This is a genomic window from Thiomonas intermedia (assembly GCF_002028405.1).
Taxonomy (GTDB): Bacteria; Pseudomonadota; Gammaproteobacteria; order Burkholderiales; family Burkholderiaceae_C; genus Thiomonas; species Thiomonas intermedia.
In genome coordinates this window covers 2,603,193-2,659,579 of record NZ_CP020046.1, presented here as the reverse complement: position 1 = coordinate 2,659,579, position 56,387 = coordinate 2,603,193, and the positions used below count along the sequence as shown (strand labels likewise).

At 65.9% G+C, this 56,387-nt stretch carries 49 protein-coding genes and 1 riboswitch (2 of these 50 cut by a window edge); of the genes, 25 read left to right on the top strand and 24 right to left on the bottom strand.

The window, feature by feature from the left end; genetic code table 11:
* Window positions 1-801, top strand: the 3' portion of a protein-coding gene (locus tag BVH73_RS12440) for a Crp/Fnr family transcriptional regulator (RefSeq protein ID WP_079419118.1). Its footprint begins 15 nt before the window's first position; only the last 801 of its 816 coding nucleotides appear in the window; its start codon lies off the left edge, out of view; it ends in the stop codon at window positions 799-801.
* Between the two features lie 155 nt (window positions 802-956).
* Here BVH73_RS12440 and BVH73_RS12435 read toward each other — a convergent pair whose 3' ends face one another.
* Window positions 957-1,580, bottom strand: a complete 624-nt coding sequence (locus tag BVH73_RS12435) for a ParA family protein (RefSeq protein ID WP_079419116.1) — start codon at window positions 1,578-1,580, stop codon at window positions 957-959.
* Between the two features lie 91 nt (window positions 1,581-1,671).
* Window positions 1,672-2,262, bottom strand: a complete 591-nt coding sequence (locus BVH73_RS12430; RefSeq protein ID WP_079420610.1) for a malonic semialdehyde reductase — start codon at window positions 2,260-2,262, stop codon at window positions 1,672-1,674.
* 114 nt (window positions 2,263-2,376) lie between these two features.
* Between BVH73_RS12430 and BVH73_RS12425 the strand changes: the two genes are divergently transcribed.
* Window positions 2,377-2,805 carry a DUF1841 family protein gene (locus BVH73_RS12425; protein ID WP_079419114.1) on the top strand — a complete coding sequence of 143 codons (429 nt, stop codon included), beginning with the start codon at window positions 2,377-2,379 and terminating at the stop codon, window positions 2,803-2,805.
* A 92-nt stretch (window positions 2,806-2,897) separates the two neighbouring features.
* Here the strand turns inward: BVH73_RS12425 and recJ are convergent, their stop codons facing one another.
* Complete coding sequence (gene recJ / locus BVH73_RS12420) at window positions 2,898-4,637, bottom strand: single-stranded-DNA-specific exonuclease RecJ (protein WP_079420608.1); 1,740 nt, start codon at window positions 4,635-4,637, stop codon at window positions 2,898-2,900.
* Between the two features lie 345 nt (window positions 4,638-4,982).
* Between recJ and BVH73_RS12415 the strand changes: the two genes are divergently transcribed.
* Window positions 4,983-5,906 carry an alpha/beta hydrolase gene (locus BVH73_RS12415; protein ID WP_079420606.1) on the top strand — a complete coding sequence of 308 codons (924 nt, stop codon included), beginning with the start codon at window positions 4,983-4,985 and terminating at the stop codon, window positions 5,904-5,906.
* Window positions 5,907-5,912: 6 nt separating this feature from the next.
* Here BVH73_RS12415 and BVH73_RS12410 read toward each other — a convergent pair whose 3' ends face one another.
* The 3 genes from BVH73_RS12410 to trhA form a co-directional block, all read right to left on the bottom strand.
* Complete coding sequence (locus BVH73_RS12410; RefSeq protein ID WP_079419112.1) at window positions 5,913-8,252, bottom strand: putative bifunctional diguanylate cyclase/phosphodiesterase; 2,340 nt, start codon at window positions 8,250-8,252, stop codon at window positions 5,913-5,915.
* A gap of 174 nt (window positions 8,253-8,426) precedes the next feature.
* Window positions 8,427-10,112: an electron transfer flavoprotein-ubiquinone oxidoreductase gene (locus tag BVH73_RS12405; protein WP_079419110.1), complete on the bottom strand. Its 1,686-nt coding sequence runs from the start codon at window positions 10,110-10,112 to the stop codon at window positions 8,427-8,429.
* Between the two features lie 92 nt (window positions 10,113-10,204).
* The gene (gene trhA / locus BVH73_RS12400) at window positions 10,205-10,867 is read right to left on the bottom strand and encodes a PAQR family membrane homeostasis protein TrhA (RefSeq protein WP_079420604.1); all 663 of its coding nucleotides are present in this window, start codon (window positions 10,865-10,867) and stop codon (window positions 10,205-10,207) included.
* 148 nt (window positions 10,868-11,015) lie between these two features.
* Between trhA and BVH73_RS12395 the strand changes: the two genes are divergently transcribed.
* Window positions 11,016-12,257: an MFS transporter gene (locus BVH73_RS12395; RefSeq protein ID WP_079419108.1), complete on the top strand. Its 1,242-nt coding sequence runs from the start codon at window positions 11,016-11,018 to the stop codon at window positions 12,255-12,257.
* Between the two features lie 346 nt (window positions 12,258-12,603).
* On the opposite strand, the gene BVH73_RS12385 is transcribed toward BVH73_RS12395, so the two are convergent.
* From BVH73_RS12385 to BVH73_RS12375, 3 genes are all read right to left on the bottom strand, one after another.
* Window positions 12,604-13,188: a Tll0287-like domain-containing protein gene (locus BVH73_RS12385; RefSeq protein ID WP_245800337.1), complete on the bottom strand. Its 585-nt coding sequence runs from the start codon at window positions 13,186-13,188 to the stop codon at window positions 12,604-12,606.
* 176 nt (window positions 13,189-13,364) lie between these two features.
* Window positions 13,365-14,138: a 2OG-Fe dioxygenase family protein gene (locus BVH73_RS12380; protein ID WP_079419102.1), complete on the bottom strand. Its 774-nt coding sequence runs from the start codon at window positions 14,136-14,138 to the stop codon at window positions 13,365-13,367.
* Entirely contained in the window at window positions 14,138-15,907 is a 1,770-nt protein-coding gene (locus tag BVH73_RS12375; RefSeq protein ID WP_079419100.1) for a glutamine--tRNA ligase/YqeY domain fusion protein, read from the bottom strand. Before BVH73_RS12375 ends, BVH73_RS12380 begins: the two co-directional genes overlap by 1 nt.
* Window positions 15,908-16,201: 294 nt before the next feature.
* Here BVH73_RS12375 and BVH73_RS12370 point away from each other — a divergent pair, with 294 nt between their 5' ends.
* Window positions 16,202-16,555 carry a glutelin gene (locus BVH73_RS12370; RefSeq protein ID WP_079420602.1) on the top strand — a complete coding sequence of 118 codons (354 nt, stop codon included), beginning with the start codon at window positions 16,202-16,204 and terminating at the stop codon, window positions 16,553-16,555.
* A gap of 52 nt (window positions 16,556-16,607) precedes the next feature.
* Here BVH73_RS12370 and BVH73_RS12365 read toward each other — a convergent pair whose 3' ends face one another.
* Complete coding sequence (locus tag BVH73_RS12365; protein WP_079419098.1) at window positions 16,608-18,122, bottom strand: helicase HerA-like domain-containing protein; 1,515 nt, start codon at window positions 18,120-18,122, stop codon at window positions 16,608-16,610.
* Between the two features lie 206 nt (window positions 18,123-18,328).
* On the opposite strand from BVH73_RS12365, the gene BVH73_RS12360 reads away from it, so the two are divergent.
* Together BVH73_RS12360 and purD are read left to right on the top strand one after the other, a co-directional pair.
* On the top strand, window positions 18,329-19,051 hold the full coding sequence (locus BVH73_RS12360) for a YebC/PmpR family DNA-binding transcriptional regulator (protein WP_079420600.1): 723 nt from the start codon (window positions 18,329-18,331) through the stop codon (window positions 19,049-19,051).
* 13 nt (window positions 19,052-19,064) lie between these two features.
* Window positions 19,065-20,348, top strand: coding sequence for a phosphoribosylamine--glycine ligase (purD, locus tag BVH73_RS12355; RefSeq protein WP_079419096.1), 1,284 nt, complete (start codon window positions 19,065-19,067; stop codon window positions 20,346-20,348).
* Window positions 20,349-20,371: 23 nt separating this feature from the next.
* Here purD and BVH73_RS12350 read toward each other — a convergent pair whose 3' ends face one another.
* Together BVH73_RS12350 and apbC are read right to left on the bottom strand one after the other, a co-directional pair.
* Entirely contained in the window at window positions 20,372-23,992 is a 3,621-nt protein-coding gene (locus tag BVH73_RS12350; protein WP_079419094.1) for a hydantoinase B/oxoprolinase family protein, read from the bottom strand.
* Between the two features lie 20 nt (window positions 23,993-24,012).
* A complete protein-coding gene (apbC, locus tag BVH73_RS12345) occupies window positions 24,013-25,104 on the bottom strand; it encodes an iron-sulfur cluster carrier protein ApbC (RefSeq protein ID WP_079419092.1) in 1,092 nt (363 codons plus the stop codon).
* 202 nt (window positions 25,105-25,306) lie between these two features.
* Between apbC and BVH73_RS12340 the strand changes: the two genes are divergently transcribed.
* On the top strand, window positions 25,307-26,527 hold the full coding sequence (locus BVH73_RS12340; protein WP_079419090.1) for an MFS transporter: 1,221 nt from the start codon (window positions 25,307-25,309) through the stop codon (window positions 26,525-26,527).
* Here the strand turns inward: BVH73_RS12340 and metF are convergent.
* A complete protein-coding gene (metF, locus tag BVH73_RS12335; RefSeq protein WP_179947949.1) occupies window positions 26,524-27,369 on the bottom strand; it encodes a methylenetetrahydrofolate reductase [NAD(P)H] in 846 nt (281 codons plus the stop codon). The two genes, BVH73_RS12340 and metF, sit on opposite strands and share 4 nt — an antisense overlap.
* Complete coding sequence (gene ahcY, locus BVH73_RS12330) at window positions 27,369-28,787, bottom strand: adenosylhomocysteinase (protein ID WP_079419088.1); 1,419 nt, start codon at window positions 28,785-28,787, stop codon at window positions 27,369-27,371. The genes metF and ahcY overlap by 1 nt, the downstream gene beginning before the upstream one ends.
* 59 nt (window positions 28,788-28,846) lie before the next feature.
* Window positions 28,847-28,966, bottom strand: a riboswitch (S-adenosyl-L-homocysteine riboswitch).
* A gap of 96 nt (window positions 28,967-29,062) precedes the next feature.
* Between ahcY and BVH73_RS12325 the strand changes: the two genes are divergently transcribed.
* Window positions 29,063-29,953, top strand: coding sequence for a DNA ligase (locus tag BVH73_RS12325; protein ID WP_079419086.1), 891 nt, complete (start codon window positions 29,063-29,065; stop codon window positions 29,951-29,953).
* 33 nt (window positions 29,954-29,986) lie between these two features.
* On the opposite strand, the gene BVH73_RS12320 is transcribed toward BVH73_RS12325, so the two are convergent.
* The 5 genes from BVH73_RS12320 to ppnP all read right to left on the bottom strand — a co-directional run bounded on the left by BVH73_RS12320 (window position 29,987) and on the right by ppnP (window position 35,438).
* Window positions 29,987-30,637, bottom strand: a complete 651-nt coding sequence (locus tag BVH73_RS12320; protein ID WP_079419084.1) for a LysE family translocator — start codon at window positions 30,635-30,637, stop codon at window positions 29,987-29,989.
* 64 nt (window positions 30,638-30,701) lie between these two features.
* A complete protein-coding gene (corA, locus tag BVH73_RS12315) occupies window positions 30,702-31,703 on the bottom strand; it encodes a magnesium/cobalt transporter CorA (RefSeq protein ID WP_079419082.1) in 1,002 nt (333 codons plus the stop codon).
* Between the two features lie 334 nt (window positions 31,704-32,037).
* The gene (locus BVH73_RS12305) at window positions 32,038-33,600 is read right to left on the bottom strand and encodes a restriction endonuclease (protein ID WP_218919030.1); all 1,563 of its coding nucleotides are present in this window, start codon (window positions 33,598-33,600) and stop codon (window positions 32,038-32,040) included.
* A gap of 157 nt (window positions 33,601-33,757) precedes the next feature.
* Window positions 33,758-35,095, bottom strand: coding sequence for an argininosuccinate synthase (argG, locus tag BVH73_RS12300; protein ID WP_079419078.1), 1,338 nt, complete (start codon window positions 35,093-35,095; stop codon window positions 33,758-33,760).
* Between the two features lie 16 nt (window positions 35,096-35,111).
* Complete coding sequence (gene ppnP, locus BVH73_RS12295) at window positions 35,112-35,438, bottom strand: pyrimidine/purine nucleoside phosphorylase (protein WP_079419071.1); 327 nt, start codon at window positions 35,436-35,438, stop codon at window positions 35,112-35,114.
* Window positions 35,439-35,518: 80 nt separating this feature from the next.
* Between ppnP and pip the strand changes: the two genes are divergently transcribed.
* Window positions 35,519-36,469 carry a prolyl aminopeptidase gene (pip, locus tag BVH73_RS12290; protein WP_079419069.1) on the top strand — a complete coding sequence of 317 codons (951 nt, stop codon included), beginning with the start codon at window positions 35,519-35,521 and terminating at the stop codon, window positions 36,467-36,469.
* A gap of 62 nt (window positions 36,470-36,531) precedes the next feature.
* Here pip and metK read toward each other — a convergent pair whose 3' ends face one another.
* Window positions 36,532-37,725: a methionine adenosyltransferase gene (gene metK, locus BVH73_RS12285; RefSeq protein ID WP_079419067.1), complete on the bottom strand. Its 1,194-nt coding sequence runs from the start codon at window positions 37,723-37,725 to the stop codon at window positions 36,532-36,534.
* A gap of 218 nt (window positions 37,726-37,943) precedes the next feature.
* Here metK and BVH73_RS12280 point away from each other — a divergent pair, with 218 nt between their 5' ends.
* The 7 genes from BVH73_RS12280 (at window position 37,944) to BVH73_RS12250 (ending at window position 44,698) form a co-directional block, all read left to right on the top strand.
* The gene (locus BVH73_RS12280) at window positions 37,944-38,819 is read left to right on the top strand and encodes a lysophospholipid acyltransferase family protein (RefSeq protein ID WP_079419065.1); all 876 of its coding nucleotides are present in this window, start codon (window positions 37,944-37,946) and stop codon (window positions 38,817-38,819) included.
* Complete coding sequence (locus BVH73_RS12275; protein ID WP_079419063.1) at window positions 38,816-39,721, top strand: LpxL/LpxP family acyltransferase; 906 nt, start codon at window positions 38,816-38,818, stop codon at window positions 39,719-39,721. The genes BVH73_RS12280 and BVH73_RS12275 overlap by 4 nt, the downstream gene beginning before the upstream one ends.
* A 25-nt stretch (window positions 39,722-39,746) precedes the next feature.
* On the top strand, window positions 39,747-40,610 hold the full coding sequence (dapF, locus tag BVH73_RS12270) for a diaminopimelate epimerase (protein WP_079419061.1): 864 nt from the start codon (window positions 39,747-39,749) through the stop codon (window positions 40,608-40,610).
* Window positions 40,611-40,624: 14 nt separating this feature from the next.
* Window positions 40,625-41,296, top strand: a complete 672-nt coding sequence (locus BVH73_RS12265; protein WP_079419059.1) for a DUF484 family protein — start codon at window positions 40,625-40,627, stop codon at window positions 41,294-41,296.
* 28 nt (window positions 41,297-41,324) lie between these two features.
* Window positions 41,325-42,371, top strand: coding sequence for a tyrosine recombinase XerC (locus BVH73_RS12260; protein ID WP_079419057.1), 1,047 nt, complete (start codon window positions 41,325-41,327; stop codon window positions 42,369-42,371).
* A gap of 17 nt (window positions 42,372-42,388) precedes the next feature.
* The gene (locus BVH73_RS12255) at window positions 42,389-43,570 is read left to right on the top strand and encodes a class I SAM-dependent rRNA methyltransferase (protein ID WP_079419055.1); all 1,182 of its coding nucleotides are present in this window, start codon (window positions 42,389-42,391) and stop codon (window positions 43,568-43,570) included.
* A 66-nt stretch (window positions 43,571-43,636) separates the two neighbouring features.
* The gene (locus tag BVH73_RS12250; RefSeq protein WP_079419053.1) at window positions 43,637-44,698 is read left to right on the top strand and encodes a CobW family GTP-binding protein; all 1,062 of its coding nucleotides are present in this window, start codon (window positions 43,637-43,639) and stop codon (window positions 44,696-44,698) included.
* Between the two features lie 297 nt (window positions 44,699-44,995).
* Here BVH73_RS12250 and BVH73_RS15840 read toward each other — a convergent pair whose 3' ends face one another.
* Entirely contained in the window at window positions 44,996-45,298 is a 303-nt protein-coding gene (locus BVH73_RS15840) for a hypothetical protein (RefSeq protein WP_154048486.1), read from the bottom strand.
* A 37-nt stretch (window positions 45,299-45,335) separates the two neighbouring features.
* Between BVH73_RS15840 and dksA the strand changes: the two genes are divergently transcribed.
* The 4 genes from dksA (at window position 45,336) to hslU (ending at window position 49,813) form a co-directional block, all read left to right on the top strand.
* On the top strand, window positions 45,336-45,824 hold the full coding sequence (dksA, locus tag BVH73_RS12245; RefSeq protein WP_079419051.1) for an RNA polymerase-binding protein DksA: 489 nt from the start codon (window positions 45,336-45,338) through the stop codon (window positions 45,822-45,824).
* Window positions 45,825-45,894: 70 nt separating this feature from the next.
* The gene (locus tag BVH73_RS12240; RefSeq protein ID WP_079419049.1) at window positions 45,895-47,847 is read left to right on the top strand and encodes an STAS domain-containing protein; all 1,953 of its coding nucleotides are present in this window, start codon (window positions 45,895-45,897) and stop codon (window positions 47,845-47,847) included.
* Window positions 47,848-47,929: 82 nt separating this feature from the next.
* On the top strand, window positions 47,930-48,469 hold the full coding sequence (hslV, locus tag BVH73_RS12235; RefSeq protein ID WP_079419047.1) for an ATP-dependent protease subunit HslV: 540 nt from the start codon (window positions 47,930-47,932) through the stop codon (window positions 48,467-48,469).
* 15 nt (window positions 48,470-48,484) lie between these two features.
* On the top strand, window positions 48,485-49,813 hold the full coding sequence (hslU, locus tag BVH73_RS12230) for an ATP-dependent protease ATPase subunit HslU (RefSeq protein ID WP_079419045.1): 1,329 nt from the start codon (window positions 48,485-48,487) through the stop codon (window positions 49,811-49,813).
* Here the strand turns inward: hslU and BVH73_RS12225 are convergent.
* The 3 genes from BVH73_RS12225 to uraH form a co-directional block, all read right to left on the bottom strand.
* Entirely contained in the window at window positions 49,801-50,565 is a 765-nt protein-coding gene (locus BVH73_RS12225) for a type III pantothenate kinase (protein ID WP_079420596.1), read from the bottom strand. The genes hslU and BVH73_RS12225 overlap by 13 nt on opposite strands.
* Before the next feature lie 65 nt (window positions 50,566-50,630).
* Window positions 50,631-51,836: a urate hydroxylase PuuD gene (locus tag BVH73_RS12220; protein WP_079419043.1), complete on the bottom strand. Its 1,206-nt coding sequence runs from the start codon at window positions 51,834-51,836 to the stop codon at window positions 50,631-50,633.
* A 124-nt stretch (window positions 51,837-51,960) separates the two neighbouring features.
* Window positions 51,961-52,314, bottom strand: a complete 354-nt coding sequence (gene uraH / locus BVH73_RS12215; protein ID WP_079419041.1) for a hydroxyisourate hydrolase — start codon at window positions 52,312-52,314, stop codon at window positions 51,961-51,963.
* Between the two features lie 185 nt (window positions 52,315-52,499).
* Between uraH and BVH73_RS12210 the strand changes: the two genes are divergently transcribed.
* The 4 genes in view from BVH73_RS12210 to BVH73_RS12195 are tightly spaced (at most 19 nt apart) and all read left to right on the top strand, a layout consistent with a single transcriptional unit that may run on beyond the window.
* A complete protein-coding gene (locus BVH73_RS12210) occupies window positions 52,500-53,261 on the top strand; it encodes a GntR family transcriptional regulator (protein ID WP_154048485.1) in 762 nt (253 codons plus the stop codon).
* A 19-nt stretch (window positions 53,262-53,280) separates the two neighbouring features.
* Complete coding sequence (puuE, locus tag BVH73_RS12205; RefSeq protein ID WP_079419039.1) at window positions 53,281-54,228, top strand: allantoinase PuuE; 948 nt, start codon at window positions 53,281-53,283, stop codon at window positions 54,226-54,228.
* 2 nt (window positions 54,229-54,230) lie between these two features.
* A complete protein-coding gene (gene uraD / locus BVH73_RS12200; RefSeq protein WP_079419037.1) occupies window positions 54,231-56,084 on the top strand; it encodes a 2-oxo-4-hydroxy-4-carboxy-5-ureidoimidazoline decarboxylase in 1,854 nt (617 codons plus the stop codon).
* Window positions 56,081-56,387, top strand: partial view of a M20/M25/M40 family metallo-hydrolase gene (locus tag BVH73_RS12195; protein ID WP_079419035.1) — the 5' end (the start) only. 959 nt of this gene lie beyond the right edge of the window; 307 of the gene's 1,266 nt are visible here — the first part of the coding sequence; it begins with the start codon at window positions 56,081-56,083; the stop codon falls past the right edge of the window. The genes uraD and BVH73_RS12195 overlap by 4 nt, the downstream gene beginning before the upstream one ends.

Here is a 56,387-nt window from a genome sequence, read left to right as displayed (position 1 = left end):
GCCAGCCCGCCGTCCACCACCGCCATTCCTCTGGCCAATCTGCGCAAGACCCTTGCGCGCACCAAGGAGCCGGCCGCCAGCCGCATGGGGCATACCGAGGTGGTCAACGCCTGGCGCGGCGCGTCGGATTGCCGCAACTGCGGCGTGCGCCGCATTGCCCTGTTTGGCGCGCTGCGCATGGAAGATTTCGACAATTTCCATCAGGTCATCGACGACATGCAATACGGCGCGGGCCAGCAGTTGTTCAGCGAAGGGCAGCGCGGTGAGTGGCTCTACACCATCAAGACCGGCTATGTGAAGCTCGAACGTGTGCTGCCCGATGGCACCCGCCGCATCACCCGCGTGGCCCGTCGCGGCGACCTCATCGGCCTGGAGTGCTTCATTCACGAGCCCTACATGCACCACGCCTCGGCCATTGGCGCGGTGCGGGTGTGCCGCATCCCGGTCGATGTGATCCGCAAGATGGAGGAACAGGTGCCCAATCTGCGCCAGGAATTCCTGGAGCGCTGGCATCGCGCCCTGCGCGATACCGACGAATGGGCGCTGCTGCTGGGCTCGGGTGCCATTCCCGCGCGCATGGCGCGCCTGCTGCTCAAGCTGGCCGATCCGGAACTCAACGACACCATCACCCTGCCCAAGCGCAGCGACCTCGGCGCCATGCTGGGCGTGGCCCTTGAGACGGCCAGCCGCGTCATCGCTCAGTTCGAGCGCGACAAGCTGCTCGAACATGTCGGCCCGCGCCTGTTCCGCGTCAATCGTCCCGCGCTCGGATTGGTGGCGCAGCCCGAACGCGCGGTCTGACACCGATCGAATCTCACCAATTCCTCACTCAACGCGGCAACCCCCACCCACGACGAAGCCGTCGAACCGTTTCCTTGCAGCTTGGGCACATCCTGCGGAGTCATTCCGGGATGTGCCTTGTTTTTTGGGCCTCCCCCTGGCCGGAAGGACCGGATTCAGACCGACCGCTCCAGCCAGTCAGTAACGGGTTGCCACTGTTCCAGGTCCCGGGCGGCCTGGCTGGGCGGCAGGTCCCAGAGGGTCAGGCCGTGGGCCGCCATCTGCGGGTACAGCGTGGTCTGGCGCAGGTTGGTCAGCATGGGCAGGCCGCTCTGCGCCACGAACGCCTGCAATTGCTCGGCGGCATGGGTGCGAGGGTCGATGCGCACGCCCACCAGAGCTAGGTCGAAGCCGTGCTTTTCGCGCGATTCGCGCAGCTTCTGCACGAACGCCTGCGTGGCGTAGATGTCGAAAATCGAGGCCGACAGCGGTACCAGGACTTTGCCGGCCTGCTTCATCACATCGTTCAGCCGCCAGCCGTGCAAGCCGGCCGAGGTGTCGATCACCGCATGCGTCGTTCCCCTGGGCGGCCTGGCGATGTAGTCGTGGCTCATCTCCCAGGTGTCGATGCGGGGCAAGGCCCGATCGCGCAGCGACAGCCACAGGCGGGACGATTCCTGCCGGTCCGAGTCGCCCAGCATCACGGCATGGCCCTGGCTGGCGAAATAGCCCGCGATCTGCGTCGATAGCGTGGACTTGCCCACTCCGCCCTTGGGATTGGCGACAACGATGACCGGCATGGCGCACCCTTTCAGTTCTGGCGTTCTGGAAACGATGGGTGAAAATTACCAGAACCGGCGCGCCAGTTCCACGCCGCTCTCAGCGGTCGGCCTAGGCGATGCGGCAGGCCTGCTCGAAACTCAGCCGCGGGTTGCGGGGGAACAGCCCGACCGGATCTCCGTAGCCGAGATTGCACAGAAAATTGGCCTGGATCTCGGTCCCGGCGAAGAACGCCGCGTTCACCGCCTCGGCATCGAAACCGCTCATCGGGCCGCAGTCCAGGCCCAGGGCGCGGGCGGCCAGAATGAGATAGCCGCCCTGCAGACTCGCATTGCGCATCGCCGTGGACGCAATGACGTCGGGCTTGCCCGCAAACCAGCTGCGCGCATCGAGGTTGTTCGGAAACAGCTCAGGCAGGTGGTCGTAGAACGCCATGTCCATGCCGACGATGGCCGTCACCGGCGCCTTCAGAGTCTTGGCCCGGTTGCCCTCGCTCATGCACGGCGCAAGCCGCGCCTTGGCCGCCTGGGACTGCACGAACACGATGCGCGCCGGTGAGCAATTGGCCGAGGTCGGCCCCCACTTCATCAGGTCGTAGAGCTGGTGCAGCAGAGGCTCGGGCACGGGCTGGTCCAGCCAGGCATTGTGGGTTCGCGCGTCGTCGAAGAGTTGGCGCAGGGCGCCGGCATCGATCTGAGGCATGTTGGTTCTCGTGAAGTGGGAAGGCTTGAAATCGTCGCTCAAAACGGCTTTGTAAGCGAATGCAAGCACGGCCGCAGGGCAAGATTGCGAACCCTGCGGGACAATACGAGCACCATGTTCAATCCCAGCAAAGACGAGGTTCGGCAGTTTTTTCTTTCCGCCTGGCAGCGGCATCGCGCGGGCGGCGTGCTCACCCCGCTGGAACTGATCGCCGCCGACTGGATGGAACTCCACCCGGAATACCACGAGGAACTCGCCAACCCGCTAAGCGCCAGCCGCGACTACGCCGTGGAGCAGGGACGCACCAACCCGTTTCTGCACCTGTCCATGCATCTGTCGATCGCCGAGCAGGTGTCCATCGACCAGCCGCCGGGCATTCGCCAGGCTTTCGAGCTGCTGCGCAGCAAGCTCGGCGAACATGACGCGCACCACGCCATCATGGACTGTCTGGGCGAGATGCTGTGGACGGCGCAGCGCAGCGGTCTGCCGCCGGATGGTGCGGCTTATGTGGACTGCGTGCAAAGACGCGCCACGGCGCGGTAATCAAGCGAGCTGGAGCCACCCGCAGGGCCGCCCCAAGGGCTTCTCGCCCCCTGGGGGAGAGCCGCGCGCAGCGAGATTTTCGGCGGGAGCACTTACCCTTCGATGGCTTCAAGCACGAGCTGCACCTGGGTGATGCCCTGCCAGGTGTTGCTCTCCAAACGATAGGCGATGCGCGCCTCGTCGGGCAGAAAATCGGTACGTCCCCAGGCCACGAGATCGAACAAGTCCTTGCCTGGCACCCCTTCGGCGTCCACCAGTCTGACCTTGGCCTTCAGATGACGTTCGCCGATCAGGCGCTGCTGTCTGATCTGTACCCGTGCGCTGAACAAGGGCGCCGCAAAGCCCTGCCCCCACACCTGCGCGCCCAGCAAAGACGCCATTTCGGGCAATAACCATTGCACGGGCAGCGGCCCATCGACCTCTACGCGGCGCTGCAGCTGCGACGGTTCGAGCCACTCGCCGGCCACCCGGTTCAGGGCGGCGCGAAACCGCGCATAACCGTCCGGCACCAGCGAGCAGCCCGCGGCCATCGCATGGCCGCCAAAGCGCAGCACGAGGCCGGGCTCGCGTTTGGCGATCAGATCAAGGGCATCACGCAGATGGAATCCGGCGATCGATCGGCCCGAGCCGCGCAGGGTGCCGTCCTCTGCCGGGGCGAACACGAAGGTGGGACGATGCTCGCGGTCCTTGATGCGCCCGGCGACGATGCCGATCACGCCCTCGTGCCAGTGCGGCGCGAACAGGCTGATGGCCGCCGTTCCCTCGTCGCCTGCGCCCTGCGCCGCGCCGAGATCCAGCCCTTCGAGCATGGCCAGCGCCTCGGCCTTGATGCCGTCTTCGATGCTGCGGCGTTCGCGGTTGAAGGTATCGAGCATCTGCGCGAGGTCGAGCGCGCGGGCGGGGTCGTCGGTCGTGAGACATTCGATGCCCACGGTCATGTCGGCCAGGCGCCCCGCGGCGTTGATGCGCGGACCCAGCGCAAAGCCCAGATCGGCGCTGTTCACCCGCGCCGCCTCGCGCCCCGCCACCTGAAGCAAGGCGGCGACGCCGGGCTGCATGTGCCTCGCGCGCAGGCGCTTGAGGCCCTGCGACACCAGCAGGCGGTTGTTGGCGTCGAGCCGAACCACGTCGGCCACGGTCCCCAGCGCCACGAGGTCGAGCAGAGCGTCCAGGCGCGGTTGATGCGCCGCGTCGAACACGCCGCGCTGGCGCAGCTCACTGCGCAACGCCAGCAGCACATAAAACATCACCCCGACCCCGGCAATGGACTTGCTCGGGAAGCCGCATCCCGGCTGGTTCGGATTGACGATGATCTCGGCCTCCGGCAGCGTGTCGACCGGCAGATGGTGATCGGTCACGAGCACACGGATGCCGTGGGCGCGCGCATGGGCCACGCCCTCCACGCTGGCGATGCCGTTGTCCACGGTGACGATCCAGTCGGGCTTGCCTCCGGCCTGCTGCAGCGCCAGATCCACCACCGCGGGCGACAGGCCGTAGCCGGTGGTGAAACGGTTGGGCACGAGATAGGACACCATCGCCCCCATGGCCCGCAGGCCGCGCAGCCCCACCGCACAGGCCGTGGCCCCATCGCAGTCGTAGTCGGCCACGATGAGCAGTCGCTCGCCCTTGGCGATGGCGTCGGCCAGGGCCCGCGCCGCCTGTTCGGCGCCCTTGAGCAGGGCGGGCGGCAGCAGATGCGGCAAGGCCAGTTCCAGCTCCTGCGCCTCTTTCACCCCGCGCGAGGCGAACAACTGCGCCAGCAGCGGATGGGTGCCGGCCTCCTGAAGCCGGTGCTGGGCGCGCGGATCGGGCTGACGCAGAAGGAATTGCATGGTGTGAGCGTCGAAAGTCAAAACCCTATTGGAACTGATCAGAACCTGTTGATCCGGCGCTTGGATGTTTGAAACGGCGCCCCACCCCGACCCTCCCCACAAGTGGAGAGGGAGTCAACACGCCTCCCCCACAGCGTGGGGGAGGTTGGGAGGAAGAGACGCCCACCCCGACCCTCCCCACAAGTGGAGAGGGAGTCAACACGCCTCCCCCACAGCGTGGGGGAGGTTGGGAGGGGGAGGCCTTGCAGGGTGAGGCCCGCGACCCGCGCCTACTTCTCCATGCCGGGTCAAAAGGGTCAGACGGAAGCGGCCGCCAGCACCATGTCGCCCTACACTGCGCGACCCATGCTCCGTTTCAGATGGCTCGCCGCCCTGCTCCCCACGGTGCTGCCGTGGATGATGACGCCCCCCTTGCGCCCGCTGTTTCACTGGGCGCTGCGGCGCAGCCTGCGTGCTCCGCGGCTGGCGCATGTCCGCACACCGGGCGAACTCGGCCTGCCTTTTGCCTCCGTGAGATTGTCCACGGCCAACGGCAAACAACTGCACGCCTGGCATATCCCCGCACCGCAGGCCGCGCTGCGGCCAGCCCCCGCACTCGTCATCCTGCATGGCTGGGGCAGCAATGCCGATCAGATGCTGCCGCTGGCCCCGGGGCTGCATGAAGCGGGGTTCGGGCTGCTCATTCTCGACGCGCGCTGTCACGGCGCCAGCGATGGCGACACCTTCGCCTCGCTGCCGCGTTTCGCCGAAGACGCCGCGCATGCGGCGGACTGGCTGGCCGAACAGCCCGCCATCGACCCGCAGCGCATCGCCTTGCTGGGTCATTCGGTCGGCGCGGGCGCCGTGTTGCTGGCGGCCACCTGGCGACCGCGCATCTGCGCTGTCGTGAGCCTGTCGGCCTTCGCGCACCCGGCCGAAATGATGCAGCGCTGGATGGCCGAACAGGGTCTGCCCGAGTCCGTCATCGGCGCTGCTGTGAGCAGCCATGTTCAACACACCATCGGCTACCGCTTCGACCGGATAGCCCCGATCGCCACCCTGCCGCAACTGGGTTGCCCGGTGCTGCTGATGCATGGCGAAGGCGACACGGTGGTGCCGGTGAACGACGTCTATCGTCTGCACTCGGCAGCAGCCGGCCGGTCGGTTGAACTGCAGGTCGGCCCCGGCGGACACGATGCGATGGATGCGTTCCTGCAGCACATGCCGCGCGTCATCGATTTTCTGCAACGAGCCGGGGCGGCGGCCCGCTCAGTTCACGAGAAAACCTAGAGGCGCTCACGCCTCGACCTCTGGCCGTCCCCAGTAGTAGCCCTGTCCCCAGTCCACGCCGATGCGGCGCATGGCCTCGGCGGTGGCCTCGTCTTCGATGCCCTCGGCGATGGTCAGGATGCCGAGTTCGTGCGCCATGGCGTTGATCGAGCGGACCATGGCCTGCGCGCGCGGGCTGTGCGCCGCCTCGCACACCAGTTCGGCCTCGATCTTGAGATAGCTCACCGGCAACTTGAGCACGTAGAGGTAGGACGAGTAGCCGCTGCCGAAATCGTCCACCGCGAGCTGGAAGCCGAAATCGATCAGCGGCTGCACCAGACGGCGCACCGCCTCGGCATCGCCGATGAGCTGGCGCTCGGTGATCTCGATGACCATGGGCTTGTCCCGGCCCGTCATGTCGATGGCGCAGCTTTCGCAGTAGTGCTGAGCCCGGTCGAGCAGTTGCTGAACATCCTCCGGGCGGCTGAGGAAATCGGCCGAACAGTTGATCATGTACTTCATCGGCGCGCCGGTCGCTTCGATGCGCGTGCTGCAGCGGGACATCACCTGCTTGGACACCCGCGAATCGATGCGGTGCTCCAGCCGCAAACGGCTGGCCACGTCGATGAACTGCCCTGCCGGCACCACTTCGCCGTCCTCGCCGACCAACCGGGCCAGGGCCTCGTAGCCGACGACCTGTCCGTCGGCGAGCGACACCAGCGGCTGATAGGCCACACGGATGCGGTCGTCCTCGATGGCGCGCTTCAAGGTGAAGCCCCGCAGGTAGTCGTGCGCCGATTTGCCCTCGAACTGCTTGACGCGGTTGCGGCCGGCCGCCTTGGCGTTGTAAAGCGCGGAGTCGCACTGGCCCAGCAGTTCGGCGATGGTCAGCCTGGCCCCAGGCTCCCAGGCCGAGACGCCGAAGCTCGCCGACAACCGAAGCTCCGAGCCCCCCACCGACATGCGGGTATGGGCGATGATGTCGCGCAGCTTCTCGGCGGCGGCGTGCGCCGTTTCCAGAGTGGAATCGGGCAGCAGCACGAGAAATTCCTCTCCGCCCCAGCGCGCCACATGATCTTCCTTGCGCACCCGGGTCTGCAGCAGATGCGCGACCTGCTGCAGCACGGCGTCGCCGGCGGCATGACCGAAGCCGTCGTTGATGAGCTTGAAATGATCGAGATCGAACAGCACGAGCGCGTAACCGATGCCCTCCTGCTGCGCATAGTCGTGAGCCCGTTGAAGATACTCGCCCATGCCGCGGCGATTGAGCAGGCCGGTCAGACTGTCTTGATTGGCCAGCCGATACATGATTTCGGCGCGATCACGCAGTTGTGTGCTCTCACGTTCGGCCTGTCGCACCACCAGCCGGTAGGTCAGGGTCAGCAGCCCCAGCCACAGCGCCAGGATGGTCAGCGCCGGCCAGTAGGCCCGCCAGAAGTCGCGCCAGAGCAGGGCTCGCGGCACCGTCATGGTCACCTGCACGCCGTACTGCGGCAGGCGCACCCAGGCGCCCAGGCGAGGTATCGAGTCCGAATCCACCCGGCCATTGAAGAGGCCTGACTGCGCCTGAGGCGAAGCCAGGATGGCGTTCGCCAAAGCCCCCTGGCGACGGGTGCTGTAGAACCGCTGCAGGTCAGGGGTCTGGGGGGTGGGCCAGCGCGCCAGCAGATAGCCATCCGCGCGCATCAGCGCCATCGACATGCCCGGCGTGGCGTATTGGGCCGCGGCCACCGAACGGCGCCAGCGATCGAGAAAGTCGTTGAGTTCTACCGGCACCGCGATCAGGAAAAGCGGCTGCCCCGCTTCATCCTTGATCATCAGACGCAGCGGAATCACCCATCGGTGCAGCATCGGCCCATAGACCGCCTTGCCCACTTCCAGTCCCTTCATGTGCGTGGCCTGGTGGATGCCACGCCAGATCTCGGGCACGGTGCGGAAATTCGGCAACTTCTCAGCCGAGGCGACGGTCGAGGCGAACATCTGCCCGTCCGGCCGTGACAGATTGATCGCCAGCGCCTGGTCGGCCCCCAGCAGGGCGCGATAACGCTGCAGCAAGGGCACGAGTTGATCGGGCGCGTCCAGCAACTCGGGCCGGAGCAGCAGATCATTGCCCAGGGCGGACATCACCGATTCATAGCGCTCGAAATAGGACGAGGTGGCATCCGCCAGAAAGGCGGTCTCCACCCGCAAGGTGCTGCGCAGCATCTCGCCCTGACGCTGCCAGTTGATCCAGGCCAGCCAAGCCCCGAAGAACAGGGTGAGCGCCACAAGACCCCAATAGCCGCGACGAAGCCTGCGCCGCATGGGCGAGAGGCCTTGCGGCACCCGCAGCTGGGCAGGCGTGAACAAGGGTGATGAACCGGGCATGCAACAAGGGAGGGCAGTTGGGGCCTAAGGCCGCCCCCGCGTTCCAGCGGGACGGCGCAGGCTTTTGGGTTCGCGAAGTGTAAGGGCCGTCTGATGCCGGGCCTTGTCAATTAATTCACACTTTCAACGCCATCCCCCTGATTGCGCGTGTCGTGGTCAAGCCGGCGCACAGCCTCACATGCCCACATAGTTCGGGCCGCCGCCGCCCTCGGGAGCCACCCAGACGATGTTCTGCGTCGGGTCCTTGATGTCGCAGGTCTTGCAGTGCACGCAGTTCTGGGCGTTGATCTGAAGCTTGTCGCCGCCATCCGGCCCTTTGACGAACTCGTACACCCCGGCCGGGCAGTAGCGCGCCTCGGGCCCGGCATAGGTCTTGAGGTTGACTTGCACCGGCACGCACACATCCTTGAGCGTGAGGTGCGGAGGCTGGTTCTCCTCGTGATTCGTGTTGCTCAGATAGACCGAGCTCAGCCGGTCGAAGGTCAGCACACCGTCGGGCTTCGGATAGTCGATGCGCGGACAGTCGGCGGCGGGTTTGAGCGTGGCGTGATCAGGCACGTGGTGATGCACCGTCCACGGCGGCGACTGAATGCCGATGCGCGGCAGCAGCCAGCGCTCGATGCCCGTCATCAGCGTGCCCACCAGGCGGCCCTTCTTGAACCACTGCTTGAAGTTGCGCGCGGTCTTAAGCTCGGCATGCAGCCAGGACCGTTCGAAAGCCTCGGGATACGCCGCGAGTTCGTCATGCGTCCGGTCGGCGGCCAGGGCGTCGGCGATCGCCTGGGCCGCCAGCATGCCGGTCTTGATCGCGGCATGGCTGCCCTTGATGCGCGAAGCGTTGAGAAACCCCGCTTCGCAACCCACCAGACAGCCGCCGGGAAACACCAGTTTGGGCAGCGACAGCAAGCCTCCCGCCGTGATGGCCCGCGCGCCATAGCCCAGGCGCCTGGCCCCGTCGAACAGGCCGCGCAGGGCCGGATGGGTCTTGAGCCGCTGGAATTCCTCGAACGGGCTCATCCACGGATTGGCGTAATCCAGGCCGACCACGAAGCCGATCGCCACCTTGCGGTCTTCGAGGTGATAGACGAAGCCGCCACCGTAGGTCTTGGGATCGAGCGGCCAGCCTGCGGTGTGCAGCACCAGCCCGGGCTGGTGTTTGTCGGCAGCGACCTCCCAGATCTCCTTGATGCCAATGCCGTAGCTCTGCGGATCGCGGCCCGCATCGAGCTCGAAATGCGCAATCAACTCGCGGCCCAACTGACCGCGCGAGCCCTCGGCGAACACGGTGTACTTGGCCCGCAGCTCCATGCCCAGCGCAAAGTGATCGGTCGGCTCGCCGTCCTTGCCCAGGCCCTGATGGCCCGTGGCCACGCCGCACACCCTTCCCTGCTCGTCGTACAGCACCTCGGCCGCGGCGAAGCCGGGGAAGATCTCCACCCCCAGGGCCTCGGCCTGCTGCGCCATCCAGCGCACCAGATTGCCCAGGCTGATGACGTAGTTGCCGTGATTCTTGAAGCAATCGGGCAGGAACGCCGCAGGTGCGGGCTTGGCGTTGGCATCGCTCAGAAACAGGAACTGGTCCGCCGTGACGGGCTGCCCCAGAGGCGCCCCCATGGCCTTCCAGTCCGGGAACAACTCGGTGAGCGCACCGGGGTCCATGATGGCCCCCGACAGAATGTGCGCGCCCGGCTCGGAGCCCTTTTCCAGCACGCAGACCGACATCTCCCGGCCGGCCTTCTGCGCCAGTTGCTTGAGGTGAATGGCCGTGGCCAATCCGCCAGGGCCGGCCCCGACGACGACGACGTCGTAATCCATGGCCTCGCGCGGGCCGAATTGTTCCAAAAGTTGATGCGGGGTCATCGCGGTCTCCACGGTCTGCTGCTTTGGACAGCATTTTAGGCACGGTGGCCATAAAAAAGAACGATCGTTCGATTTTATGACGACGACGTGTTTCAGACAGCGTAATAGAGCACCGCGAAGAAATGACAGACAGTCCCGGCGAGGACGAACAGGTGCCAGATGAAATGCGCATAGCGCCAACGCTCGTCGAAGACGAAGAACACCACGCCCAGGGTGTAGGCCACACCGCCCGCCACCAGCCAGAACAAGCCCATCGGCGCGATGCGCTCGGCCAGGGGCACGATGGCGATCAGCACCACCCACCCCATGCCCAGATAGAGCGCCGTGGACAAGTGAGGGAAACGCACGCCGGCGAGCGCCTTGAGCAGCAGGCCCATCGCCGCTAGCCCCCAGACCAGCCCGAACAGCGTCCACCCCCATCCCCCACGCAACACGCCCAGGGTGAACGGTGTGTAGGTACCGGCGATCAGCAGGTAGATGGCGGCGTGGTCGAGCCGCTGCATCAGGGCCTTGAGCCGCGGCTGCGGCAAGGCGTGATAGAGCGTAGAAGCCAGGTAGAGCAGGATGGCGGTGGCGCCAAAGATGCTCGCTCCCACGACGCTGGCCACCGGCTGGTGCTCCACGGCATGCACGACCAGCACGGGCAGCGCGGCGACCGACAGCAACAGCCCAAGTCCGTGGCTGATGCTGTTGGCGATTTCCTCGCCCAGACTCTGCGGACGCAGGGTGGGGAGGGCGTTTGCATTTTGTGCCATGCAGCAAATGGTAAGACGACCCCGGGTCTTGCGCACCTCCTGCCGAAAAATCCCTGCCTGCGCAAACATTTTCTTGACGCACTATTCTTGCGCCAGCGCAAGATTGGCCTTTCTCGCGCATCCCTGCACTCTCCTAAAAAACCCGACCGTGAGTTCCACACCGACCACCGCTGCGCTCGCCCCCGCCGGCAGCGCCCCAGCGGAGCAGACCCGCTTCCGCATCCTCGGCGCGATCAGTTTTTCGCACTTCCTCAACGACATGATCCAGTCGTTGATCCTGGCGATCTACCCGCTGTTCAAAACCGATTTCCACCTCAATTTCGCCCAGATCGGCCTGATCACCCTGACCTATCAGTTCACCGCATCGCTGCTGCAGCCTCTGGTGGGCTACTACACCGACAAATATCCCAAGCCTTACTCGCTGGCGGTGGGCATGGGCTGCACCCTGGCCGGGCTGCTGACGCTGTCGGTGGCGCCGAGCTTTCCCATCTTGCTGGTGGCCGCGGCGATGGTGGGCACCGGCTCCTCAATCTTCCACCCGGAATCGTCGCGGGTGGCCCGCATGGCTTCGGGCGGACGCCACGGTCTGGCGCAGTCCATCTTCCAGGTCGGCGGCAACGCGGGCACAGCCACCGGGCCTCTGCTGGCGGCGTGGGTGGTGCTACCGCATGGGCAGAAAAGCATTGCCTGGTTCTCGCTCGCCGCACTGCTGGCCATCATCGTGCTCACCGGCGTGGGCCGTTGGTACGGGCACCAGCATCGGCTGCCGAAAAAGGCCGCAGCGGTCAAACAGCCCCCCGTGCCACCGCATCTGGTGCGCCGCACGCTGGCTGTCTTGCTGGCGCTGATCTTCTCCAAGTTCTTTTACCTGGCGAGCATCAACAGCTATCTCATCTTCTACCTGATGCACAAGTTCCACGTCAGCACCGAAGTGGGCCAGTACCACCTGTTCGTCTTTCTGTTCTCGGTGGCGGCGGGCACATTGTTGGGCGGACCGATCGGCGACCGCGTGGGGCGCAAGGCGGTGATCTGGGTGTCCATCCTGGGCGTTGCACCCTTTACCCTGCTGCTCCCCTACGCCAGCCTGGAGATGTCGGCGGTACTCAGCGCCATCATCGGTTTCATGCTGGCCTCGGCCTTTCCGTCCATGGTGGTGTATGCACAGGAGCTGATTCCCGGCAAGGTCGGCACCGTGGCCGGCTTGTTCTTCGGACTGGCGTTCGGCCTCGGCGGCATCGGTGCCGCGGTGCTGGGCCAACTCGCCGATATGTGGGGCATCGACGCTGTGTACCAGATCTGCTCTTTCCTGCCGCTGATCGGTTTGCTGGCCGTGTTCCTGCCCAATCTGCATCAACCCGCCGCCAAACCTCCCCAAGCGATGGCCGCCTGAGCTTTGCGCTGCACGAACCGCTCCGCATCGCGGGGCTGTTTCGCAAACGGCGTGGAACTGAAACCAGGCTGCAAGCCGCTGGACCAGGGCCGAACGATCTCAAGGCGCTCCAGGCCCGCGTCCATCGAGGGGCGATGCAAGGCAAGACCGCGGCCAGATTCGCCGCAGATGGGCCCTTGTGCCATCTGCAGGCGCCCGCCGACCGCCGCACCGTCGTCGGCCAACACAACAGGCAGGAACGCAGGATCGACCTCCAGACCGGCCATCAAGACGCTGTCTGCGCGGGTCAGCTGGGGCCGTGGCGAGAGCCTTGGTGGCGGCCGTGCCGCCGCCTGTCGTCGCGGGTTTACAGCAGACGGCTGATGACGACAGCGCCCCGCAACTGGCCCGGTGCGTAGTCAATGGCCTGGTCGTGCGGGTAGTCGAGCTTGAGCTTGTCGGCCACGCCTGGCGCCAGTTGCGAGGCGGTACCGTGGCAGGCGATGCACTGGGGCTGCAACACGATCGCCTTGGCGTAATGGAGGGTGGATTTGCCGTTTTCGGTCACCACTTCGCTCCACTCCAGGGTCTCGGGTTTGGCGCCCGACTTGAGGTCGGCGTTCAGATGGCCCAACGCCTTGTGCTGCCAGACATTGGGGGTGCCCAGATCGACGTTGCGCACCCGCGTGCCCACGCGCGTGACCTTCCAGCCGGTTCGGTCGGCCAGCCCCAGCGCGATCTGGGGGGCAATGGTCTTGCACACGGTGATGGAACCCGCGGGGCCGTTGGCCTTCATGCTCTCCTGCAACTTGCCGCTCAAGGTTTTGAGCAGTTCGCCGGTGACGGCGCGGGTTTCCTGCATTTGCTCAGGCGTGGCCGCGGTTTGCGCATGACTGAGCAGCGGTACCGCAAGCAGGGCCAAAGCTGCCATCAAGGGTGGCAAAGGACGCATGACTTTCTCTCCCATCGTGTCCAGACGCCATGTCGGACTTCGTGGATCGATTATGTAACAAAATGTAGTTGGTCATGGCCGCAAATCCGAATCTTGAATTTCGCGCTTTGATCTCGATCAAGACGATGTCTGATTTCCTGGCAAGGCGGGTGGGCGATGGCTCAGGCTGCGGGGGTTTAAGGATCGAGAAAACCACCGGCGCGGTATGTCAGCACCAGGGTGTCACGCCATCCACCGGCCGTTTCGCCCTCGGGCAACACGGGCGTGCTTTCATGAATCACACGGGTGTCGTCCATCAGCAGCACGCTGCACGGTTCGGACAAGGTAAAGCGCACCCCGCGCTGACCGCCAAGTTCGAACACCCGCGTCTCACCCCCGCGAATGCCGCAGCGCGAGATCAGCACCACGGCGACGAAATCCACCCCGTCGCGATGCGCCCCTTCCGGCGTCGGTCGCCCGACGCCTTCGCGGGTATCGATGCGGAACTGGTGCGCCTCGATGAACCACCGCGGCGCCGGGCGAACCTGGTCGAACAGCCGCCCCAGGCCGAGCAGCAAAGGCTGCCAGAACACAGCCTGCTGCAAGGCCTCGCTCAGGGGCGCAAACCAGCGCGACATGCCGCCATGCAAGGCGTTGTAGGACGTCGGCTGCCAATGGGCGCGATGCGGCACGGATTCAAGCGCGGCCGGCCCCGCATTCGGGCGCAGGGTCTGGATGAAACTGCCGTGGCGCCGGAAGCGGTAGTGCCCACCGTCCTTGAGATAGTTGTCCGGCGGCAGATCGCCCCACAGATCGAAGGCGGGCGCACAACCCGCCGCGTCATACCCGGCCAGCGCCGCCAGTTCGGCTGCGCCGAGCACGCAGAAACCCTGCTGCTGCAGACGCAGCAATGCGCTGCTGTCTTCGGGCATGGGGGCGCCGAAACTCAGTGCTGCGCCAAACGGAGTCATCACTTGCCCCAGCTGTCCTTGAGGGTCGTCGTGCGGTTGAAGACCAGATGACCCGGTGCATGGTCGACGCGATCGGCGACGAAATAGCCGTGGCGCTCGAACTGGAACGAGGCCCCGGCGGTGGCGGTGGCCAGTGCGGGCTCGACATAGGCCTGCACCGTCTGCTTGCTCTGCGGGTTGAGCACACCGAGAAAATCGCGCCCCCCCGCGTCGGGGTGCGCTTCGGTGAACAGGCGATCGAACAAGCGTACCTGCGCCGGCACGCCAAGACTGGCGCTCACCCAGGTAATCACTCCCTTGACCTTCACCGCATCGGCTCCCGGCGTGCCGCTCTTGGTGTCGGGCAACAGTTCGGCAAGCACTTTGGTGACCCGCCCTTCGGCATCTTTTTCACAACCCGTGCAGCGCACCACAAAGCCGTACTTCAGTCGCGCCATGCCGCCAGGAGTGAGGCGGTGATAGCCCTTGGGCGGAAGCTCCATGAAGTCTTCACGCTCGATCCACACCTGCGCCGTGAGGTCGAACTGACGCCGCCCCATCTCGGGATGTCCGGGATGCGCCGGCGCGCTGCAGGGCTCGGCGTGCGCTGCGCTGCCGAACACCTCGGCCCAGTTGGTGAGCTCCAGCTTGAGCGGATCGAGCACGGCCATCGCACGCGGGGTGCGGGCGTCGAGATCGTCACGCAGCGATTGTTCGAGCACGCTGTAGTCGATCCAGGAATCGGCCTTGCTCACGCCGATGCGATCGGTGAACAGGCGCACGCTCTCGGGCGTGTAGCCGCGTCGGCGCAACCCTACCAGGGTGGGCATGCGCGGATCGTCCCAGCCGTCCACATGGTGCTCGGCCACGAGTTGCGCCAGCTTGCGCTTGCTCGTCACCACATAGGTGAGGTTGAGCCGGGCGAACTCGTACTGGTGTGGCCGCGGGCTGGCGACCAGGCCCAGCCGCACGAGATGATCGAGCAGCCAGTCGTAGAACGGCCGCTGATCTTCGAACTCCAGGGTGCAGATGCTGTGGCTGATGCATTCCATCGCATCTTCGATCGGATGCGCGAAGGTGTACATCGGGTAGATGCACCAGGTGTCGCCCGTGCGGTGATGGTGGGCGAAGCGGATGCGGTAAATCGCCGGATCGCGCAGATTGATATTGGGGGCGGCCATGTCGATCTTCGCGCGCAGCACCATGCTGCCTTCCGGGTGTTGGCCCGCGCGCATGTCCTCGAATCGCCGCAGATTGTCTTGCGGCGAGCGCTGGCGCCAGGGGCTTTCCACGCCCGGCTCGGTGAGTGTGCCGCGGTTGCGGCGCATGTCATCGGCGCTCTGTTCGTCCACGTAGGCCAGACCGTCCTCGATCAGCGCGCAGGCGCAGCGATACATGAAGTCGAAATCGTCGCTCGCATAGAACAGATGCGGAACACCGCCCACCTTCCAGTCGAAGCCCAGCCAGCGCACGGCATCGAGGATGGCATCGACGTACTCCTGATCTTCCTTTTCCGGATTGGTGTCGTCGAAGCGCAGATGGCAGACGCCGCCGAAATCCTGCGCCAGCCCGAAATTCAGGCAGATGCTCTTGGCGTGGCCGATGTGCAGATAGCCGTTGGGCTCGGGCGGAAACCGGGTGCGGATGCGCGCCGGATCGGCCTGCCCTGCGGCATGTCCGGCGGCGTCTGCCGGATGGCCGGCGAAGCGCCGGTTCGCATAAGTGCCTTGCGTCAGATCGCGCTCGATGATCTGACGCAGGAAATTGGAGGGTTTGTCAGCGGATTCCATAGCCTCGCTATTTGAACAGGTCTGCGCCAGGCGTGAGGCCGTCGTGTTGCAGTGCACACCGTTTCAGCCTTCATCGGCCGCCTCAGCGAGTGAGGGCGCGCGAAGGCGTCATCGCCATCGACGGACAACCCTCCTGGACAAGCCGAGCCTGCTCTTGAAGTCCAGACGACGGCCTGACGCTTACCCAGTGTCTTGCCACGCGCCGCCTCAAAAACTTTGTCCGCACTGTCAGCACGCACGATGTCGTGGCGTTGTTCCACCATCGATCCCATGAAGACTCAGGAGGTTCACATCATGTTCCGTCATATCGCGCTCGTCCTGGCAGGTAGTGCCGCGCTCATGGTCACCCCGGCACAGGCCGATCAGGTGTATTGGTCGGTCAACGTCGGCATTCCCGGCGTCGTGAGCACCTTCTCCAACGGCTATCCGGTTTATCAGGCGCCGCCCGTGGTCTATGCGCCGCCGCCGCGCTTGCCGCCGGTCTATTTCGCGCCGCCTCCGCCGCCTCGTCCCGTGGTTTATGGCTATGTGCCCGGCTATGCGCCGGTCTACCGGGTGCCTGTACGCCGCTGGGATCGCGGCCACTGGCGCCATGAGCACGACCGCCGCGACGGGTATGGCCCGCGGCCATGGAATGACCGCCGCTGAGTCAGGAGCTGGGCCTGCCAGGGCGCTGAGCGTGTTCGGGCGCCGCGCAGACTCAGCGGCGCTTGCTGCCCCCGAGCAGACCGCCGAGCACGCCGCGGATGATTTCGCGGCCCACGGTACTGCCGATGGTGCGGGCAGCGGATTTGGCCAGGGTTTCGAGCAGAGAATCCTTGCGCCCCGACCCACTTGCCAGGCCACCCAGCCCCTGGCCCAGCGAATCGAGCCACCCGCCCCCGGCGCTGGAAGATGAGGCCTCGGTGGTACCGGGTTCGGCGGGTTCCGTCGTGGTCAGCACCCGGCCTTTGAGCAGTTCGTAGGCGGATTCGCGGTCCACCGTCTTCTCATACACCCCAGCCACCAGCGAACCCTGCATCAGCGCCTTGCGTTCTTCGGGGGTGATGGACCCGATGCGGCTGCCGGGCGCCAACATCCACACGCGCTCGGTCGGCATGGGCCGGCCCTTCTCGTCGAGCAGCGAAACCAGCGCCTCGCCCACCGCGAGTTCGGTGATGGCCTGGGCCACGTCCAGGCCCGGATTGGGACGCATGGTGTCGGCCGCGGTTTTCACCGCTTTCTGGTCGCGCGGCGTGAACGCGCGCAGCGCGTGCTGGACGCGATTGCCGAGCTGGCCGAGCACCGTATCGGGAATGTCCAGCGGGTTCTGCGTGACGAAGAACACCCCCACGCCCTTGGAGCGGATCAGGCGCACGACCTGCTCGATTTTTTCCAGCAGGGGTTTGGGCGCATCGTTGAACAGCAGATGCGCCTCGTCGAAGAAGAACACCAGCTTGGGCTGATCGGGATCACCGATTTCGGGCAGACGCTCGAACAGCTCGGACAACAGCCACAGCAGGAAGGTCGCATACAGGCGAGGCGCCTGATAGAGCTTGTCGGCGGCCAGGATATTGATCATGCCGCGCCCCTGACCATCGGTCTGCATCAGATCGTCGATATTGAGCATGGGCTCGCCGAAGAACCTGTCGGCGCCCTGGGTTTCGAGCTGCAGCAGCCCGCGTTGAATGGCCCCCACGCTGGCTGCGCTGATGTTGCCGTACTCGGTGGTGAAGCTCGCCGCGCTGTCGCCCACTTCCTGCAGCATGGCGCGCAGGTCTTTCATGTCGAGGAGCAGAAGCCCGTTGTCGTCGGCGATCTTGAACACCAGATTGAGCACGCCCGTCTGCGTTTCGTTGAGCTGCAGCAGCCGGGCCAGCAGCAGCGGCCCCATGTCGGAGATGGTGGCGCGCACCGGATGTCCCTGCTCGCCGAAAACGTCCCACAGGGTCACAGGGCAGGCGCCGAAGGTCGGCTCGGGCAGGCCGAGCGACTTGAGCCGCTCGGCCAGTTTGGCGCTCATCGCACCGGCCTGGGAAAGCCCGGTCAGGTCGCCCTTCACATCGGCCATGAACACCGGCGTGCCGATGCGTGAGAACGCCTCGGCCAGCACCTGCAGGCTGACCGTCTTGCCGGTGCCCGTGGCGCCGGTGATGAGGCCGTGCCGATTGGACAGCCTGGGCAACAACTGGCACCGCACCGTGCCTTGCTGAGCGATGAGAAGGGGTTCGGACATGGCTGTAGCCTTGGTTGGTGAGCGTGCCCCAGGGCCGGGCTTTGCCCAGCCCGCCCCCCGCGGGGGTCAAGAAAACTTGGGGCGGCCCGGCGTTTCCTTGAGAGGAATCGGACGCACGGCGCGAAAGTAGAATTCGCAGTCTATCAACGCCCATGCAGCGCGCTTTCGCCCTGCCGCAGGGCTTCCCTCAGGAGCATCGCACCACCATGGCCGGACATTCCAAATGGGCCAACATCCAGCACCGCAAAGGCCGTCAGGACGAAAAGCGCGGCAAGGTCTGGACCAAGATCATCCGTGAAATCTCGGCAGCGGCCCGTCTGGGCGGCGGCGACCCCACCGCCAACCCCCGCCTTCGCCTGGCGGTCGACAAGGCCAAGGCCGCCAATATGCCCGCGGACACGGTGAAGAAAAATATCGACAAGGCCACCGGCGCGCTCGAAGGCGTGCATTACGAAGAAATCCGCTACGAAGGCTATGGCGTGGGCGGCGCAGCGATCATCATCGACTGCCTCACCGACAACCGGGTACGCACGGTGGCCGAAGTCCGCCATGCGCTATCAAAGCACGGTGGCAATCTGGGCACCGAGGGTTCGGTGGCTTTCCAGTTCAAGCATTGCGGACAGATGATCTACGCCCCGGGCACCTCCGAGGACAAGGTGATGGAGGCCGCGCTCGAAGCCGGCGCGGACGACGTGATCAGCGACGACGACGGCGCCATCGAGGTGCTGACCCCGCCGGCGCAATTCGAGGCCGTGCGCGCGGCGCTCGAGGCCGCGTCCCTGCAGCCCGAGCTGGCCGCCATCACCATGCGCGCCGACAACTCGGTCGAGCTCGCGGGCGACGACGCCGAAAAGATGCAGAAACTCATCGATGCCCTGGAAGACCTCGACGATGTGCAAGAGGTCTATCACAACGCCGTCTTCGGTTAAGGCGCCACACACCATGAAACTCCTCGTCATCGGTTCCGGCGGACGTGAACACGCCATTGCCTGGAAGCTGGCGCAGTCGCCCCGCGTCCAGATGGTCTATGTCGCGCCGGGCAACGGCGGCACCGCGCTGGATGGCCGCCTCAGCAACCTGCAGGTGGCGAATGCCGAAGAGCTGGCCGAGTTCTGCGTGCGCGAAAAGATCGCCTACACCGTGGTCGGGCCCGAAGCGCCGCTGGCCGCGGGCATCGTCGACGGCTTTCGCGCCCGCGGCCTGAAAATCTTCGGCCCCACGCGCGCCGCCGCCCAACTGGAAAGCTCCAAGGCTTTTTCCAAAGACTTCATGGCGCGGCACCACATTCCCACCGCGGCCTATGCCACGTTCGAAGAGGCCGCGGCGGCCCATGCCTATGTCGATCAGCACGGCGCGCCCATCGTCGTCAAGGCCGATGGCCTGGCCGCGGGCAAGGGCGTGGTGGTGGCGCAGACGGCGGACGAAGCCCACGCCGCCATCGACGACATGCTTCAGGCCAACCGCTACGGCGTGCAGCACAACGCGGGCCGCGCACGCGTGGTCATCGAAGCATTTTTGCAGGGCGAGGAAGCCAGCTTCATCGTCATGGTCGACGGCCTGCATGTACTCGCGCTGGCCTCCAGCCAGGACCACAAGCGCCTGCTCGACGGCGACAACGGACCCAACACCGGCGGCATGGGCGCCTACTCACCGGCGCCCGTGGTCACGCCCGAGATTCACGCCCGGGTGATGCGCGAGATCATCCAGCCCACCGTCAAGGGCATGGCGGCCGACGGCATTCCCTTCACCGGATTTCTCTATGCCGGACTGATGATCGACGCCCAGGGCCGAGCCAAGACGCTGGAATTCAACTGCCGCATGGGAGACCCGGAAACCCAGCCCATCATGGCTCGCCTCAAGAGCGACCTCTCCGTGGTGTTCGAGAAGGCCATCGCCGGTCAGCTCGACCAGGTGGAACTGGAGTGGGACCGCCGCACCGCCCTGGGCGTGGTGCTCGCCGCGCACGGCTACCCTGAGAGCCCGCGCAAAGGCGACGCGATCACCGGCATTCCTCCCGAGACGACCGACTGCATCACCTTCCACGCCGGCACCACGCTCGACCCGCAGGGCGTGCTGCGTGCGTCGGGCGGCCGGGTGCTGGCCGTCACCGCCCTGGGCGATTCGCCGCGCATTGCGCAGCAGCGGGCGTACGAGGCCATCAACACGATTCATTTCGACGGCATGCAATACCGCCGCGACATCGGCTGGCGCGCGATCAAACGCTGAGGTCGGCCCCGCGCGCGGGCGTTTCAGCCGAAACCGCCGCCGCCCGGGGTTTCGATGACAAACACGTCGCCAGCCCGCATGTCCACGCTGGCTGAAGACGGCAAGGTTTCGACGCTGCCGTCCGCGCGTTCCACCCTGTTGAGGCCCACCGCCCCGGGCGCGCCGCCATGCAGGCCGAATGCCGGCACGCGCCGCCCGTTGGAGAGAATGCTCGCGGTCATCGGCTCGAGAAAGCGGATGCGCCGCACGCCGCCGTTGCCACCGCTCCAGCGCCCTGCGCCGCCCGAACCGGGGCGAATGGCAAAGGCGTCCAGCCGCACCGGGTAGCGCCACTCCAGCACTTCGGGGTCGGTCAGGCGGGAATTGGTCATGTGGTTCTGCACCACGTCGGCACCATCGAATCCCCCAGACAGGCGACCTTGCGCGTCAAACACGCCGCCTGCGCCCGAACCCCCGGCGATGGTTTCGTAATACTGATGCCGGGCGTTGCCGAAGGTGAAATTGTTCATGGTGCATTGGCTCGCCGCCTGCACGCCCAGGGCGCCGAACAGCGCATTGGTCACGCCCATGCTCACCTCGACATTGCCGGCCACCACCGCGGCCGGCCAGCGCGGCGCCAGCATCGACCCCTCGGGCACGATGAGATGCAGGGGCTTGAGGCAACCCGCGTTGAGCGGAATATCGTCATCCACCAGGCAGCGAAACACATACAGCACGGCGGCCACCGTCACGGCCCTGGGCGCGTTGAAGTTGTCGGGCTGCTGCAGCGAGGTGCCGGTGAAGTCGATGATGGCGCTGCGTTGCGCACGATCCACGCGAATGGCCACGCAGATGCGGGCCCCGGTGTCGAGCTCGAGGGTGAAGGCGCCGTCATGCAGTGCGCCAATCACCCGCCGCACGGCGGCTTCGGCGTTGTCCTGCACATGCTGCATATAGGCCCGCACCACGTTCAGGCCGTAGTCGGCCACCAGTCCGCGCAACTCGTGCGCACCGGTCTGGTTGGCGGCGATCTGCGCCTTGAGATCGGCGAGGTTCTGCGCCGGATTGCGCGCCGGCCAGGGCCCGCTAGAGAGCAGACGCAGCACCTCGGTCTCGGCCAGGCGCCCGGCGTCCACGAGCTTGAAATGGGCGATGGCCACGCCTTCTTCCTGAATGCTGCGCGAGAACGGCGGCATCGAGCCAGGGGTGATGCCGCCGATGTCGGCGTGGTGTCCGCGCGACCCCACGAAGAACAGCACCTCCGCGCCGTCTTCGTCGAACACCGGCGTGACCACGGTGACGTCGGGCAGGTGGGTTCCGCCGTGATAGGGGTCGTTGAGCATGAACACGTCGCCAGGCCGCATCGACGAGCGCCCTTCCCGGATCACCGTCTGAATGCTCTCGCCCATCGACCCGAGATGCACGGGCACATGCGGCGCGTTGGCGATGAGGTGGCCCTGGCTGTCGAACAGGGCGCAGGAAAAGTCCAGCCGCTCCTTGATGTTGACCGAGACCGCCGTGTTCTGCAGTTGCACCCCCATCTGCTCGGCAATGTGCATGAACTGGTTGTTGAAGAGCTCAAGCCGCACCGGATCCATGGCGGTATCACCGTCCTGCGCGCGCGCCCTGGCCGCCAGCCGCCACAGCTCCAGATGACCCGCCGCCGTCATCCGCGCGCGCCAGCCGGGTTCGATCAGGATGGTGGTGTTGGTCTCGGCGAAAACTGCCGGGCCATCAAGGTGTTGTCCCGGGAGACAGTCCGCTCGCCGCACCAGCGCGGCGTCTCGCCAGCGTCCGGCGATGAACACAGCCAGGCTGGCGTGGCGCGGCATGTCTCCGGCTGTTTCTGCCTGTGGCGGTTCCGCCTGGACAGGCTCTCCACCTCCGGCCGCCTCCACCGTCAACGCCTCCACCACCAGATCACGCTCGGGCATGTGGTGGGCGTAGCGCTGCAGATAGGTTTGCTCGAAGGCGGCGCGCATCGGTGCCGCGGCGTCCAGCGCCACCGGCCATGCCGCATCACTGCCCGCATAGCGCAGCAGCACGCGGACCTCCAGTCGAATGGCGTCTGCCGCGACATCCTGCGCCCGCAAATCCTGCGTTGCCAGGTCCGCCAGTTCGTCACGCAAACCATGCAGCCGGGGCAGCAGCGCATCGTCCAGCAGCGCTTCCACGCTGCGTTGCTGCATGGTGGTCTGCTCGGCCAGGCCCATGCCATAGGCGGACAGCACCCCGGCAAAGCGGTGGATGAACACCCGCTCCATGCCAAGCGCCTCGGCCACGCTGCAGGCATGCTGTGCGCCGGCTCCTCCAAAACATTGCAGCGCGTAGCGTGCGACGTCATAGCCGCGCGCCAGCGAAATGCGCTTGATCGCTCCCGCCATGGCCAGCACCGCAATGGCGAGATAGCCCTCGGCCACGGTCTCCGGGCTTTGTGTCTGGCCTGTCTCCCGGGAGATGCGCGCGGCCAGCTCGGTGAAGCGCAGGCGCACCACGTCGGCATCCAGCGGTTCATCGGCCTGAGGCCCGAACACAGCAGGAAAGTGCTCTGGCCGGATGCGGCCCAGCATCACATTCGCATCGGTGATGGTCAACGGCCCGCCGCGCCTGTAGCTGGCCGGGCCGGGATTGGCCCCGGCTGAGTCCGGCCCCACGCGCAGCCGCGAGCCGTCGAAGTGCAGGATGGAACTTCCCCCGGCCGCCACGGTGTGAATGTGCAGCATGGGCGCGCGCACCCGCACACCGGCCACCTGGGTGTCGAAGGCACGCTCGAAGCTGCCCGCGTAATGCGACACGTCGGTGGAAGTGCCGCCCATGTCAAAGCCGATGACCTTGGCATGACCGGCCTGTTCCGCGGTGCGCGCCATGCCCACGATACCGCCCGCCGGCCCGGACAGGATGGCATCCTTGCCGCGAAACGCACGCGCCTCGGCCAAGCCGCCACTGGACTGCATGAACAGCAGCCTCACCCCTGGCATCTCGGCGGCCACCTGGTCCACATAACGCCGCAGGATGGGCGAGAGATAGGCATCGACCACCGTGGTGTCGCCCCGCGAGACGAATTTCATCAGCGGGCTGGTCTGGTGCGACGTGCTCACCTGCGCGAAGCCGATCTCGCGGGCCAGGGCCGCCGCGGCCCGTTCGTGCGCGGTCTGGTGCCAACCATGCATGAAGACGATGGCCACCGCACGCAGTCCGTCCTCGAAGGCGCCCTGCAGATCGCGCCGCAGCGCGCCGACATCGAGCGGCTGCAGCACCGCGCCGTCCGCGCCCACGCGCTCCTGCGCTTCAATGACCCGCTGATAAAGCATCTCCGGCAGCACGATGCGGCGGTCGAACAGCCTCGGCCGGTTCTGATAGCCGATGCGTAGCGCATCGCGAAACCCCCGGGTGGTCACCAGCACCAGCGGCTCGCCCTTGCGCTCCAGCAGGGCGTTGGTGGCCACCGTGGTGCCCATGCGCACGCTCTCCACCCGCTCGGGTGGAATCGGGGCGTCGGCGGGCAGCGCCAGCATGGCGCGGATGCCCGCCACCGCCGCGTCGCGGTATTGCTCCGGGTTCTCCGACAGCAGTTTGTGCGCCACCAAAACGCCATCCGGCCGTCGCGCGACGATGTCGGTGAACGTGCCGCCACGGTCAATCCAGAATTGCCAGCGGGCGGTCATGGGGAATGCCTCGTACCGCCTCAGCTGTTCTGCACGCTGATGGTCGGGAACTTGGCGCTGTAGTCGCGGCCTTGCTGCGCAACTTTCACCGCCACAGCGCGGGCGATGGATTTGTAGCTCAGGGCAACGGCGCCATCGGGGTCGGCGACCACCGTGGGTCGGCCGCTGTCGGCCTGCTCGCGGATGCGGATGTCCAGCGGCAGACCGCCGAGATAGTCCACGCCGAAATCGCGGCTCATCGTCTCGCCCCCGCCCGCGCCGAAGATGTGTTCGACATGGCCGCAGTTCGTGCACACATGCATCGCCATGTTTTCGACAATGCCCAGAATGGGCACGCCCACCTTCTCGAACATCTTCAGGCCCTTGCGCGCATCGAGCAGCGCGATGTCCTGCGGTGTGGTGACGATGATGGCGCCGGTCAGCGGCACGCGCTGGCTCAGCGTCAGTTGAATATCGCCGGTGCCCGGCGGCATGTCCACGATGAGATAGTCGAGATCCTGCCACGCCGTCTGCCGCAGCAGTTGTTCCAGCGCCTGCGTGGCCATCGGGCCGCGCCAGATCATGGGGTTGTCGGCTTCGATCAGCAGACCGATGGACATGACCTGCACGCCGTAGTTCTCCAGCGGCTCCATGCTCTGCCCATCGCGGCTCTGCGGCTGACCGCTCACACCCATCATCATGGGCTGCGACGGGCCGTAGATGTCGGCATCGAGCAGGCCGACGCGCGCGCCCTCGCTGGCCAGCGCCAGCGCCAGATTGGCGGCCGTGGTGCTCTTGCCCACGCCGCCCTTGCCCGAGGCGACGGCGATGATGTTTTTCACTTCGGGCAGGGGCTTGAGCCCGCGCTGCACCGCATGCGACACCACGCGGCTGCGCACCGCCACCGAGACGTTCTGCACGCCGTCCACGGCGCGCAGGGTGGCGATGGCCTGCTTCTGCAGATCGGCATGCAGACTGCGCGCGGGATAGCCGAGCTCGATGTCCAACGACACCTCGCCGCCTTCCACGCGCAGATTCTTGATGGCCTTTTCCGATGCCAGGGTTTGACCGGTTTGCGGGTCCAGCAGGGTTTGCAGGGCGGCATGAACCGCGGCTTCGAGTGATGAGGACATGATGAATCAGGGAGCGGAATGTCTGGGAACCGGCAGTTTAGGCCCGACCGTGCGGAGGCGAAGCCCCAGGCCGCGCAGCCCTTTTGATGCGCAGCGACAATACGGCCTTCCCTTCTGAAAATCACACCGGGGCGCCCTCCAAGTTTCTCACCCTCCCGGGGCCAGACGCGCCGCGTCGAGTCTGGAGACGCTCCCATTGCCCATGCCCGCGCACACCACAGACCCCGCCGCAACGACCGCGGCGCACCCGCCTCTTTCGCGACATTTCATCGGCTTCATGGCCTTGGCCTGCGGCATTTCCGTGGCCAACATCTATTACGCCCAGCCGCTGCTTGAGCAGTTCGCGCAGCACTTCCACACCACGGTGGCCGGCGTGGCCGCCGTGCCTTCGGCCACACAGATCGGCTATGCCGCCGGGTTGATGCTGCTCGGCCCGCTGGGCGACCGGCATGCGCGGCACCGGGTGATCCTGATCATGGCGGGGCTGCTCGTCCCGGCGCTGATCGGTGCCGCGCTGGCGCCCAGCGTGACCGTTCTGGCGCTGGCCTCGTTCGCCATCGGCATGCTCTCCAGTATTGCGCAGCAGATCATTCCGATGGTGGCCCATCTGGCGCCGCCACAGGCGCGCGGCAAGGCCATCGGCCTGGTGATGAGCGGGCTGCTCGTGGGCATTCTGGGCGGCCGGGTGTTGGCCGGCGGCATTGCTTCGCTGCTCGACTGGCAAGCGGTGTTCTTCTTCGCCACCGTTGTGAACATCGGCATGGGGCTCATGCTCTGGCGGGTGCTGCCACGCCTGCCCGTGGACCCGCATGCCGCGGGGCAGAGCTATGCGGCGCTGCTGGGCTCGACCCTCAGACAATTCAGCCGCTACCGGGATCTGCGCTTCGCCGGCCTCACCGGGGGGCTGTTCTTCGCCAGTTTCAGCGTGTTCTGGGTCGGGCTGACGCCGCTGCTGCAAAGTCCGGCCTACGGATTCGGTCCGGCCGTGGTGGGCGCTTTCGGCATTCTGGGCATCATGGGCGCCACGGTGGCACCGATTTCCGGCCGTTACTCCGACCGGCCGGGCGGTCCGCGCCGCGTGCTGTTCGTCGCCATCGCGGTCACGCTGCTGTCTTGGGCCTTGTTCGCGCCGGGCACGCTGGGCCTGTGGTGGCTGATCGCCGGGGTGCTGGTGCTCGACGCCGGCGTGCAAGGCGCGCAGATCGCGAATCAAACCCGCATCTATGCGCTCGACGCGGCCGCGCGCAGCCGCATCAACGCCGTGTACATGACGCTTTATTTCATCGGCGGCTCGGTCGGCTCGTTCGTCGCCAGCCATGCCTGGACGGCCGGTGGCTGGCCCGCCGTGACCGCGGCGGGCGCCGGCTTCGCGCTGGCGGCGCTGCTGCTGCATGCCGCCAGCGGTCCGCGCCAGGCCGCTTAACGTCCCAGATCGTCGAGCACCGCCAGTGTGGCTTCGGCCTGGTTCAGGGTGTAGAAGTGCAGGCCTGGAGCACCGCTGGCCATCAGCTCTTCGCACAGGCTGCTCACCACCTCGCGGCCGAAGGCGCGGATGGACTCGCGGTCGTCGCCGTAGCTCTGCAGACGCAGCCGCACCCAACGCGGAATCTCGGCGCCGCACACTTCGGAGAAGCGCAGGAGCTGGCTGGAATTGGTGATGGGCATGATGCCCGGCACCACCGGCACGTCGAGGCCGAGGGCCCGCACGTCATCGACAAAACGGCGATAGGCCGCTGCGCTGTAGAAGTATTGCGTGATGGCCGAGTTCGCCCCGGCGCGGACTTTCTCGGCGAAATGCTGCAGATCGTCGAGCGGGCTCCTGGCCTGCGGATGCATCTCGGGATAGGCGGCCACTTCGATGTGAAACGCGCCGCCCATCTCGGCGCGGATGAAGGCCACCAGATCGCGGGCATGGTGGAACTCGCCACCCATGCCGTAGCCCGAAGGCAGATCGCCGCGCAGCGCCACAAGGCGCTTGACGCCCGCAGCCTGAAAGTCGCGCAGATGCCCGCGCACCGACTCGCGGCTGGCGCCGATGCAAGACAGGTGCGGCGCGGCGTCCACGCCTTCGGCGAGGATGTCGCGCACCGTCTGCAGCGTGCCTTCCTGGGTGGAGCCGCCGGCCCCGAAAGTGACGGAACAGAACTCGGGCCGGCGCGCATACAGGCGCTGCCGCACGGCCCGGAGTTTGTCCGCGCCCTCGGGCGTCTTGGGCGGAAAGAACTCGAAGCTGAGACTGAGCGAGGGTGTGGAGACCATGCGCATCAGTACCGGTAATGGGCCGACTTGTACGGGCCGTCCTTGGGCACATTGATGTAGGCCGCCTGCTGGTCGGTCAGCGTGGTGAGCTGCACATTGAGGGTGCTGAGCTGCAGCCGCGCGACATGCTCGTCGAGGTGCTTGGGCAGGGTGTAGACGCCCACGGGGTAGTCGCCGGTCTTGGCAAACAGCTCGATCTGCGCCAGGGTCTGGTTGGCGAAGCTGGAGCTCATCACATAGCTGGGGTGGCCGGTGCCGCAGCCCAGGTTCACCAGGCGGCCCTTGGCCAGCAGGATGATGCGTTTGCCATCGGGAAAGATGACGTGATCGACCTGCGGCTTGATCTCTTCCCACTGGTATTTCTCGATGCCCGCGACGTCGATCTCGTTGTCGAAGTGGCCGATATTGCAGACGATGGCCTGGTTCTTCATGCGGGCCATGTGATCGTGGGTGATGACGTGGTAGTTGCCGGTGGCGGTGACGAAGATGTCGGCCTTGTCGCAGGCATCGTCCATGGTGACCACGCGATAGCCTTCCATCGCGGCCTGCAGGGCGCAGATCGGGTCGACCTCGGTCACCCACACCTGGGCGCTGAGCGCGCGCAGCGCCTGTGCCGAGCCCTTGCCCACGTCGCCATAACCGGCGACCACGGCGATCTTGCCCGCCACCATCACATCGGTGGCGCGCTTGATGCCGTCCACCAGGCTTTCACGGCAGCCATAGAGGTTGTCGAACTTGCTCTTGGTCACGCTGTCGTTGACGTTGATCGCGGGAAACTTCAGCTCGCCGCGCTGGTGCATCTGGTAGAGGCGATGCACGCCGGTGGTGGTTTCCTCGGTCACACCCTTGATATGCGCCAGGCGGGTGGAATACCACTTGCCATCGACCGCCAATTTGGCCTTGATGGCGGCAAACAGCACCCGCTCCTCTTCACTGGTCGGGTGGTTGAGCACGGCGGCATCGGCTTCGGCGCGCGCGCCCAGATGCAGCAGCAAGGTGGCATCGCCGCCGTCGTCGAGAATCATGTTGGAGTAGCCGCCATCCGTCCAGTCGAAGATGCGGTGGGTGTAGTCCCAGTAATCTTCGAGCGACTCGCCCTTGACCGCGAACACCGGCGTGCCGGTGGCGGCAATGGCGGCGGCCGCATGGTCTTGCGTGGAAAAAATATTGCACGAGGCCCAGCGCACCTGCGCGCCCAGGGCCTGCAAAGTCTCGATCAGCACGGCCGTCTGGATGGTCATGTGCAGACTGCCGGTGATGCGCGCGCCGCGCAACGGCTGGCGGGCGGCGTATTCCTCGCGGATGGCCATGAGCGCGGGCATCTCGCTCTCGGCAATGGCGATCTCGCGGCGGCCCCAGTCGGCCAGTCCGATGTCGGCAATACAGAAATCGGAAAAATTCTTCAAATCGACCACAGCGTTCATACAAACTCCGAACAAAGTGGCCGGGAACGGATGCGCACCGCATCCCGCGCCCGGCACGGGTTGGGTGAGCGCCGTTGAAGGAAAGCCGCCCGCAAGGAGAAGCGGCCTGCGATCAAAGCCCCGAGCCTGGCGACGGCAGCGATGAACTCGCTCCGTGCGTTGCAACGCTCCTCGGGAACCGCGCCATTCTATGGGTTTGCCGCAGGTTTGCCACGCCCGCTCGACGCCCCATAAGATGACCGTGCAAGCTCCGCCCGCCACCTTCGCCCCTCGCCATGCGCCTTTCATCGCACCGCTTTTCCGTCCCATGCCCAGGCGGGCTGCGGCCGCTGTTGCTGTGCGGTCTGCTGCTGGCTGGGTTGCCCTGGGCGCAGGCCGGAGCGCCCAGCCCGCCACCGCCGGCCCTGTTGCTGGCCGAAACCGCGCCAAGCCAGCTCGATCCGGCCCGCTACTGGGTCAGCGAAAAGCTCGACGGCGTGCGCGCCTTCTGGGACGGCCGGGTGCTGCGCTTTCGCAGCGGCAACCCGGTGCCCGCGCCGGCGTGGTTCACCGCTGCGCTGCCCTCGCAGCCACTGGACGGCGAGCTGTGGATCGCGCGCGAGCGCTTCGAACAGGTTTCAGGCATCGTGCGCAGCGACCCGCCCGACGACCGCGACTGGAAGCAGGTGCGCTACATGGTGTTCGAGCTGCCCAATGCCCCCGGCAGCTTCACCGATCGTCTCGCCCGCATGCGCGCTCTGGTGGAACAGGCACAGGTGCCCTGGCTGCGCATGGTTCCGCAGTTTCGCGTGTCCAACTCTGCCGAGCTGAAACGGCATCTCGACACCATCGTGAACGATGGCGGCGAGGGTCTGATGCTGCACCGTGCCGATGCGCCCTACCGTACAGGCCGTCAGGACGTACTGCTCAAGCTCAAGCCCTGGCAGGACGCCGAAGCCACCGTCATCGGCTACACACGCGGCAAGGGGAAATACGAGGGAATGATCGGGGCGCTCAATATGCGGATGCCCGACGGCAAGACCTTCCGCATCGGCTCCGGCCTGAGCGACGCACTGCGCCGCAACCCGCCGCCCATCGGCACCCTCGTCACCTACCGCTACCAGGCCCTCACGGGCTCGGGCCTTCCGCGTTTCGCGCGCTATCTGCGCGTGCGCCCGCCCGAGTAAGGAGTCATGTCGTCTGGTTTGGTTCGGGCTGCGCTACACGCGCGACGCCAGCGCCAGACGCAGCCCCAGGCCGACAAACACCACGCCCGTCAACCGCCGCACCCAGAGCGCCAATCGCTGCATGCGCCCCATGCGATGGCGCGCCCGCGCCGCCACCCAGGCCACGCCCAGGTTGAACAGCGTGCCGTTGACGGTAAACACCACGCCGAGCAACAGAAATGCCCAGCCCTGCCCGTGGGTCGACGGCCCGACGAACTGCGGCAGAAAGGCGAGGAAGAACAACACGATCTTCGGGTTGAGCACATTGGTCAGTACGCCTTGCCAGAACACGGCCCGCAGGGGCGCTGCGGACAGAGGCGCGGCAATCGCCTGCGTCCCCTGCGGCCCCAGCGCCGACGTTTTGGCGCGCAGCAGGCCGATGCCCAGCCAGACCAGATAGAACGCACCCAGCCACTTCACCACACTGAACGCCAGATCCGATGCGGCAATCAGTGCCGACAGCCCCACCGCGGCCCCGGTGACGTGAACCAGACAGCCCGCCCCCACGCCAAGCGCCGCCATCACCCCGGCTTTCGCCCCCTGCCCCGCGCTGCGCGACACGATGAACAACATATCCGCGCCAGGGGTCATATTGAGCAGCAGGCCCGAGAGCAGAAACAAGGCGAAGTGGTGGATGTCGGACATGAGCGGCAAGCTCCGGTGGCAATGACTCAATGAGTTTGGGAAGACGAACTCAGGCTACATCGGGCTACAACCAGCGCGACCGCTTGAGCCCGTAGTACAGCCCGCCGCACAAACCCAGGGTGAACACGATCAGCGCCGGATAGGACCATCGCCAATCCAGTTCGGGCATGTGATGGAAGTTCATGCCGAACCAGCCCGTGAGCAGCGTGGGCACGGCCAGCAGCGCGGCCCAGCCGGCCAGACGCTTGACCACTTCGTTCTGCTCCAGCGTCACGAGAGAGACCGAGACGTTCATCGCCGCCGAGAGCATCTCGCGCAGTGCGCCCACCGTGTCGTTGATGCGGCTGGCATGGTCGTTCACATCGCGGAAGTAAGGCCGCACGGCCTCGGGCATCACGTCGCCCGGCAGACGCTGAAGCTGCGCCAGCACGTCTTGCAAGGGCGCCACCGCCAGTCGCAGGCGGGTGAGCTCGCGCTGCATCGCGTACAGCCGCTTTAGCGTGCCGCGCCGCCATTGGCGCGCGAAGATCTCGCCCTCCAGTTCCTCCAACTCGGCCCGATAAGCCTCGACGATGGGCAGATAACCATCGACGATGGCATCGAGCACCGCATACAACGCATACCCCGGTCCCTGCGCCAGCAGCGCCGGCGTCTGCTCGGCATTGCGGCGCACCGTCGTATAGCCGGACGAATCGCCATGCCGGATGGTGAGGATGTAGTTGCGGCCCATGAAGACATGCGTCTCGCCGAACCGCACATGCACGCCGCTGCGCGAGGCTGTGCGCGCCACGACAAAAAGCGATTCGCCATAGGCCTCCAGCTTGGGGCGCTGGTGCGCCTTGCCGGCATCTTCCACCGCCAGCGGGTGCAGGCCGAACTCCTGCTGCATCTGCGCCAGCAAGGCCGCATCGGGTTCGTACAGCCCCACCCAGAGAAACCTGTCGGCCTCGGCCAGGGTATCGCTGATCGCCTCCAGCGCGATATCGCCCACCCGCCGTCCGCTGCGGTCATAGGCCACACAGGCACGGACGGGGTTTTCGGCGTTGGCAGTGTCAGACGGTGGCATAGGTAGGTTCATGCATTGGCCCAAAGCGGCCGAGCCGCCAGCGGCGAAATAGAGAGATTTTGCATTGCCGAACAAAACAACATGGTGGAGCGAAAAGACCGCATGCACGAGGTCATGCAATGGATTGCCACGCTACGGAAACTCGGGATGCCGCACGGCCTGAGCTGGTGTGAGGATGCACAATCCGATTGGTGGCCGATTCACCCCCAACAGGTCTTGATCGACGGTGACCAGCCATAAGGCCTTCGCCACTTCGGCGGCGTGAATAAACGCATCGTCGTCGGGATCGCGGCTAAACGTCTGTGCAGCTAGACCCCTAAACTTGCAAATTTGGTCAGACATCCGGTCCCTGGTCTTTCCAGTCCTCTGGCACGACGATCTTCGCGTCAATGTTCGCGTGCTCCTTGAGGAGATACAACAAATTGCTGCCTGCCAGAAGTTCCATCGGCTTGCCGTTTGCGAACTCAAACGCTGCCTTGCCGTAGCCGCTCGTCGTTACCAGGATACCCTTGGAGGCACCCTCGTTCTGCATCGTGCCGAACAGATCGCGTACCGCGCTCACCCCGACAGTGTTCTTGTACCGCTTGGCTTGGATGACCACCTTGCCACCAAAGATCGGCCGTGGGTCGAACGCCACGCAATCTACCCCGCCATCGCGCGAGGGCTGGGTTTGCCGCGTCTCAAGGCCCATTGCCTGGAATAGGTTGGTGATCAGCGATTCGAACTCGCCAGGAGTGAGATCCATAAGATTGGGCCGTTGATCCAACGTCGAAAGCACATCGCCTTCTTCGATAAAGCGCGGATCCGACATGTTCAACTCGAGCACGGGACGGACCGGCGCCAACTCGGCCGCGCTCTTTGACACGGAAGCATTCAAAGCCTTTAGACAGGCAGCAGGCTCGACATGTGCCAAGTCGATGTCGCGGAAGGCGTCACGGGTAGTCCGGACGGTCACGATGCATGGATGGATGGGCTTGCCATTCCCGGGATCGATAGCATGCACGTAGCCATTGAAGACAATGGTGTCGATGTAGCCGCGCGAATCCGACTGAAAGACCTCGTGGATCGACCGCAATGCAGTTTGCGCCACAACATCGGTGTACAGTGCGCGGCGCTGACTCTCCGGCCGAGCGCTCTCCGCGAAGGTATCCGACGTCCTAACGTACTTCACGGACTTCAGCTTCGGGATCAGGGCGTCATACGCGGGCAGGTCATAGGCCACGATTAGCTGTTTTGATTCGGGCTGATATTCGGCTTGCACCTCTTGCGGGAAGCCATCCGGGTACGGGCTACTTCCGAGGACCGTGATGAAGTACGAGGCCACGGCATCCGGATCGCCTTTCGAGAACGCTTCGCGCAACTGCTCGACGGCTTTGTTGTGCTCGTCTGCCTTACGCTCGGCGCGCTTCACAATTTGTTCGTGCTCGTCCTGCCGTCGCTTCAGCGCTCTTTGGCGCTCGTCCTCATTCGTCCGAAACTCTCGCAAGACTTGCGCGTAGGTCTGCTTCGCCGCTTCACGTCGCTTTTCGTATGCACCCTTTACCCAGGGCAAGAGGGCTGCCACACCCTTGGGCTTTGCCGGCTCATAGGCAGCCCATCGCGGTTCCCGGGACGTCGAGACGAGATCGCTCAAGTCCAGCGCGGCATACGTTGGTGTCACCCGCAATTTCGCAAAATCGATCGTCGGGTCGCGGCGCAGTCCGGCGGGAAGAAGCTGCCTGAGCGATTGCACGCAGTGTTCGACCTGCTCGTTCTGACTTTCGGCCTCAGCCAGCTTGGACTCGATGTAGAGCCGCTTTCGCTCCTTCTCATCCGCCTTGGCGGCACGCTCATAGGCCCGCTGCGCCCGTTCCGCTTCCCGGACTGCACGCAATTGAACACGATGTTGCATTTCCATTTCGCGCTGCTGTGCTCTGGCGGATCGCTCCATTTCCCGCACAAGTCGATTCATGCCGTTCAAGAACCCTCGGGCCATAATTCCCTCGATTGTTTGCAGATTGGGGGCCAATATGAGATCCGTCTTCGATACAAGCCCTTCCCCGCACCCGGCTTGATCAGTCTTTCTCCCCTTCCAGCCGCAGCATCTCCGCGCCCTCACCCATGGAAATCAGTCCGGTCTTGGCATAGATGCCCAGCTTGGCGCGCGTGTCGGTGATGTCGAGGTTGCGCATGGTCAGCTGGCCGATGCGGTCCAGCGGGCTGAACGGCGCGTCTTCCACCTTTTCCATGCTCAGGCGCTCGGGCGCGTAGGTCAGGTTGGGCGATTCGGTGTTGAGGATCGAGTAGTCGTTGCCGCGGCGCAGCTCCAGCGTCACTTCGCCAGTCACGGCGCGGGCCACCCAGCGCTGGGCGGTTTCGCGCAGCATGATGGACTGCGGGTCGAACCAGCGGCCCTGGTACAGCAGGCGGCCGAGCTTGAGGCCGTTGATGCGGTACTGCTCGATGGTGTCTTCGTTGTGGATGCCGGTGACCAGGCGCTCGTAGGCGATGTGCAGCAGCGCCATGCCGGGGGCTTCGTAGATGCCGCGGCTCTTGGCCTCGATGATGCGGTTCTCAATCTGGTCGCTCATGCCCAGGCCATGGCGGCCGCCGATTTCGTTGGCTTTGAGGAACAGGTCCACCGGTGAGTCGAAGGTCTGGCCGTTCAGGGCGACCGGCTGGCCTTCTTCGAAGCGGATGGTGATTTCTTCGGCCTTGACTTCGACCTCGGGCTTCCAGAACGCCACGCCCATGATGGGGTTGACGATGCGGATGCCGCTGTTGAGGTGCTCCAGGTCCTTGGCTTCGTGCGTGGCGCCGAGCATGTTGCTGTCGGTGCTGTAGGCCTTCTCGACCGACATCTTGTAGTCGAAGCCGTTGGCAATGAGGAACTCGCTCATTTCCTTGCGGCCGCCCAGCTCGTCGATGAAGCGCTGGTCCAGCCAGGGCTTGTAGATCTTCAGGCTCGGGTTGGTCAGCAGGCCGTAGCGGTAGAAACGCTCGATGTCGTTGCCTTTGAAGGTGCTGCCGTCGCCCCAGATGTGGACGTCGTCTTCCTTCATGGCGGCCACCAGCATGGTGCCGGTGACGGCGCGGCCCAGCGGGGTGGTGTTGAAGTAGGTGATGCCGCCGGTGCTGATGTGGAAGGCGCCGCACTGGATGGCGGCGATGCCTTCGTGTGCCAGTTGCAGGCGGCAGTCCACCAGGCGGGCTTTTTCAGCGCCGTAGGCCATGGCCTTGCGCGGGATCTCTTCGTAGTCGCTTTCGTCGGGCTGGCCGAGGTTGGCGGTGTAGGCGTAGGGCAGGGCGCCCTTCTGCTTCATCCACAGCAGCGCGGCAGAGGTGTCCAGGCCGCCGGAGAAGGCGATGCCGACTTTTTGCCCGGTGGGCAGGTTTTGCAGGATGGTGGCCATAAGCGTTGCTCCCCGATCAGCCGAAGTAGCAGATGTAGTGATAGGCGGTTTCGCCTTCGGCCACGCGGATGTCGAATTGGGTGTTGCCGGGGACGCTGAACTTGTCGCCCACGCCTGCGCGCTGCCAAGTGTCGGTGCCGGGCAGACGATACTCGCACGCCCCGGCCACGCCTTCCATGATTTCAGGCGCCCCGGTGCCAAAAGTGAGGGTCGCGGGCAGAATCACGCCGACAGACGCCTTGCGGCCGTCGGCCAGGGTGATGCTGTGGCTGACGCACTTGCCATCGAAATAGACATTGGCCTTGGGGTTGACGGCGGCGCCGTCGATCTGGGTGGTGCTCATGGGTGGGCGGGAACGCGGGGAAAGGGAAGCAATTATTCTAGAGAGCCAGGCAGCCCTTGCCCCCCGATTAGGCTCCATCCATGACTTTGCGCACCTTCTACCCGCCCATCGAACCCTTCAAGACCGGTCTGCTCGACACCGGCGATGGCCACCAGATCTACTGGGAGCTGAGTGGCAACCCCCAGGGCAAGCCCGCCGTCTTTCTGCACGGCGGACCGGGCTCGGGCTGTTCGCCGGACCACCGCCGTCTGTTCGATCCCCAGCGGTATTGCGTGCTGCTGTTCGACCAGCGCGGTTGTGGACGATCGACCCCGCACGCCTCGCTGGAGAACAACACGACCTGGCATCTGGTCGCCGACATCGAACGGCTGCGCACCCTGCTGGGCGTGGATCGCTGGCTGGTGTTCGGCGGCTCGTGGGGCAGCACCCTGGCCCTGGCCTATGCCCAGGCACACACCGCACGGGTCTCGGCCCTGGTCTTGCGGGGCATCTTCACCCTGCGGCGCGAGGAGCTGCTGTGGTTCTACCAGGAAGGCGCGTCCTGGCTGTTTCCCGATCTGTGGGAAGGTTTCCTGGCGCCCATTCCCGAAGCCGAGCGCGGCGATCTGATCGGCGCCTATCGCAAACGGCTGACGGGCGACGACCCCGAGGCGCAACTGGCCTGCGCCCGCGCCTGGAGCGTGTGGGAAGGCCAGACCATCCGCCTGCTGCCCGACGCAGCCAACGCGCAGATGCATGCGCAGGATGCGTTCTCGCTCGCGTTTGCGCGCATCGAGAACCACTACTTCGTGCACCAAGGGTGGATGGACGAAGGCCAGTTGCTGCGCGACGCAGGCAAGCTGGCCGAGGTGCCCGGCGTCATCGTGCAGGGCCGGTACGACGCCTGCACCCCGGTTCGCACCGCCTGGGATCTGCACCGCGCCTGGCCGCAGGCCGATTTCCAGCTCGTGCCCGACGCCGGTCACGCCTACAACGAGCCGGGCATTCTTTCGCGCCTGATCGAGGCGACGGACCGATTTGCAGCAGGTTGAGGCGGGCGAAGGGCCGCTTCGGCCCTCTGCACTCTATCGGCTCTCTGGCCTTCGCCTCGTCTTTACGCCGTCGCGGCGGCCTGCAGTGCGCCCAGGCCGGCGTCGTCGCGCAGCCTGGCGGCCTTATCGGTGGCCTCCCAGCTGAACTCGGGTTCGTCGCGGCCGAAGTGGCCGTAGGCGGCGGTCTTGGCGTAGATGGGGCGGCGCAGATCGAGCATTTCGATGATGCCGCGCGGTCGCAGGTCGAAGTGGCGGCGCACCAGTTGTTCGAGCTTGGCGTCGTCGATCACGCCGGTGCCCTGCGTCGTCACCATGATGCTGGTGGGCTGGGCCACGCCGATGGCATAGGAAATCTGCACCAGGCACTTCTTGGCCAGGCCCGCGGCCACGATGTTCTTGGCCACATGGCGCGCGGCATAGGCGGCCGAGCGGTCGACCTTGGTCGGGTCTTTGCCGCTGAAAGCGCCGCCGCCGTGGGGTGCCGCGCCGCCGTAGGTGTCCACGATGATCTTGCGTCCCGTCAGCCCGCAGTCGCCCTGCGGGCCGCCGACCACGAAGCGGCCGGTCGGGTTGATCAGATACTTCACCTCGCCGCGCATGAATTCGGCAGGCAGCACGGGCTTGATGATGTGCTCGATGACCGCCTCGCGCAGATCGGCCAGCGCGATGTCGGGCGCGTGCTGGGTGGACAGCACCACGGTGTCGATGGCCACGGGATAGCCGTTCTCGTAGCGAAAGGTGATCTGGCTCTTGGCGTCCGGGCGCAGCCAGGGCAGACGGCCATCGCGGCGAAGCTGGCTCTGGCGCTCGACCAGGCGGTGCGCGTAATAGATCGGCGCGGGCATGAGCTCGGGGGTTTCGTCGCAGGCATAGCCGAACATCAGCCCCTGGTCGCCGGCGCCGATGTCGAGCTCGTCGTCATGCGCCTTGTTCACGCCCTGGGCGATGTCGGGGCTTTGCTTGTCGTAGGCGACGAGCACGGCGCAGCTCTTGTGATCGATGCCGAAGTCGGCGTCGTCGTAGCCGATGCGCTTGAGCGTGTCGCGTGCCACCTGGATGTAATCGACCACGGCGTTGGTGGTGATTTCGCCGGCCAGCACGATGAGGCCGGTGTTGGCCAGGGTTTCGGCCGCGACTCGCGACATCGGGTCCTGCGCCAGATTGGCGTCGAGGATGGCGTCGGAAATCTGATCGGCCACCTTGTCGGGATGGCCTTCGGAGACAGATTCGGACGTAAACAGGAAGGGGTTTGCCATGACGGACCTTTCTTCAAACGGTTGGATCGACGCCACCGTTTGGGTCTCGCACGGCGACGCTTTAGCGGACATCTCAGCAGCAAATCCTTAGGGTCTGCCGCGCTGCCACCCCGCAAGTTGTCATTAACTCGGTGGCACTGCGGCTCATTCTATGCCTGCACATGCCTGCTCGCGCTTCGTAACATGGCACCCTTTGAACTGCAGGGAAATCCTCCATCGTGCTGCTTCGCGTCTTCCGCTGGCTGTCTGTTCTGCCCCTGAGCCTGCTCCAGGCGCTGGGGGCGGCGCTCGGCCTGGTGGTTTACGCCGCGTCGGGCGTCTACCGCCAGCGGCTGCGCGCGCATCTGCGCCAGGCGGGCTATGCGCCGCGGCAACTGGCCCTCAAGGCCGCCGCGCAGGCCGGGCGCATGGTCGGCGAGCTGCCCGTGGTCTGGTTCCGGCGCGGCGCGGCCACACCGGCGCATCAGGTCCGGGTGATCGGCAAGGAGCATGTCGATGCCGTGCGCGCCGAGGGCTTTGGCGTGCTGTACCTGACGCCGCACCTGGGATGTTTTGAAATCTCGGCGCAGGTGGCGGCGCTGTGGGGGCCGATCACGGTCATGTTCCGCCCGCCGCGCAAGCGCGCCCTGCTGCCGCTGGCGCTGGCGTCGCGCCAGCGTCAAAACCTGGCCACCGCACCGGCGAATCTGGCCGGGGTACGCCAATTGCTGCGCGCCCTGCGCACCGGTGAGGCGGTCGGCCTGCTGCCGGATCAGGCGCCGGGCCGCGGCGAAGGCGTATGGGCGGATTTTTTCGGCCGTCCGGCCTTCACCATGACCTTGCCGGCACGGCTGGTGCAACTGGGCCATGCGCGCATCATTCTGGCCTCGGCCTTGCGCCACCCTGGCGGCCGCGGCTACACCCTCACGCTCGAACCCTTTCCCGAGCCGCTGGATGCCGATCCGCAGCGCGCCGCCACCCAGATCAATCACGCGCTGGAAGGCCTGATCAGGCGCTGTCCCGAACAGTATCTCTGGGCCTACAACCGCTACAAGAGGCCCTCGGGCGCCGAGCCGCCACCGGCGCCCGATGCCGGTGAGGAGGCTGCCGCATGAAACCGCTGTTCGCCCGCCTGAGCATCGGCCTCGTCTGGCTGCTGCACCTGCTGCCCTACCCGGTGCTCGCCGCGCTGGGCACGGCGGTGGGCTGGCTGCTGTGGCCGCTGGCCCGATCGCGTCGGCACATCACCCTGCGCAACCTGCAACTGTGCTTTCCCGAGTGGACGGCGGCGCGGCAGCGCGCGGTGGCGCGCGAGCATTTCGTCTATGTCGCGCGGGCCTTTCTCGAGCGCGGCGTGCTCTGGTACGCCAGCCCGAAGCGCCTGCAGCGCCTGCTGCATCTCGAAGGCCCGGTGCTTGAGGCGCTGGACGGCAGCCGCAACACCCTGCTGCTGGGCTTTCACTTCGAGGGGCTCGACGCCGGATGGACGGCGCTCAGCCTGGTGGCGCCGCGCCCGGTCTCGGGCATGTACACCCCGCAGAAGAACCAGGTGCTCGACGACTGGGTGGTGGCGCGGCGCAGCCGCTTTCACACCGCCGCCATCGTCTCGCGGCACGACGGCGCGGCGGGCATGCTGCGGCAACTGCGCGCCGGGGTGCCGTTCTACACCCTGCCGGACATGGACTTCGGGCTGCGCAGCTCGCGCTTCATCGACTTTTTCGGCCTGCCCGCCGCAACCCTGGATGTCGCCCCGCGGCTGGCGGCTTCCGCCGACGCCCGGGTCTACGCCGTGGTCACCCGCATCCTGCCCGGCGCGCGCGGCTACGCCGTCACCGTGCATCCCGCCTGGACCGACTTTCCTGCACTCGACACCCGGGGCAAGCCCGCAGACATCGACGCCGACCTTCGCCGCATGAATCGCTTCATCGAAGACCAGGTGCGCACCATGCCCGCGCAATACCATTGGGTCCACAAGCGCTTCAAGACCCGGCCCGAAGACCAGCCCTCGGTGTATTGACTTGACGCTGCATCGACCCAGACCCATGCGACTCGCTTTCACCAAAATGCATGGCGCCGGAAACGACTTCGTCGTCCTCGACGCCACCCGTGCCCCGCTGACCCTCAGCGCGGCGCAGCTGCGCCTGCTGGCCGACCGGCACTTTGGCGTGGGCGCCGACCAGATTCTGGTCGTCGAGGCCGGCCCGACACCCGATGTCGATTTCGGCTATCGCATCTTCAACGCCGACGGCGGCGAGGTGGAGCAATGCGGCAACGGCGCGCGCTGCTTCGTCGCCTACGTCCACGCCAAGGGCCTGACGTCCAGGCGCCGCATCCGGGTGCAGACGCTCTCCGGCCTCATCGAGCCCGAACTGCAGGCCGACGGCCGCGTCACCGTGAACATGGGCGCACCGGTCTTCGATCTGCCCAAGGTACCGTTCGACGCCACCGGCCTGTCGCCCCGGCCTGTTGGCACCTGGACGCAATGGCCGCTGGAAGCCGACGGTGCGACCGACTGGATCAGCGTGCTGTCGATGGGCAATCCGCATGCCGTGCAGCGGGTGGACGATGTGGATGCCGCCCCCGTTCACCCGCGTGGCCCCCTGATCGAGCATCACCCGCGATTTCCCAACCGGGTCAACGCGGGCTTCATGCAGATCGTCGATGCCCATCACATCCGCCTGCGGGTGTGGGAGCGCGGCGCTGGCGAAACCCTGGCCTGTGGCACCGGGGCCTGCGCCGCCGTGGTGGCGGGTCTGCGCCATGGCTGGCTGCAGGGCGCGGTCGATGTGCAGACCCGGGGCGGCCTGCTGACCATCGCCTGGGCGGGGCCCGGGCAGGCCGTCCACATGACCGGCCCGGCCGCCTTTGTCTTTGACGGCACGATCGACCTGCCCGATCTGCCCTGATTCTGGAGAACCTGATGGAACTGAGCGAACACGATCTGGCGGCCTATCTCGCCGCCCACCCCGAATTTTTCGAGCGTCACGCCGAACTGCTCACCACGGTGCAATTGCAGAGCCCGCACGGCAACCGCGCCGTGTCGCTGCAGGAGCGACAGATGGAAATGCTGCGCGACAAGATGCGCACCCTCGAACATCGCCTCGCCGCCATGATGCGCAACGCGGTGGACAACGAAACCCTGGCGGGCAAGCTGCTGCTGTGGGCCCGCGATGTCATGCTGGCGCAGCAGGGCGCACCGGCGCAACTGCCGCAAACGCTGCAGGACACTCTCAAGACCGGCTTCGATCTGCCCATGACCGCGCTCAAGCTCTGGCCCGTGCGCGAGGAGTTCGCCGCACTCGACGTCGCCACCGGGGTGAGCGAGGACGCCAAGACCTTCGCGGCCAGCCTGGCCGCGCCCTTCGTCGGGCCCAATCCGGGCTTCGAGGCCGCGCACTGGCTGCCGGACGCACAGATGGCGCAATCGCTCGCGCTCATCCCGCTGCAGAACCCGCACACCAGCATGTGCATGGGGCTTCTGGTGCTGGCCTCCCCTGACAGCCAGCGCTTCACCGCCGATATGGGAACCGATTTCCTCACCCTCATCAGCCAGTTGGCCAGCGCGGCGCTCGTGGGCCTGCTCGCCCGCTGAACAGCGCCCCGCTGCCCGCCGCCGTCGCATGGACGCGCCCGCTCCGCCTCCTTCCACGCCATCGTCCACGCCCACATCCGTCGGGCTGGCTTTGCGCCAACGGGTAGCCGATTACCTGGTCCACGCACAGACCGAGCGCCGCCTGGCCGACGGCACGCTTGTGAACTACCGGCGCGACCTCGATGACCTGCTGCAGCGCGCCGAAACGCTGGGCGCGACGCCGATCGAATCGCCGCACATCCGCCGCTGGGCAGCGCAGCTCCACGCCGCCGGCATGACCCCGCGCGCCATTGCCGCGCGGCTGTCGGCGTGGCGCAGCTTTTTCCGCTGGATGGGCCGCCTGGGCCATGTCACCGCCAATCCGGTACAGGACGTTCGGGCGCCCAAGGCGGCCAAGCCGCTGCCCAAGGCCTTGTCGGTCGATCAGGCCGTGGCGCTGGCCGCCTACGTGGCGCAGCCCCCGGCGAACGGGGCCGCGCCCGACGCTTCGCCCGCAGCGCGCCCCCACCAGGCCGAACCTCTTGCCAGCCGCAGCGCGCGCGCGCATGCCATCGCCGAACTGCTTTATTCGTGCGGCCTGCGCGTGTCCGAGCTCACCGGGCTGGATGTGCGAGCCAGCAAGACCTCCCGTGGCTGGATCGACTGGGACGCCGCGGAAGCCACCGTCACCGGCAAGGGCAACAAGCGGCGCAGCGTACCGATCGGCCGTCCTGCCCTGCTCGCCCTGCAGCAGTGGCTCGGCCTCAGAACCTCGCTGCTGCGGCCCGATGCCGACGCCGATGCCCAGGCCGCGCTGTTTCTGGGCGCACGCGGCGGCCGCCTCACGCCGCAGCGGGTCTGGCTGGAACTGCGCGAACACGCCCGTGCCGCCGGGCTGGATGCGCGCGTGCATCCCCACATGCTGCGCCACTCCTTCGCCTCGCATGTGCTGCAGTCCAGCGGCGATTTGCGCGCGGTGCAAGAATTACTGGGCCATTCCAGCATTGCCACCACCCAGGTCTACACCCGCCTGGACTTCCAGCATCTGGCCAAGGTCTACGACGCGGCCCACCCCCGCGCACGCAAAAAGCCCTGAGCCGCCCCGTTGTCGCCATGAAAGTCATTCGCCTGCACCCCGGCAAGGATCGCTCCTTGCTGCGCCGCCATCCCTGGGTCTTCGCCAGTTCCATTGCCAAGGGCGGTGCCGACTCGGGCGAGACCGTGCGGGTGGAGTCTTCCGACGGACAGTTTCTGGCCTGGGCGGCGTTCAGCCCGGCCTCGCAGATCCGGCTGCGCGCGTGGAGCTTCGACGCCTCCGAGCGCATCGATGCCGCGTTCTTCGCCTCACGCCTGCGCGCCGCCCTCGCGCGCCGCCAGGCGCTGGGGCTCGACCTCAGCGCCTGCCGACTGGTGCACGGCGAGAGCGATGGTCTGCCCGGCTGCATCGTCGATCGCTATGACGACATCGTGGTGCTGCAAGCGGGCAGCGCAGGCATCGAACGCTGGAAATCCGCGATCGCAGACGGCTTGCAGCGCCTCATGCCCGGCACACGGATCTACGAACGCTCGGACGCCGCCTTGCGCGAACGCGAGGGACTGCCTGCCTCCACCGGCTGGCTGCAGGGCCAAGGAGAAACCCAGGTCGAGATCCGTGAAAACGGGCTGCGGCTGCGGGTTGATGTCGCCACCGGCCACAAGACCGGCTTCTACCTCGACCAGCGCGACGCTCGCGCCCGCTTCGCCGACCTGGTGCGCGAGCAAGGTCTGCAGCGCGTGCTCAACTGCTTCAGCTACACCGGCGGCTTCTCGCTGGCCGCGCTGGCCGGCGGCGCACGGCAGGTCGTGTCGGTCGATTCCTCCGCACCTGCGCTGGCCCTGGCGGCCGAGCATGTCGCCCTCAATGGCTTCGACGCGGCACGGGCGAGCTTCCTCGACGCCGACGTCAACGCCACGCTGCGCCGTCTGCGCGACGAGGGTGCGCAGTTCGACGCCATCGTGCTCGATCCGCCCAAATTCGCCGCCACCCCGCAACAGGTCGAGCGCGCCGCACGCGCCTACAAAGACATCAATCGCCTGGCCTTTCACCTGCTGCCTCCGGGCGGCTGGCTGTTCACCTTTTCGTGTTCGGGCGGCATCAGTGCCGATCTGTTCCAGAAAATCGTCGCGGGCGCCGCCCTGGACGCCGGCACGGACGCCCAGATCGTGGCCCGTACCGGCGCCGGACTCGACCATCCCTTGAGCCTGCACTTCCCCGAAGGCGAGTATCTCAAGGGGCTGCTGCTGCGCCGCAGTTGAATCTCCGGTTGATTTTTCGCCGCTTGCCCCGATCTCTTTGCACTGCTTTTTTCAAGGACTCCCTCCATGGCCTCCCTCATCCCCGCCACCATCCTCACCGGCTTTCTCGGCAGCGGCAAAACCACCCTGCTCAAGCGCGTCCTGCACGAAGCGCATGGCTCCAAGATCGCCGTGATCGAAAACGAGTTCGGTGAGGAGAACATCGACAGCGACATCCTGGTGCAGGAAGCGGGCGAGCAGATCGTGCAGATGTCCAACGGCTGCATCTGCTGCACCATTCGCGACGATCTGCGCGCCACGCTGGCCGATCTGGCCGCCCGGCGCCGCAAGGGCGAACTGGTGTTCGACCGCGTGGTCATCGAGACCACCGGCGTGGCCGATCCCGGCCCGGTGGCGCAGACCTTCTTCATGGACGACGAGGTCGCCAGCCAGTACATGCTCGACGCCATCCTCACCCTGGTCGATGCCAAGCACGCCAACCAGCAGCTCGACACCCGGCAGGAAGCGCGCCGCCAGGTGGGCTTTGCCGACCAGATCTTCCTTTCCAAGGCCGACCTGGTCAGTGCCGACGAACTCGCCACCCTGCAGCACCGGCTCGCCCACATCAACCCGCGAGCCAAGCAAAGCGTGGCGCATTTCGGCGAAGTGCCGCTCGCGCAAGTGCTCGATCTCAAAGGCTTCAACCTCAACGCCAAGCTCGACATCGACCCCGATTTCCTCAAGGCCGACGACGATCACGATCACGATCACGACCATGCTCATGATCACGACCACCACGACCACGCCCCGGGCGAAGCCTGCAACCATCCACACCACCATCACCATGACGACGACGTGAAGTCATTCGTGTACCGCGCCGACCAACCCTTCGACCCCGCCAAGCTCGAAGACTTCCTCGGCGCCATCGTGCAGGTCTACGGCCCGCGCATGCTGCGCTACAAGGGGGTGCTGAACATGCAGGGCATCGACCGCAAGGTCGTCTTCCAGGGCGTGCACCAGCTCATGGGCAGCGATCTCGCCGCACCCTGGGGCCCGCAGGAGCAGCGGCAGAGCAAGATGGTGTTCATCGGCATCGATCTGCCGCGCGACATCCTTGAGCAGGGTCTGCGGCAATGCCTTGTTGCATGATGCATTTGCCTCATCACCCGAAATGAATAAAATCGGGCGGTTTTGGCAAGGCCAGGCAACGATCTGCGCGGAATCACCTTGAAACAGCTTTCAAGGTCCCCGGCCCTAGCGACCGGCCCAACAACCGACCCAGCGAAGTCGCCCTCCAGGTTTCAAGGGGCTCAGCGAGGTCGAGGCGCGCGAGCCCACAGGGGAGCGCGCTTGGGGTGTTCCGGCTTGGCCAAGCAACGCGGCAGGTCAGGCGGCGATGGGCCGTCAGATGGGAAAGTTCGGGAGGATTTTCGTGGTCAAGTCGCCTCAAAAAGCGGTCGCAGCATCAGGCAAAGGCAAAGCTGTGGCCGCCGAGAAGAAACCTGCGGTCAAATCGGCCGTCGGCAAAAACAAGGCAGCAGTACCGGCCGCGCCCGCTCCGCAACCTGTCCGTGCAAAGCCTGTGACAAGTTCAGCAGCGAAGACTGCGGCAACGGCGGTGACAGCGCCGCTCAAGCCCGTAACACCGGTTCCTGCCGCCAAAAAAGTCACACCCGCCCCGGCGCTTCGGCGTTCCTCTTCTTCTGGCGTCAGTAAACTCCATGCCTCAAAACCCTTGTCGGCGGCCATGGGGTCGCCTGAACCAATCCGACTTGACAGAAGCTCCATGAGCAGCACCACCATCGAACCCACCCCCAGAAAAACCGACCCCAAGCATGCCAATGCCTGGAAGAACAAATCGGCCTCCGATCTGACCGAGCAGGACCTGCTGGCCATGCCCGAGAGCGAGTACATGAACGAGGTTCAACTCGATTACTTCAAGCGACTGCTCAGCACCATGCGCGAAGATCTGATCAAGAGTGCGGGTGAAACCACCGAGCATTTGCGTGAAGACACCCTGCTGGTACCCGATCCAGCGGACCGTGCGACGATCGAAGAAGAGCATGCCCTCGAATTGCGCACCCGCGACCGCGAGCGCAAGCTTCTGAAGAAGATCGAACAATCGCTGCAACGCATCGACAGCGGCGACTATGGTTGGTGCGAGGAGACGGGCGAACCCATCGGCATCGGCCGACTGTTGGCACGACCGACCGCGACGCTCTCGCTCGAAGCGCAGCAGCGGCGCGAGCTCAAGCAAAAAATGTTCAACGACTAAATTTCCTGACGCGTGGCAGTGACCGATCGTGCTCTTTGTGGGGTACGCGCAATAGAGAGGCCGCAGTGGCATGAGCAGTTCTGATTCAGGTGGTTTCTGGAAGCGGGTGGGCTCTTTCGTCAAGAACCCGACCCGCGACTGGTCGCTGACCGACGAACAGGCGCTTCAGGAGCACGAGAACCTCGCCCGGGTTCGCGCCCGCGAGGATCAGAAGCGGCAGGATGATTTCATCCGCAAGCGCGAACTCGATGGCCTGCGCAAGCTGCGCAAGCGCGAGGCAACCGATCTGGGGATGGATGACAGTCTCCAGACCAATGTGCCCGAGCTGACCTCCCAGCCCGCCCCGATCCAGGACCGGGACGAGACGCTACGCAAGATCAACGAGATCGAGAAGTCGATGGCGGGCGACCACGCCCCGCCCCCGCCCCGCTCACGCGGTGCTGGCCCTCTGACACGCCAGTTCCAGACGACACCCCCGCCGAGCAGCCTGCCTCCTCTGACCACCGGGCAGCCCCCTGTACCGGCAGGCACAGCGGCCCCGGAGCCCGCCAGCAGCACGCTGCACTGGAATCTGGACGCGGCCTACGCCGATACGACGCTGATCACCAAGCCGGGAGCGGCGGCTCCGGCGCCCGCCAACCCGGCTAGCGGCATTCCCACCCACAGTGGCATTCCAACCCAATCGGGCCCCGCGACCGCGCCGGGCGAGCCGTCCACGCATCCGCCGGGGTATGCCCCCACGGTGCCGTTCGTGGCGAGCGCGCCGCTTTCGCCCGTGCGTGGGCCTGAGCCTGCTGCCGTGCCCTTCGACGAACAACCCACGCTCGCCGCCGCGACACGTCTCAGCGACGATGCCCTGCCCTCGCGCATGTCCGGGCCTTCGGGGGACAGCTGGCTGCGATCGAGCAACGATTTCATGCCCAGCGCATTCTTCGCGGTGGAAGTGCACGAGGCCTTGAGCTCGAACCCGCTGTTCGATCAGGCCGTGATGGATTTTGCCAACGGCGACGACGCCGCCGCCGAAACCGCCTTGCGCGACGCCATTTCCAACTCCCAGGACATGGGCTCGGAAAAGGAGCTGTGGCTGGCGCTGTTCGATCTGTTCCGGGCCTCGGGGCAGATCGACAAATTCGAAGCACTGGTGGTCGACTTCGTCAGCCGCTTCCAGACTTCCGCCCCGATGACCGACGACGGTCTGCCGTCTGCCCCGGCGACGGCGCGCCCCGCCCAGGGCGGTTTCAAGCCTTCACTGTTGTTCTCCGCCTCGGTCGACGTCGCCCAGGCGGAACGTCTGCGCAAACTGCTGCTCAACTCGCCTGCGGCCATTGAGATCAGTTTCGAAGGCATACATTCCATCGCAACCGCGGCGTTGCCCGCCTTGGTCGACGCCCTGAAGCGACTCAACCAGGGCGATTGCACCGTCACCCTGCAAGGCGCCGAATCGCTGATGGCGCTGTGTCAGGCCCAGGCGCCGGCAATGCAACGCGAGGCCGACCCGCAATGGTGGGCCTTGCGCCTCGAACTGCTCCGTCTGGCCAATCAACAGGACGATTTCGACGCCATCGCGCTCGACTACTGCGTCACTTACGAAATCTCGCCCCCCACCTGGGAAGCCAGCCGTGCCAAGGTTGAGCTGGCTGGCGCCGAGGCCGGTGCCACGCCCGCTGCATCGGCTACGGTGCCGCCCGAGTTCCAGAACTCCGGCCTCAGCCCCCATTCCATGCTGGGGCATGGCGGCTCGCGTTCGGCACAGCTGCATCTCAGCGGCGAGATTCTCGGCAGCTCCAGTCTGTTCCTGAGCCCGCTGGAGCAGGCGGCGAAGGCACACGAGCAACTGAGCATTTCCCTGCGCCAGTTGCGCCGCATCGATTTTTCGAGCGCGGGCGCCCTGCTGAACTGGGCCATGATGCAGCACGACCTGGGCAAGACCCTTCAGTTCACCGGCGTACACCGGCTGATCGCGGGCCTGTTCAGCATCCTCGGCCTGCACGAACACGCCCTCATCCAGCTGCGGCGCGACTGAACAGCGTCCCTCTGGGGCCGTGTTGATGGGGATTGCGACGCGCACCCCCTTGAGTTTTCTCCTCCCATCCTTACATCCCGGCATGGATCAATATCACGGCACCACCATACTCAGCGTGCGCCGAGGCGCCACCGTTGCCCTGGGCGGCGACGGGCAGGTGACGCTTGGCAATATCGTCGTCAAATCCACTGCGCGCAAGGTCCGCAGGCTCTATAACGACCAGATCCTGGCCGGTTTCGCCGGCGGCACGGCCGATGCGTTCACACTGTTCGAGCGCTTCGAGGCCAAGCTGGAGAAGCACCAGGGCCAGTTGCTGCGAAGCGCCGTCGAACTGGCCAAGGACTGGCGAACCGACCGCATGCTGCGCCGCCTGGAGGCCATGCTCTCGGTGGCGGATGCCGAGCACTCGCTCATCATCACCGGCAACGGCGATGTACTCGAACCCGAACACGGCATCGTCGCCATCGGCTCGGGCGGCGCGTATGCGCAGTCAGCGGCAAGAGCCCTGCTCGAACACACCACGCTGAGCCCGCGCGAGATCGTCGCCCAATCGCTGCGCATCGCGGGCGACATCTGCATCTACACCAACCAGTCTCACACCATTGAAACCCTGGGTGAATAACGAGCCAATAAGCCCATGAACATGACACCCCGCGAAATCGTCTCCGAGCTCGACCGCTTCGTCATCGGCCAGACCAAGGCCAAGCAGGCGGTGGCCATCGCCCTGCGCAACCGCTGGCGCCGCCAGCAGGTGGCCGAGCCGCTGCGGCACGAAATCACCCCGAAAAACATTCTGATGATCGGCCCCACAGGCGTGGGCAAGACGGAGATTGCGCGCCGTCTGGCCAAGCTGGCCGATGCGCCATTCATCAAGATCGAGGCCACCAAGTTCACCGAAGTGGGCTATGTCGGACGCGATGTGGACACCATCATCCGCGACCTGATGGAAGCCGCCGTGAAGCTGGCGCGCGAGACGGCCATGCGCCAGCAGCGTTCGCGTGCGGAAGACCGCGCGGAAGACCGCATCCTCGACGTGCTGCTGCCCGCGCCTGCGGACGCCAACGGTCAAACGGCGTCCATCACCGAGACCAACCCGACCCGGCAGATGCTGCGCAAGCGCCTGCGCGAGGGCCAACTCGATGACAAGGAGATCGAGATCGAAGTGGCCGTTCACCCGGCCAGCGTGGACATCATGGGCCCGCCTGGCATGGAAGACATGACCGAGCAGATCCGTTCGATGTTCGCCAATATGGGCCAGACGCGCAGCAAGACCCGCAAGGTCACCGTGCGCGAGGCCCAGAAGCTGCTCGTCGACGAAGAGGCCTCCAAGCTGGTCAACGAGGACGAGATCAAGACCGGCGCGCTGCGCTCGGTGGAGCAGAACGGCATCGTCTTCCTCGACGAGATCGACAAAGTCGCCTCGCGCAGCGACACGCAGGGCGCCGACGTGTCCCGCCAAGGTGTGCAGCGCGATCTGTTGCCGCTGGTGGAAGGCACGACCGTGAGTACCAAATACGGCATGGTGCGCACCGACCACATCCTGTTCATCGCCAGCGGCGCCTTCCACGTCGCCAAGCCTTCCGATCTGATTCCCGAACTGCAGGGCCGCTTCCCCATCCGGGTGGAACTGGAATCGCTGTCGGTGGCCGATTTCGAGGCCATCCTTACCAGCACCGATGCCAGCCTGACCAAGCAATACGCGGCGCTGCTCGCCACCGACGGCGTGAGCCTGGAGTTCACCGCCGACGGCATCCGGCGCATGGCGGAGGTCGCGTTTCAGGTGAACGAGAAAACCGAGAACATCGGTGCGCGGCGTCTGCACACGGTGATGGAGCGTCTGCTCGAAGATGTGTCTTTCCGTGCCGACGGTTCGCAACACTCAACGGTTCAGGTCGATGCCGCGATGGTGAACGCACGCCTGGGCGACATCGCCCGCGACGAAGACCTGTCGCGCTACGTTCTCTGATGGGAGCGCGCCTGCTGGGCGGCGATGCACAGCAGGCCCTCGAACACCAGGTGCTCGACATGCTGATGCGGCAAGCCCAGTGCGTCGCGCAGCTTCGGCGCCGCCCCGCCGGTCAGCAGCACGCAGACCCCCTGCGGTTCGCGCGCCAGCAGGCGTGCATGCATCTGCCGCGCCGCACCCGCAATGGCCAGGGCGCCGCCGGTCATCAAGGCATCGCTGGTATTGGTGGGGAATGCCACGATCTCGCCTTCGGGTACGCGCAGCCCTGCGGTACCCATCTCCAGCGCCTTGAGCATCAGGCCGAAGCCCGGCAGGATGATGCCGCCGATGAATACCCCTTCGTGACTGAGGCAATCCACGGTGACGGCGGTGCCCACACTGATGATCATCGCCGCCTGATGGGGAAGGCGCTGGCGCGCCCCTAACTGTGCCGCCCAGCGATCGGCTCCCAGGAGCGAAGGCGTGGCATAGCTGTTGCGCACCCCGCATTGCTCCGCCAGCGCGCTGATCCAGTTGCAACGCAGGCCTAGCGCATCGAGTTCCGCACACACGCGGGCGGTCACCACCGCCCCGGCAACCGCACATCCCATGACCTTTTCAGGCCGCGGCTGGGCTGACAGCACATGGCGCAATTGGCCTACGTCTTCCAGCGCCATCGCGCCGCCGGCAAGCAGCGCCGCGCCAGGTTCGGCCTGCGCATAAACGCCCCATTTCAGCCGGGTATTGCCAACATCGAGAACAAGAAGGTGCATGCCATGCGCGCCGCAAAACAGGAACGCACGCACCATAGCAGAGCATGCGGCGATTCCGTCGTCGATCAGGGCCTGGCTCCAGCCTGGATCCAGGACGCCATCTGGGCGCGCTCGACGTCGGTCATCTGCGTAGCGTTGTTCAGGGGCATGGCCTTGAGCACCACAACCTGCTGATAGATCGCCTGGGCGTGACTCACGATCTCGGGCGCCGAATCCAGCCGTACGCCCTTGCTGGCCGCCGCTCCGGCGTGGCACATCAAGCAGCGCTCCTGCACGATGTGCTGCACCTGCGCGAAGCTCACCGGCGCCGCGTTCGCCAGCGCGGGCTGCGGCTTGGGGGCCAGCGCCACGGCCACGGCCAGCATGATGCCGGCGCCGATGATCCAGTACTGCCACTTCCAGGCACCCTTGTGCTTGAGCACGAAGAACTGCCGGATCAGCGCACCGGCCAACATCATCAGCACCAGAACCAGCCAGTTGTTGGGCGCGTCGTACACGAAGCTGTAATGGTTGGACAGCATGGCGAACAGCACCGGCAGGGTGAAGTAGGTGTTGTGCACGCTGCGTTGCTTGCCGCGCTTGCCGTCCAGCGGATCGGGGGTCTGCCCGGCACGCATGGCCGCCACCACGCGGCGCTGGCCCGGAATGATCCAGAAGAACACATTGGCGCTCATCATGGTCGCCAGCATCGCGCCGGTCAGCAAAAACGCCGCCCGGCCCGCGAACAGATGACAGGCCAGCCAGGCCGCGGCCACGACATAGAGCGCCACCAGAAGGCCCACGGTTCGGTCGCCGTTCTTGCCCTGGCCAAACACACGGCAGATGCCGTCGTAGACCAGCCAGCCGACCACGAGAAAGCCCAGCATGGCCGCCACCGCATACCCCGGTGTGCTCCAGGCGAACACCCTCGGATCGACGATGAAGATGCCGGCGTGATAGAAGTAGAGCACGCACAGCAGCGCAAAGCCCGACAACCAGGTGGAATAACTCTCCCAATAAAACCAGTGCAAGTGCTGGGGCAGGTTCTTGGGCGCCACCATGTATTTCTGCGGGTTGTAGAAGCCTCCGCCGTGGACCGCCCACAACTCCCCATCCACGCCTTTGGCCTTCAACCCCGGATCGGTGGGCTTTTCCAGGCTGTTGTCGAGCCAGACGAAATAGAAGGAAGAACCGATCCAGGCAATCGCCACGATGACGTGCAGCCAGCGCAGCAGAAGGTCGGCCCAGTTCATGGCATAGGGCAGGATGGTGGTCATCAAGTCGCTCATCATGACAGCTCCAAAGAGTCATATGAATCGACTTTCGCCACGGCAGGCCCTGCGAAAGTCTGTCGGATCGCGTGCCATCGACGTGGCGCACCGCACTGCGGCGATCCCAGGTGAAACGGCAGCCCTGTCAGCTGCCGCGGTAAGTCGAATAGCTCCAGGGCGACACCAGCAGGGGCACGTGATAGTGTTGCTGCGCGTCGCTCACCCCGAACTCCAGGGGAATCTGATCGAGAAAGGCCGGCTGCGGCAGAGTCAGACCCAGCCCCGTGAAATAGGCGCCGATCTGGAACACCAGGCGATAGCGACCGGGCACGAAGTCGGCCCCCTGCAGCAGGGGGGCATCGCAGCGTCCGTCGGCGTTGGTCTGGGTGGATCGCAGCAGCACCCAGTCTGCCCCCCGATGCGCGTAGAGATCGATGCGCACCGCTGCGGCAGGTCGGCCATGCGCGGTGTCGAGAATGTGTGTGGTCAAGGCGCCCATGGCGGTTTTTTCCTTTGACTGGCTGTGGTTTGCAGGCTTCGAGACGAGACTTTATTGCATACAATTGCAATATAAGTTGTATGCTAATAGCAAACCAAGCAGAATCACAACTACTGGAAAGCGCTGTCTGTTGCCCCCCTGGATATAGCAAACACCATGCCGGACACCACCCAAGGAGTGAGACCATGAATGCGCGCCGAAAACCCACCACAAAGACACAGACGACGCCAGCCGGCAAGGCGCTGAGCGCGGTGGCAACTGGCGAGATCCCGATGGGCGATTCGACACAGACCATCGTCGCTGCCATCACTGGGGCCATCATCGAACATCGTCTGGCGCCGGGCGCCAAGCTCACGGAGCAGAAGATCGCAGCGATCTACGGCGTGTCGCGCACCATCGTGCGGCAGGCCCTGTTCCAGCTCGCGCGCGATCATCTGGTCACGCTCGAACCGGCCCGGGGCGCTTTTGTCGCGCAGCCCTCGGTGGAGGAGGCGCAGCAGGTGTTTGCGGTACGCCGCATGCTCGAACAGCATCTGATCGAGACGTTTTGCGAGAAGGCCGCGGCGAGCGACTTCCGCGCCCTGCGCGCCCACCTCAAACAGGAACAGGCCGTGGTCAGCCGGGTGGATGTCACGGGCCGCACGCGGCTGCTGGGCGATTTCCATGTGCTGATGGCCGAGCGCATCGGCAACCATGTGCTGGCGCAGATTCTGTCGGAGCTGATCTCGCGCTGCGCCCTCATCACGCTCATGTATCAATCGTCGCGCGCGGCGCAGCATTCGTCCGACGAACACGTCGACATTCTCAAGGCCCTGGAGGCCCGCGACGCATCCAAGGCCAAAGCCCTGATGGAAGCCCATCTGCTGGCCACCGAAAGCAGCCTGCTCTATCACCCGAGAACCAGCAGTGCCGACCTCGCCCAGGCACTGGGCAGCTACGCGGCCTGAGCGCCGATCCGAGTACGTCATGTCGACCCAACCCTATCCCCGCGACCTCGTCGGCTATGGCCGCAATCCGCCCCATGCCCGCTGGCCCGGCCAGGCCCGCGTGGCGCTGCAGTTCGTGCTCAATGTGGAAGAAGGCGGTGAGAACTGCGTGCTGCATGGCGACGCGGGCAGCGAGCAGTTTCTGTCCGAACTGTTCAACCCCGCCGCCTACCCGGCACGGCACCTGAGCCTGGAGGGCATCTACGAATACGGCAGCCGCGCCGGCGTGTGGCGCATCCTGCGCGAGTTCGAGCGGCGCGGACTGCCGCTGACGGTCTTCGGCGTGGGCATGGCCTTGCAACGCACACCCGACCTGGCCCGCGCCTGCGTGGAACTCGGTCATGAAATCGCCTGTCACGGCTGGCGCTGGATTCACTATCAAAATCTCGACGAAGCCACCGAGCGCGAGCACATGCGCCTGGGCATGGACGCGATCGAGGCCGTCTGCGGCGTGCGTCCGCTGGGCTGGTATACCGGCCGCGACAGCCCCAACACCCGCCGCCTGGTGGCCGACTTCGGCGGCTTCGCCTACGACAGCGACTATTACGGCGACGACCTGCCTTTCTGGCTGCAGGTGCGCAAGACCGACGGCAGTCTCAGCCCCCATCTGGTCGTGCCCTACACCCTCGACAGCAACGACATGCGCTTCGCCCTGCCCCAGGGCTTTGCGCAGGCCGAAGACTTCTACATTTACCTGCGCGACAGCTTCGACGCGCTCTACGCCGAGGGCGAAGACCAGCCGAAGATGCTCAGCATCGGCATGCATGCGCGCCTGCTCGGCAGGCCCGGCCGCATCCGGGCGCTGCAACGCTTTCTCGATCATGTGCAGCGTCACGACCGCGTGTGGATCGCTCGCCGCATCGACATCGCGCGTCACTGGCAGGCCGAACATCCCTTCGATGCCGCCACGGCCTTTGTCTGGGAGTGATCATGCCCACCCTTGCCGAACTCAACGCCGCCACCCAGACCGACTTCACCGCCGCGATGGAAGGCGTGTATGAACACTCACCGTGGGTCCCCGCCCGCGCCTGGTCGGCCCGCCCCTTTGCCACGCTGGCCGCGCTCAAGCACGCCATGGTGCAGGTGGTGCGCCAGGCCAGCCACGACGAACAGCTCGCACTGATCCGCGCCCACCCGGAGCTGGCGGGCAAGGCCGCGGTGGACGGTGCGCTCACCGCCGAGTCCACGCATGAGCAGGCCCGCGCCGGCCTGGCGCACTGCACGCCCGAAGAGTTCGCGCGCATCAACACCTTGAACGCCGACTATGGCGCGCGCTTTGGCTGGCCCTTCATCCTCGCGGTGCGGGGGCCGCGCGGCACCGGACTGAGCCGCGCCCAGATCCTCGCCACCCTGGCGCGCCGCATCGACAACCCGGCGGAGTTCGAGTTTGCCGAGGCCCTGCGCCAGATCCATCGCATCGCCGAACTGCGGCTGAACGACAAGTTCGGTTTCATGCCTGAACAAGGTCACCAAGTCTGGGACTGGTGCGAGCGCCTCGCCCGCCACAGTGAACCGCCCTGGGCTGAACGGGGCGAACTCACCGCCACCTACCTCACCGACGTTCATCGCGCCGCAGCGGCCGAGATCGCGGCCACCATGCGCGACTGCGGCTTCGACCAGGTGGAAATCGACGCGGTGGGCAACGTGGTCGGCATTTACCACGGCACAGAAGACCTGACCGCCGGGCTTGCCCCCTCCCCTGGCCAGGGGAGGGTTGGGGAGGGGCCGGGCCACAGGCCCCATGGGTTTCCGTCGGGCAGCCGCAGGCTGCTGACGGGAAGCCATTACGACACGGTGCGCAATGCCGGCAAGTACGACGGCCGCATCGGCCACTTCGTCCCCATGGCCTGCGTACGCGCCCTGCACGGCCACGGGCGCCGCCTGCCCTTTGGCCTGGAGGTCGTAGCCTTCGCCGAGGAAGAAGGCCAGCGCTACAAGGCCACTTTCCTCGGCTCGGGCGCTCTGGTGGGCGGCTTCGACCCCGCCTGGCTCGACCAGCGCGATCGCGACGGCATCGCCATGCGAGAGGCGATGAAGCATGCCGGGCTCCCCGCCGACCTGCCCGCCATTGCCGCACTGCGGCGCGACCCAGCCCGCTACCTCGGCTTCGTCGAAGTCCACATCGAACAAGGGCCGGTGCTGAGTTCCCTCGACCTGCCCCTGGGCATCGTCACCTCGATCAACGCCAGCGTGCGCTACGTGGGAGAGATCATCGGCATGGCCAGCCACGCCGGCACCACGCCGATGAACGCACGCCGCGACGCCGCCTGCGCCGCCGCTGAACTCGCCCTGTATCTGGAGCGCCGCGCCGGCGTCGATGGCGACAGCGTGGGCACGGTCGGGCTGCTCGAAGTGCCCGGCGGTTCGATCAACGTGGTGCCCGGACGCTGCCGATTCAGCCTCGACCTGCGCGCGCCCAGCAACGACCAGCGCGACCGCCTGCGCGACGACGTGCTGGCCGAACTCGCCGCGCTTTGCGCAAGGCGCGGCCTGCGCCACACGATCGAAGAAACCATGCGCGAATCCGCCGCGCCGAGCGATCCCGTCTGGCAAGGCCGCTGGGAACAGGCCGTCACCGCCCTGGGCCTGCCCTTGCACCGACTGCCCAGCGGCGCCGGCCACGACGCGATGAAACTCCACACCGCCTTCCCCCAGGCCATGCTGTTCGTGCGCGGCGAAAACGCCGGCATCAGCCACAACCCGCTGGAGTCCAGCACCGCGGACGACCTCGACCTCGCCTGCGCCGCCTTCACTCAACTGCTCGACCAACTCGCCGCATCATGACCGACACCCACCTCGCCCCCGCCTCCCGTGAAGCGCTCTACGCGACGCTCGACCGCTGGATCGACGCGCATTTCGACGAACAGACCCGCCTGTTGCAGGAGCTGGTGCGCGTCCCCACCGACACCCCGCCCGGCAACAATGCACCGCACGCCGAACGCACCGCCGAGCTTCTTGCCGAGTTCGGCATGACCGCCGAAAAAATCGCCATTCCCCCGGCGCTCTGCCGCGAGCAGGGCCTGCAATCCATCACCAACCTCATCGTGCGCAGGCCGTATGGCGCGGGCGGCCCGGTCATTGCCCTCA

Excerpts from the sequence above, each read along its gene's own strand:
- purD (WP_079419096.1), top strand. The coding sequence starts at position 19,065 with ATGAAACTCCTCGTCATCGGTTCCGGCGGACGTGAACACGCCATTGCC.
- BVH73_RS12360 (WP_079420600.1), top strand. The coding sequence starts at position 18,329 with ATGGCCGGACATTCCAAATGGGCCAACATCCAGCACCGCAAAGGCCGT.
- apbC (WP_079419092.1), bottom strand. The coding sequence starts at position 25,104 with ATGTCCTCATCACTCGAAGCCGCGGTTCATGCCGCCCTGCAAACCCTG.
- BVH73_RS12425 (WP_079419114.1), top strand. The coding sequence starts at position 2,377 with ATGTTCAATCCCAGCAAAGACGAGGTTCGGCAGTTTTTTCTTTCCGCC.
- hslV (WP_079419047.1), top strand. The coding sequence starts at position 47,930 with ATGGATCAATATCACGGCACCACCATACTCAGCGTGCGCCGAGGCGCC.
- ahcY (WP_079419088.1), bottom strand. The coding sequence starts at position 28,787 with ATGAACGCTGTGGTCGATTTGAAGAATTTTTCCGATTTCTGTATTGCC.
- BVH73_RS12365 (WP_079419098.1), bottom strand. The coding sequence starts at position 18,122 with ATGTCCGAACCCCTTCTCATCGCTCAGCAAGGCACGGTGCGGTGCCAG.
- BVH73_RS12225 (WP_079420596.1), bottom strand. The coding sequence starts at position 50,565 with ATGCACCTTCTTGTTCTCGATGTTGGCAATACCCGGCTGAAATGGGGC.
- ppnP (WP_079419071.1), bottom strand. The coding sequence starts at position 35,438 with ATGAGCACCACCCAGATCGACGGCGCCGCCGTCAACCCCAAGGCCAAT.
- BVH73_RS12305 (WP_218919030.1), bottom strand. The coding sequence starts at position 33,600 with ATGGAAATGCAACATCGTGTTCAATTGCGTGCAGTCCGGGAAGCGGAA.
- BVH73_RS12320 (WP_079419084.1), bottom strand. The coding sequence starts at position 30,637 with ATGTCCGACATCCACCACTTCGCCTTGTTTCTGCTCTCGGGCCTGCTG.
- metF (WP_179947949.1), bottom strand. The coding sequence starts at position 27,369 with ATGCGCATGGTCTCCACACCCTCGCTCAGTCTCAGCTTCGAGTTCTTT.
- pip (WP_079419069.1), top strand. The coding sequence starts at position 35,519 with ATGACTTTGCGCACCTTCTACCCGCCCATCGAACCCTTCAAGACCGGT.
- BVH73_RS12370 (WP_079420602.1), top strand. The coding sequence starts at position 16,202 with ATGTTCCGTCATATCGCGCTCGTCCTGGCAGGTAGTGCCGCGCTCATG.
- BVH73_RS12325 (WP_079419086.1), top strand. The coding sequence starts at position 29,063 with ATGCGCCTTTCATCGCACCGCTTTTCCGTCCCATGCCCAGGCGGGCTG.
- BVH73_RS12405 (WP_079419110.1), bottom strand. The coding sequence starts at position 10,112 with ATGACCCCGCATCAACTTTTGGAACAATTCGGCCCGCGCGAGGCCATG.
- metK (WP_079419067.1), bottom strand. The coding sequence starts at position 37,725 with ATGGCAAACCCCTTCCTGTTTACGTCCGAATCTGTCTCCGAAGGCCAT.
- BVH73_RS12385 (WP_245800337.1), bottom strand. The coding sequence starts at position 13,188 with ATGCGTCCTTTGCCACCCTTGATGGCAGCTTTGGCCCTGCTTGCGGTA.
- BVH73_RS12410 (WP_079419112.1), bottom strand. The coding sequence starts at position 8,252 with ATGCCCGGTTCATCACCCTTGTTCACGCCTGCCCAGCTGCGGGTGCCG.
- uraH (WP_079419041.1), bottom strand. The coding sequence starts at position 52,314 with ATGGGCGCCTTGACCACACACATTCTCGACACCGCGCATGGCCGACCT.
- BVH73_RS12210 (WP_154048485.1), top strand. The coding sequence starts at position 52,500 with ATGAATGCGCGCCGAAAACCCACCACAAAGACACAGACGACGCCAGCC.
- corA (WP_079419082.1), bottom strand. The coding sequence starts at position 31,703 with ATGCCACCGTCTGACACTGCCAACGCCGAAAACCCCGTCCGTGCCTGT.
- hslU (WP_079419045.1), top strand. The coding sequence starts at position 48,485 with ATGAACATGACACCCCGCGAAATCGTCTCCGAGCTCGACCGCTTCGTC.
- BVH73_RS12260 (WP_079419057.1), top strand. The coding sequence starts at position 41,325 with ATGGACGCGCCCGCTCCGCCTCCTTCCACGCCATCGTCCACGCCCACA.
- BVH73_RS12240 (WP_079419049.1), top strand. The coding sequence starts at position 45,895 with ATGAGCAGTTCTGATTCAGGTGGTTTCTGGAAGCGGGTGGGCTCTTTC.
- uraD (WP_079419037.1), top strand. The coding sequence starts at position 54,231 with ATGCCCACCCTTGCCGAACTCAACGCCGCCACCCAGACCGACTTCACC.
- dapF (WP_079419061.1), top strand. The coding sequence starts at position 39,747 with ATGCGACTCGCTTTCACCAAAATGCATGGCGCCGGAAACGACTTCGTC.
- BVH73_RS12265 (WP_079419059.1), top strand. The coding sequence starts at position 40,625 with ATGGAACTGAGCGAACACGATCTGGCGGCCTATCTCGCCGCCCACCCC.
- BVH73_RS12435 (WP_079419116.1), bottom strand. The coding sequence starts at position 1,580 with ATGCCGGTCATCGTTGTCGCCAATCCCAAGGGCGGAGTGGGCAAGTCC.
- dksA (WP_079419051.1), top strand. The coding sequence starts at position 45,336 with ATGAGCAGCACCACCATCGAACCCACCCCCAGAAAAACCGACCCCAAG.
- trhA (WP_079420604.1), bottom strand. The coding sequence starts at position 10,867 with ATGGCACAAAATGCAAACGCCCTCCCCACCCTGCGTCCGCAGAGTCTG.
- BVH73_RS12340 (WP_079419090.1), top strand. The coding sequence starts at position 25,307 with ATGCCCGCGCACACCACAGACCCCGCCGCAACGACCGCGGCGCACCCG.
- recJ (WP_079420608.1), bottom strand. The coding sequence starts at position 4,637 with ATGCAATTCCTTCTGCGTCAGCCCGATCCGCGCGCCCAGCACCGGCTT.
- BVH73_RS12350 (WP_079419094.1), bottom strand. The coding sequence starts at position 23,992 with ATGACCGCCCGCTGGCAATTCTGGATTGACCGTGGCGGCACGTTCACC.
- BVH73_RS12430 (WP_079420610.1), bottom strand. The coding sequence starts at position 2,262 with ATGCCTCAGATCGATGCCGGCGCCCTGCGCCAACTCTTCGACGACGCG.
- BVH73_RS12255 (WP_079419055.1), top strand. The coding sequence starts at position 42,389 with ATGAAAGTCATTCGCCTGCACCCCGGCAAGGATCGCTCCTTGCTGCGC.
- BVH73_RS12275 (WP_079419063.1), top strand. The coding sequence starts at position 38,816 with ATGAAACCGCTGTTCGCCCGCCTGAGCATCGGCCTCGTCTGGCTGCTG.
- puuE (WP_079419039.1), top strand. The coding sequence starts at position 53,281 with ATGTCGACCCAACCCTATCCCCGCGACCTCGTCGGCTATGGCCGCAAT.
- BVH73_RS12220 (WP_079419043.1), bottom strand. The coding sequence starts at position 51,836 with ATGATGAGCGACTTGATGACCACCATCCTGCCCTATGCCATGAACTGG.
- BVH73_RS15840 (WP_154048486.1), bottom strand. The coding sequence starts at position 45,298 with ATGGCCGCCGACAAGGGTTTTGAGGCATGGAGTTTACTGACGCCAGAA.
- argG (WP_079419078.1), bottom strand. The coding sequence starts at position 35,095 with ATGGCCACCATCCTGCAAAACCTGCCCACCGGGCAAAAAGTCGGCATC.
- BVH73_RS12415 (WP_079420606.1), top strand. The coding sequence starts at position 4,983 with ATGCTCCGTTTCAGATGGCTCGCCGCCCTGCTCCCCACGGTGCTGCCG.
- BVH73_RS12375 (WP_079419100.1), bottom strand. The coding sequence starts at position 15,907 with ATGGAATCCGCTGACAAACCCTCCAATTTCCTGCGTCAGATCATCGAG.
- BVH73_RS12250 (WP_079419053.1), top strand. The coding sequence starts at position 43,637 with ATGGCCTCCCTCATCCCCGCCACCATCCTCACCGGCTTTCTCGGCAGC.
- BVH73_RS12380 (WP_079419102.1), bottom strand. The coding sequence starts at position 14,138 with ATGACTCCGTTTGGCGCAGCACTGAGTTTCGGCGCCCCCATGCCCGAA.